This window comes from Intrasporangium sp., assembly GCF_051961875.1.
GTDB lineage: Bacteria > Actinomycetota > Actinomycetes > Actinomycetales > Dermatophilaceae > Intrasporangium_A.
The window spans coordinates 1-56,150 of record NZ_JBQCCV010000307.1 but is presented as its reverse complement, the minus strand read 5'-3'; the positions used below and the strand labels follow the sequence as shown (position 1 = coordinate 56,150).

Annotated in this window: 50 protein-coding genes; 28 read left to right on the top strand and 22 right to left on the bottom strand. The window is 71.5% G+C overall.

The window, feature by feature from the left end; genetic code table 11:
- Positions 1-183 precede the first annotated feature (183 nt).
- Positions 184-654: a VOC family protein gene (locus ACTHJJ_RS19025; protein ID WP_440304518.1), complete on the bottom strand. Its 471-nt coding sequence runs from the start codon at positions 652-654 to the stop codon at positions 184-186.
- 129 nt (positions 655-783) lie between these two features.
- On the opposite strand from ACTHJJ_RS19025, the gene ACTHJJ_RS19020 reads away from it, so the two are divergent.
- Both ACTHJJ_RS19020 and ACTHJJ_RS19015 read left to right on the top strand, forming a co-directional pair.
- Entirely contained in the window at positions 784-1,980 is a 1,197-nt protein-coding gene (locus ACTHJJ_RS19020) for an exonuclease SbcCD subunit D (RefSeq protein ID WP_440304517.1), read from the top strand.
- A gap of 1 nt (position 1,981) precedes the next feature.
- Positions 1,982-4,975: an AAA family ATPase gene (locus ACTHJJ_RS19015; protein ID WP_440304516.1), complete on the top strand. Its 2,994-nt coding sequence runs from the start codon at positions 1,982-1,984 to the stop codon at positions 4,973-4,975.
- A 46-nt stretch (positions 4,976-5,021) separates the two neighbouring features.
- Here the strand turns inward: ACTHJJ_RS19015 and ACTHJJ_RS19010 are convergent, their stop codons facing one another.
- From ACTHJJ_RS19010 to ACTHJJ_RS19000, 3 genes are all read right to left on the bottom strand, one after another.
- Positions 5,022-6,305, bottom strand: coding sequence for an MFS transporter (locus ACTHJJ_RS19010; protein WP_440304515.1), 1,284 nt, complete (start codon positions 6,303-6,305; stop codon positions 5,022-5,024).
- 146 nt (positions 6,306-6,451) lie between these two features.
- A complete protein-coding gene (gene paaN, locus ACTHJJ_RS19005) occupies positions 6,452-8,164 on the bottom strand; it encodes a phenylacetic acid degradation protein PaaN (RefSeq protein ID WP_440304514.1) in 1,713 nt (570 codons plus the stop codon).
- Positions 8,165-8,202: 38 nt separating this feature from the next.
- Positions 8,203-8,616, bottom strand: a complete 414-nt coding sequence (locus ACTHJJ_RS19000; protein WP_440304513.1) for a phage holin family protein — start codon at positions 8,614-8,616, stop codon at positions 8,203-8,205.
- A gap of 132 nt (positions 8,617-8,748) precedes the next feature.
- Between ACTHJJ_RS19000 and ACTHJJ_RS18995 the strand changes: the two genes are divergently transcribed.
- The 7 genes from ACTHJJ_RS18995 (at position 8,749) to paaK (ending at position 16,077) form a co-directional block, all read left to right on the top strand.
- Complete coding sequence (locus ACTHJJ_RS18995) at positions 8,749-9,957, top strand: 3-hydroxyacyl-CoA dehydrogenase NAD-binding domain-containing protein (protein ID WP_440304512.1); 1,209 nt, start codon at positions 8,749-8,751, stop codon at positions 9,955-9,957.
- Positions 9,950-10,372: a hydroxyphenylacetyl-CoA thioesterase PaaI gene (gene paaI, locus ACTHJJ_RS18990; protein WP_440304511.1), complete on the top strand. Its 423-nt coding sequence runs from the start codon at positions 9,950-9,952 to the stop codon at positions 10,370-10,372. The genes ACTHJJ_RS18995 and paaI overlap by 8 nt, the downstream gene beginning before the upstream one ends.
- A 207-nt stretch (positions 10,373-10,579) precedes the next feature.
- On the top strand, positions 10,580-11,713 hold the full coding sequence (locus ACTHJJ_RS18985) for a ScyD/ScyE family protein (protein ID WP_440304510.1): 1,134 nt from the start codon (positions 10,580-10,582) through the stop codon (positions 11,711-11,713).
- A 165-nt stretch (positions 11,714-11,878) separates the two neighbouring features.
- Entirely contained in the window at positions 11,879-12,790 is a 912-nt protein-coding gene (locus tag ACTHJJ_RS18980) for an ABC transporter substrate-binding protein (protein WP_440304509.1), read from the top strand.
- Positions 12,791-12,837: 47 nt separating this feature from the next.
- The gene (locus ACTHJJ_RS18975) at positions 12,838-13,833 is read left to right on the top strand and encodes an amino acid ABC transporter permease (protein WP_440304508.1); all 996 of its coding nucleotides are present in this window, start codon (positions 12,838-12,840) and stop codon (positions 13,831-13,833) included.
- On the top strand, positions 13,833-14,720 hold the full coding sequence (locus ACTHJJ_RS18970) for an amino acid ABC transporter ATP-binding protein (protein ID WP_440304507.1): 888 nt from the start codon (positions 13,833-13,835) through the stop codon (positions 14,718-14,720). Before ACTHJJ_RS18975 ends, ACTHJJ_RS18970 begins: the two co-directional genes overlap by 1 nt.
- Positions 14,721-14,742: 22 nt before the next feature.
- Positions 14,743-16,077 carry a phenylacetate--CoA ligase PaaK gene (gene paaK / locus ACTHJJ_RS18965; RefSeq protein WP_440304506.1) on the top strand — a complete coding sequence of 445 codons (1,335 nt, stop codon included), beginning with the start codon at positions 14,743-14,745 and terminating at the stop codon, positions 16,075-16,077.
- A 71-nt stretch (positions 16,078-16,148) separates the two neighbouring features.
- Here paaK and ACTHJJ_RS18960 read toward each other — a convergent pair whose 3' ends face one another.
- Positions 16,149-17,180 (bottom strand): quinone-dependent dihydroorotate dehydrogenase, encoded by a 1,032-nt coding sequence (locus tag ACTHJJ_RS18960; protein ID WP_440304505.1) that lies wholly within the window; start codon positions 17,178-17,180, stop codon positions 16,149-16,151.
- Positions 17,181-17,535: 355 nt separating this feature from the next.
- Here ACTHJJ_RS18960 and ACTHJJ_RS18955 point away from each other — a divergent pair, with 355 nt between their 5' ends.
- The 8 genes from ACTHJJ_RS18955 (at position 17,536) to galE (ending at position 27,005) form a co-directional block, all read left to right on the top strand.
- Positions 17,536-18,318 carry a hypothetical protein gene (locus ACTHJJ_RS18955; protein WP_440304504.1) on the top strand — a complete coding sequence of 261 codons (783 nt, stop codon included), beginning with the start codon at positions 17,536-17,538 and terminating at the stop codon, positions 18,316-18,318.
- 116 nt (positions 18,319-18,434) lie between these two features.
- The gene (locus ACTHJJ_RS18950) at positions 18,435-19,889 is read left to right on the top strand and encodes a cytochrome ubiquinol oxidase subunit I (protein WP_440304503.1); all 1,455 of its coding nucleotides are present in this window, start codon (positions 18,435-18,437) and stop codon (positions 19,887-19,889) included.
- Between the two features lie 11 nt (positions 19,890-19,900).
- On the top strand, positions 19,901-20,968 hold the full coding sequence (gene cydB / locus ACTHJJ_RS18945; protein ID WP_440304502.1) for a cytochrome d ubiquinol oxidase subunit II: 1,068 nt from the start codon (positions 19,901-19,903) through the stop codon (positions 20,966-20,968).
- Between the two features lie 16 nt (positions 20,969-20,984).
- Entirely contained in the window at positions 20,985-22,652 is a 1,668-nt protein-coding gene (gene cydD, locus ACTHJJ_RS18940; RefSeq protein WP_440304501.1) for a thiol reductant ABC exporter subunit CydD, read from the top strand.
- Complete coding sequence (gene cydC / locus ACTHJJ_RS18935; RefSeq protein ID WP_440304500.1) at positions 22,649-24,454, top strand: thiol reductant ABC exporter subunit CydC; 1,806 nt, start codon at positions 22,649-22,651, stop codon at positions 24,452-24,454. Before cydD ends, cydC begins: the two co-directional genes overlap by 4 nt.
- A 13-nt stretch (positions 24,455-24,467) precedes the next feature.
- Entirely contained in the window at positions 24,468-24,911 is a 444-nt protein-coding gene (locus ACTHJJ_RS18930; RefSeq protein ID WP_440304499.1) for a BlaI/MecI/CopY family transcriptional regulator, read from the top strand.
- Positions 24,912-24,917: 6 nt separating this feature from the next.
- Positions 24,918-25,805 carry a M56 family metallopeptidase gene (locus ACTHJJ_RS18925; protein WP_440304498.1) on the top strand — a complete coding sequence of 296 codons (888 nt, stop codon included), beginning with the start codon at positions 24,918-24,920 and terminating at the stop codon, positions 25,803-25,805.
- 177 nt (positions 25,806-25,982) lie between these two features.
- Positions 25,983-27,005, top strand: coding sequence for a UDP-glucose 4-epimerase GalE (gene galE / locus ACTHJJ_RS18920; protein WP_440304497.1), 1,023 nt, complete (start codon positions 25,983-25,985; stop codon positions 27,003-27,005).
- Positions 27,006-27,027: 22 nt separating this feature from the next.
- Here the strand turns inward: galE and ACTHJJ_RS18915 are convergent, their stop codons facing one another.
- Together ACTHJJ_RS18915 and ACTHJJ_RS18910 are read right to left on the bottom strand one after the other, a co-directional pair.
- On the bottom strand, positions 27,028-28,371 hold the full coding sequence (locus tag ACTHJJ_RS18915; RefSeq protein WP_440304496.1) for an MFS transporter: 1,344 nt from the start codon (positions 28,369-28,371) through the stop codon (positions 27,028-27,030).
- Between the two features lie 129 nt (positions 28,372-28,500).
- Complete coding sequence (locus ACTHJJ_RS18910; protein ID WP_440304495.1) at positions 28,501-28,896, bottom strand: YybH family protein; 396 nt, start codon at positions 28,894-28,896, stop codon at positions 28,501-28,503.
- Positions 28,897-28,969: 73 nt separating this feature from the next.
- Here ACTHJJ_RS18910 and ACTHJJ_RS18905 point away from each other — a divergent pair, with 73 nt between their 5' ends.
- The 5 genes from ACTHJJ_RS18905 to ACTHJJ_RS18885 all read left to right on the top strand — a co-directional run bounded on the left by ACTHJJ_RS18905 (position 28,970) and on the right by ACTHJJ_RS18885 (position 35,347).
- Positions 28,970-29,467, top strand: a complete 498-nt coding sequence (locus ACTHJJ_RS18905; protein ID WP_440304494.1) for a low molecular weight protein-tyrosine-phosphatase — start codon at positions 28,970-28,972, stop codon at positions 29,465-29,467.
- A 3-nt stretch (positions 29,468-29,470) separates the two neighbouring features.
- Positions 29,471-30,265, top strand: coding sequence for a VOC family protein (locus tag ACTHJJ_RS18900; RefSeq protein ID WP_440304493.1), 795 nt, complete (start codon positions 29,471-29,473; stop codon positions 30,263-30,265).
- Between the two features lie 115 nt (positions 30,266-30,380).
- Positions 30,381-31,166 carry a VOC family protein gene (locus ACTHJJ_RS18895; RefSeq protein ID WP_440304492.1) on the top strand — a complete coding sequence of 262 codons (786 nt, stop codon included), beginning with the start codon at positions 30,381-30,383 and terminating at the stop codon, positions 31,164-31,166.
- Positions 31,167-31,350: 184 nt separating this feature from the next.
- A complete protein-coding gene (purB, locus tag ACTHJJ_RS18890; protein ID WP_440304491.1) occupies positions 31,351-32,760 on the top strand; it encodes an adenylosuccinate lyase in 1,410 nt (469 codons plus the stop codon).
- A gap of 154 nt (positions 32,761-32,914) precedes the next feature.
- The gene (locus ACTHJJ_RS18885; protein WP_440304490.1) at positions 32,915-35,347 is read left to right on the top strand and encodes a heavy metal translocating P-type ATPase; all 2,433 of its coding nucleotides are present in this window, start codon (positions 32,915-32,917) and stop codon (positions 35,345-35,347) included.
- A gap of 63 nt (positions 35,348-35,410) precedes the next feature.
- On the opposite strand, the gene ACTHJJ_RS18880 is transcribed toward ACTHJJ_RS18885, so the two are convergent.
- Both ACTHJJ_RS18880 and ACTHJJ_RS18875 read right to left on the bottom strand, forming a co-directional pair.
- A complete protein-coding gene (locus tag ACTHJJ_RS18880; RefSeq protein WP_440304489.1) occupies positions 35,411-36,046 on the bottom strand; it encodes a VOC family protein in 636 nt (211 codons plus the stop codon).
- Between the two features lie 108 nt (positions 36,047-36,154).
- Positions 36,155-37,000 (bottom strand): TrmH family RNA methyltransferase, encoded by an 846-nt coding sequence (locus ACTHJJ_RS18875; protein WP_440304488.1) that lies wholly within the window; start codon positions 36,998-37,000, stop codon positions 36,155-36,157.
- A gap of 50 nt (positions 37,001-37,050) precedes the next feature.
- On the opposite strand from ACTHJJ_RS18875, the gene ACTHJJ_RS18870 reads away from it, so the two are divergent.
- Entirely contained in the window at positions 37,051-37,521 is a 471-nt protein-coding gene (locus ACTHJJ_RS18870; RefSeq protein ID WP_440304487.1) for a DedA family protein, read from the top strand.
- On the opposite strand, the gene ACTHJJ_RS18865 is transcribed toward ACTHJJ_RS18870, so the two are convergent.
- Positions 37,484-38,629, bottom strand: coding sequence for an ATP-binding protein (locus tag ACTHJJ_RS18865; protein WP_440304486.1), 1,146 nt, complete (start codon positions 38,627-38,629; stop codon positions 37,484-37,486). The two genes, ACTHJJ_RS18870 and ACTHJJ_RS18865, sit on opposite strands and share 38 nt — an antisense overlap.
- 74 nt (positions 38,630-38,703) lie before the next feature.
- Between ACTHJJ_RS18865 and ACTHJJ_RS18860 the strand changes: the two genes are divergently transcribed.
- Positions 38,704-39,927, top strand: a complete 1,224-nt coding sequence (locus tag ACTHJJ_RS18860) for a 4-alpha-glucanotransferase (protein WP_440304485.1) — start codon at positions 38,704-38,706, stop codon at positions 39,925-39,927.
- Here the strand turns inward: ACTHJJ_RS18860 and ACTHJJ_RS18855 are convergent.
- The 12 genes from ACTHJJ_RS18855 to ACTHJJ_RS18800 all read right to left on the bottom strand — a co-directional run bounded on the left by ACTHJJ_RS18855 (position 39,902) and on the right by ACTHJJ_RS18800 (position 51,036).
- Positions 39,902-41,149, bottom strand: a complete 1,248-nt coding sequence (locus ACTHJJ_RS18855; RefSeq protein WP_440304519.1) for an RNA polymerase sigma factor — start codon at positions 41,147-41,149, stop codon at positions 39,902-39,904. The genes ACTHJJ_RS18860 and ACTHJJ_RS18855 overlap by 26 nt on opposite strands.
- A gap of 144 nt (positions 41,150-41,293) precedes the next feature.
- Positions 41,294-41,731, bottom strand: coding sequence for a YciI family protein (locus ACTHJJ_RS18850; protein ID WP_440304484.1), 438 nt, complete (start codon positions 41,729-41,731; stop codon positions 41,294-41,296).
- Positions 41,732-42,039: 308 nt separating this feature from the next.
- On the bottom strand, positions 42,040-42,897 hold the full coding sequence (locus ACTHJJ_RS18845; RefSeq protein ID WP_440304483.1) for an HAD family hydrolase: 858 nt from the start codon (positions 42,895-42,897) through the stop codon (positions 42,040-42,042).
- Between the two features lie 105 nt (positions 42,898-43,002).
- Positions 43,003-44,241 (bottom strand): ABC transporter permease, encoded by a 1,239-nt coding sequence (locus tag ACTHJJ_RS18840; RefSeq protein ID WP_440304482.1) that lies wholly within the window; start codon positions 44,239-44,241, stop codon positions 43,003-43,005.
- Positions 44,238-45,119 (bottom strand): ABC transporter ATP-binding protein, encoded by an 882-nt coding sequence (locus ACTHJJ_RS18835; protein ID WP_440304481.1) that lies wholly within the window; start codon positions 45,117-45,119, stop codon positions 44,238-44,240. The genes ACTHJJ_RS18840 and ACTHJJ_RS18835 overlap by 4 nt, the downstream gene beginning before the upstream one ends.
- A gap of 143 nt (positions 45,120-45,262) precedes the next feature.
- Positions 45,263-45,955, bottom strand: a complete 693-nt coding sequence (locus ACTHJJ_RS18830; protein ID WP_440304480.1) for a response regulator — start codon at positions 45,953-45,955, stop codon at positions 45,263-45,265.
- Positions 45,952-47,280 carry a sensor histidine kinase gene (locus ACTHJJ_RS18825; RefSeq protein ID WP_440304479.1) on the bottom strand — a complete coding sequence of 443 codons (1,329 nt, stop codon included), beginning with the start codon at positions 47,278-47,280 and terminating at the stop codon, positions 45,952-45,954. Before ACTHJJ_RS18825 ends, ACTHJJ_RS18830 begins: the two co-directional genes overlap by 4 nt.
- 60 nt (positions 47,281-47,340) lie before the next feature.
- On the bottom strand, positions 47,341-47,586 hold the full coding sequence (locus ACTHJJ_RS18820; protein ID WP_440304478.1) for a DUF6458 family protein: 246 nt from the start codon (positions 47,584-47,586) through the stop codon (positions 47,341-47,343).
- 147 nt (positions 47,587-47,733) lie between these two features.
- Positions 47,734-49,059 carry a serine--tRNA ligase gene (gene serS / locus ACTHJJ_RS18815; protein WP_440304477.1) on the bottom strand — a complete coding sequence of 442 codons (1,326 nt, stop codon included), beginning with the start codon at positions 49,057-49,059 and terminating at the stop codon, positions 47,734-47,736.
- 79 nt (positions 49,060-49,138) lie between these two features.
- Positions 49,139-49,687 carry a methyltransferase family protein gene (locus ACTHJJ_RS18810; RefSeq protein ID WP_440304476.1) on the bottom strand — a complete coding sequence of 183 codons (549 nt, stop codon included), beginning with the start codon at positions 49,685-49,687 and terminating at the stop codon, positions 49,139-49,141.
- Between the two features lie 51 nt (positions 49,688-49,738).
- Entirely contained in the window at positions 49,739-50,110 is a 372-nt protein-coding gene (locus tag ACTHJJ_RS18805; protein ID WP_440304475.1) for a GntR family transcriptional regulator, read from the bottom strand.
- Complete coding sequence (locus tag ACTHJJ_RS18800; protein ID WP_440304474.1) at positions 50,107-51,036, bottom strand: hypothetical protein; 930 nt, start codon at positions 51,034-51,036, stop codon at positions 50,107-50,109. The genes ACTHJJ_RS18805 and ACTHJJ_RS18800 overlap by 4 nt, the downstream gene beginning before the upstream one ends.
- Positions 51,037-51,251: 215 nt before the next feature.
- Here ACTHJJ_RS18800 and ACTHJJ_RS18795 point away from each other — a divergent pair, with 215 nt between their 5' ends.
- The 4 genes from ACTHJJ_RS18795 to nadC all read left to right on the top strand — a co-directional run bounded on the left by ACTHJJ_RS18795 (position 51,252) and on the right by nadC (position 55,904).
- Positions 51,252-52,157 (top strand): NUDIX hydrolase, encoded by a 906-nt coding sequence (locus ACTHJJ_RS18795; RefSeq protein ID WP_440304473.1) that lies wholly within the window; start codon positions 51,252-51,254, stop codon positions 52,155-52,157.
- A gap of 134 nt (positions 52,158-52,291) precedes the next feature.
- Entirely contained in the window at positions 52,292-53,284 is a 993-nt protein-coding gene (gene nadA / locus ACTHJJ_RS18790) for a quinolinate synthase NadA (RefSeq protein WP_440304472.1), read from the top strand.
- A complete protein-coding gene (locus ACTHJJ_RS18785; RefSeq protein ID WP_440304471.1) occupies positions 53,281-55,053 on the top strand; it encodes an L-aspartate oxidase in 1,773 nt (590 codons plus the stop codon). The genes nadA and ACTHJJ_RS18785 overlap by 4 nt, the downstream gene beginning before the upstream one ends.
- Positions 55,050-55,904 carry a carboxylating nicotinate-nucleotide diphosphorylase gene (nadC, locus tag ACTHJJ_RS18780; protein WP_440304470.1) on the top strand — a complete coding sequence of 285 codons (855 nt, stop codon included), beginning with the start codon at positions 55,050-55,052 and terminating at the stop codon, positions 55,902-55,904. The genes ACTHJJ_RS18785 and nadC overlap by 4 nt, the downstream gene beginning before the upstream one ends.
- Positions 55,905-56,150 lie beyond the last annotated feature (246 nt).

Below are 56,150 nucleotides of genomic sequence, written 5' to 3'. Positions count from 1 at the left end.
CTCGGGTCCTCACCGCTTGGCTCAGTCGAGCCCCTTCTCTCGCCTGAGCCGAACCGCGGCTCCGGGCCTCGCTCGTTCCTCACTCGGGTCCTCACCGCTTGGCTCAGTCGAGCCCCTTCTCGCCTGAGCCGAACCGCGGCTCCGGGCCTCGCTCGTTCCTCACTCGGGTCCTCACCGCTTGGCTCAGTCGAGGCAGAACTCGTTGCCCTCCGGGTCCCACATCACGATGAACCCGGCCGACATGGGCGGCGCGGGGTCGAACCGCTGCCTGCGACTCGCACCCAGTGCGACCAGACGTTGGCACTCCTGCTCCAGCGCCGCCATCCGCTCCTCGCCCTCGAGCCCCTGCGCGGCCCGGACATCGAGGTGGACACGGTTCTTCGCCGACTTCGGCTCGGGCACCTGTTGTAAGATGACGCGCGGCCCCACCCCGGTCGGGTCGACGATCGCCGAGGCGGACCGGGGCCGGTCCGCGGGCACGCCCGCGCCCGTGAGGAACGCCATCCACGCCTCCACCACCTCACCGGCCGGTGTCTCGGGCGGCAGACCGCTGCCCGGCGGCGGATCGATGACGTAGCCGAGCGCCTCCGCCCAGAAGAGCCCGAGGGAGACGGGGTCGGCCGCGTCGAAGGTCACCTGGAACTCTCGCCTCATGCCGGCTCATGATGACGGAGGCCACCGACAACGGCCACCCGACAGGGGCGGGCTGAGCGGCATACCTCATCCGTCACAGCGGGGCGTGTCCGTTTAGGCGCTGTCGGACGTCGGTCCTACCGTCAGGGCATGCGGTTGCTCCACACCTCTGACTGGCACCTCGGACGGACCCTGCACGGGGTCAACCTCCACGAGGCGCAGTCCGCCGTGCTCGAGCGCATCTGCCGCCTCGTCGAGGACCCGGTCGACGGCGTGCCGATCGACGCCGTGCTGATCGCGGGTGACGTCTACGACCGCGGCGTGCCGCCCGTCGAGTCCGTCCAGCTCCTCGAGTGGACGCTGGCCCGCTTGTCAGAGGTCACGACGGTCATCGTCACCTCGGGCAACCACGACTCCGCGATCCGGCTCGGCTACGGCTCCGGGCTGTTCCGCGACCGGATCCGGATGATCACCGACGCCACGCGGCTCGACCTCCCGGTCCTGCTGGAGGGGTCCGACGGTGTGCGTGCGGCGGTGTATGGCGTGCCCTACCTCGACGTCGACCACGCCCGCGTGCTGCTCGCGGGCGGGGGTGAGCCGCTGGCCCGGTCGCACCAGGCCGTGCTCGCTGCGGCATGCGAGCGGATCCGTGCGGACCTCGCGGGACGTTCCGGGGTCCGCAGCATCGTGCTCGCGCATGCCTTCGTGGCCGGAGCCGAGCCGAGCGATTCCGAGCGGTCCATCGCGGTCGGGGGCGTCGACAGGGTCGCCGCGACGGTGTTCGCCGGGATCGACTACGCGGCGCTCGGTCACCTGCACGGCCCCCAGGCACCGGTGGGCGCTGACGGCTCGGTGGTGCGCTACTCCGGGTCACCCCTGCGCTACTCGTTCTCCGAGCAGGACCACACGAAGGTCGTCCTCCTGGTCGACGTGCCGGCGGACGGCGAGGCGGCGGTGACCCCGGTCGAGATCGACCAGCCCCGACCCATGGCCACCCTGCGCGGCCGCCTCGACGACCTGCTTGCCGACGGGTCGCTCGCGGAGCACGAGGCGTCATGGGTCCGTGTCGCCGTGACCGACCGGGTCCGCCCCGACGCGCTCATGGACCGGCTCAAGTCCCGCTTTCCCCACGCCCTGCAGGTCTTCCACGAGCCGGAGGGGACCATCGAGCGGCGTCGCGGCGGGACCACCGCCGTCAGCGAGAGCGACCCACGAGAGCTGGGGTCCGACTTCGTCGCCCACGTCACGAAGACGATGGCGAGCGAGGGTGAGCTCGAGGTCTTCACGGCGGGCTATGAGGCGGCCGTCAAGGCGCAGCGGCTCGCCGAAGCCCAGGAGGTGACGTGACGTGCAGCTGCACCTGCTCGAGATGACCGCGATCGGCCCGTATGCCGGCACCGAGCGCATCGACTTCGCCTCGGTCGGGCGGGCCGGCCTGTTCCTCCTCGAGGGGCCGACCGGCTCTGGGAAGTCGACGATCATCGACGCCATCACCTTCGGGCTCTACGGCAAGGTCGCCCAGGCGGCGGCCGACGTCGAGCGGATCCACTCACACCACGCCGACCCGCGCACCGTGCCGGTCGTCACGCTCGTCTTCGAGACCCAGTCCGGGCTCTACCGAGTCCGCCGGACACCCCGCTTCGAGCGCCCCAAGTCCCGCGGCGCCGGCACGACAGTCCAACAGCCGAGCGTGAAGCTCTGGCGACTCGGCTCTCCCGACGACCTCGAGGGCGGCGAGCTCCTCTCGACGAACATCGGCGACTGCGACGACGAGATCACCCGGGCCGTCGGGCTGACCCGCGACCAGTTCGTGCAGACCGTGATCCTGCCGCAGGGCGAGTTCGCGACGTTCCTCCGCGCCCGTTCCGAGGACAAGGGCAAGCTGCTCGAGAAGGTCTTCGGCACCGCGTTCTTCCGCCGGGTCCAGGAGCAGATCGTCGAGGCGGGCCGAGTCGCGCAGGCCCGGCGCCAGCGAGCGGTCGACGAGATCCGCGACGCCGTGCACGCCTTCGCCGTCTCCGCGGGCCTCGGCGAGGAGCGGCGGGACGCCCTCGTCGAGCTCAGCCGGACCCGACCTGACGACCTGCTGGGCGAGCTCGCCGAGGTCGTCGACGAGCTGCGCACCCGCGAGCGCCACGCCCGCAAGGCGAGCCGCGAGGCCATCGACCGGCACAAGCAGATGGCCGATATGGTCGGTGACGCGCGCCTGCGGATGCAGCGTCGCGAGCGGCTCCTCGAGCTGCAGCGGCGTGACGAGGACCTCGGTCGTCGGGCCGTGGAGTTCCAGCGACTGGGCGAGGAGCTGGCCCGGGCCGGTCAGGCCCGTCCGGTGGCGGGCGCCGTGCGGACCCTCGCCCAGGCCGAGGCCGCGCTGAAGCGGGCCCAGGCAGCCCTCGCCGCGGCGCGAGGGCGAGTCGAGCCACACCTGCGGGACCGCAGCATCGCCGCCCTGCGCGGCGAGGCGACGAGCCAGCGCGAGGTCATCGGCTCGCTCACCGGCGCCATCGACCTCGAGGCCGGCCTCGAGAGCCGCCGCGAGCAGGCCCGCGGTGTCGCCCGGGCGGCCGCCCAGCACCGCGAGTCGCTCGAGCAGGTCACGACCGAGCTGGCCGCCGTGCCGCAGCTGGTCCGCGAGCAGGACGAGGCGCTCGGGGAGGCCCGCCGCCTGCTGGCCCTCAAGGAGAGCCGCGCCGCCGCGACGCAGCACGCCAAGGAGCGCCTCGAGGCCGCCCTGGCACATGAGGGCGCGGCCGCACGGCTCCCCGACGTTGAAGCATCCGTCGCGGGAGCCCTCGAGGCCGTGCGCACCGCCGAGGGCGAGCTGGGCCGGCTCCGGCAGAGCCGCATCGACGGCATCGCCGGTGAGCTGGGCCTCACCCTCGCCGAAGGCGACCCATGCCCGGTCTGCGGCTCGACCGACCACCCGGCGCCCGCCCGCCCCAGCCCGACCGCGGTCACCGCGGACCAGGTCGAGGCCGAGGAGGCCCGACTGGAGCAGCTCCGATCGACGGCGACGGCACGCGCGGAGCAACTTGGTGCGCTCCGGACCGAGCTCGGCGAGCTGTCGGCCCGGTCCGGCGGCCTCGGCGTCGACGCGGCCAGGGCCGAGGCGGAGCGGGCCGGTCAGGAGCTGTCGGAGTCGATCCGTGCAGGCGCCGAGCTGCGGACCGGGACCGAGCGCCTCGAGGAGCTGCGCCGCCGCGAACAGGAGCTGAGCGAGCGATCGAGGACCCTTGCGTCCGAGCTGGCCCGGCTCGAGCAGAGCCGCGCCAACTGGACCGACCGCCTCGAGCGGGAGGGCGCGGAAGTCGAACGCGCCCGGGACGGTCACCCGAGCGTTGCAGAACGCCGTGCCAGCCTGACGACGGCTGCGGCGCACGTGGACGCCCTCATCGATGCGCTGTCCGCCCACGAGTCGGCGGCCCGCGCGGTGTCGGAGGCGGCCGCGGTTCGCGACGCCGACCTCGCAGCCGCGGGGTTCGGCTCGATCGAGGAGTGGCTCGAGGCAGACCGTCCGATGGAGTGGATCAGCGCGACGAAGAAGGCCATCGCCGACTTCGAGCGCGAATGCACCGAGGTCAGGGCCGGCCTGTCCGGGCCGGAGCTGGCCGACGTCCAGCTCGACGCGCTCTTCGACGACATCGACCAGCTGGCGGAGCTCGAGCGCGCCGCGAAGAAGGAGATGGAGCAGGCGAGCAACGAGCACGGCAGCCTCCGGAGCCAGACCGCCCGCACGAGGGAGCGACTCGGCGACGTCGAGGCGGCCTTGGAGCGCAACGCCACGGTCATCGCCGAGACGGCCGATGCGGTCCGCGTCGGCCAGCTCGTGGCCGGCAACGGTGACAACCAGCTCAACCTCGACCTTGCCAAGTACGTCCTCATCCGACGCTTCACCGAGGTGCTCTCCGTCGCGAACACCGAGCTGGCCAAGTTCTCGGGCGGGCGCTACTCGCTGGAGCACACGGACGCGAAGCAGGGCAACGCGAAGTCCGGCCTCGGCATCCGGGTCCATGACATGCACACCAACCAGGTCCGCGAGGTCGGGACCCTGTCCGGCGGTGAGACCTTCTACGTCTCCCTCTCCCTCGCGCTGGCCCTCGCCGAGGTGGTGCGGGCTGAGTCCGGTGGTGTCGACCTCGGCACGCTCTTCGTCGACGAGGGGTTCGGCACGCTCGACCCGGAGGTGCTCGACGACGTCATGCACACCCTCGAGGGGCTGCGCGAGGGCGGCCGCACCGTCGGCATCGTGAGCCACGTGACCGAGCTGAAGTCGCGGGTCGCCGACCGGATCGAGGTGGTCGTCAAGCCCGACCGGACCTCCACGCTCAAGGTCGTCTCCTGAGCCGAGGCCGCACCGCCCAGCGGGTCCGGCAGGCAGGCGTACCGGGTCAGCCCTCGACGGCCCGCGCGCCGGCGGTGTGGCGGAGCATCGCGGCCAGCGCGATGGCCATGATCGCGATGCCCACGAGGGCGGCGCCCCCGGCGAGCCACGCGTAGCCGAGCCCGCCCACGACGACGCCCGCCATCGCTCCGCCGCCCGCGCCGGCGAGCCCCATGAGCACGTCCGAGAGCCCCTGGACCGCGGGCCTCTCGTCCGTCGTCACCGCGTTCGTCAGCAGGGTCGAACCGGACACGAGCGTGCACGACCAGCCGACCCCGAGCAGGAACAGCGCGACGAGGAGGAGTCCCGACCACCCGACCTCGGACCGCGACGCGAGGAAGGCGGCCACGGCGAGGATCGCTCCGCCAGCCATCGCGATCCGGCGGCTACCCCACCGGTCGACGGCCATCCCGACGAGGGGCGAGAACGCGTACATGCCGAGGATGTGGACCGAGATCACGAAGCCGATCACCTCGAGCTCCGCGTGCCCGTGCGACATGTGCAGGGGTGTCATCACCATCACGGACACCATCACGAGGTGCCCGAGCGCGACGACGAGGACGGCCTCGAGCGCGAGCGTGTTGCGGCGGATCGTCTTGAGCGCCCGCCCCATCGACCCGTCGTGCTGCTCCGAGGAGCCCGTATGCCGCTCGTCCCCGCGAGCCGCGCGCTCGAGCGCCCGGGCCGTCAGGAGCGGGTCCGGGCGCAGCAGGCGGCCGACGACGAGCAGGGCGAGCGCGAAGCCCGCGAGGGAGAAGAGGAAGGACCCGGCCAGGGGCGGGATGCCCACGACGCGGGCGACGGCCTGGCCGGGACCGACGAGGTTCGGGCCGAGGACGGAGCCGATCGTGGTCGACCAGACGACGATCGACAGGTCGCGGCCGCGGCGCTCGGGCACGGCGAGGTCGGCGGCGGCATACCGGGCCTGGCCGTTGGCCGTGGTCCCGCCACCGAAGAGGAACATGCCGACGAGCAGGAGCGGGAACGAGCCGGCCACCGCCGACGTGACGACGGTCGCGGCGCCGACGAGGGCGAGGACGTAGCCGAGCGCGAGGCCCGGCCGCCGACCCCTGGCGGCCATCAGGCGCGCGACCGGAATCGCGATGAGAGCACCACCGAGCACCTGGGTCGTCGTGCCGAGCCCCGCGAGCGTCTCGGAGCCGGAGAGCTGCTCGGCGAGCAAGGCGCCGACGGCGATGCCGCTCGCCATGCCGACCCCGCCGAGCACCTGCGAGGCGACGAGGACCTTGATGGTCGACCTCTGCGCCGCCACTCGGTCGATCGCGCCCATGCGCGCCCCGGCCACCCCCATGTCGGGTGGGACGGAGGGCTCACTCGACGGGGTGGGGAGGGGCTCGGCCGCTGTTACGCCTGGGACGGAGGGTTCACTCGACGGGGTGGAAAGAGGGTCACCGGACGGGAGTGGACCGGGTTCGGTCATCGCACGTGCCGTCGCGAGGTGATGACGCGGAACCGGTTCGCGACGAAGGCGGCGTCCGCGTAGGCAGCGTTGGCGGCAGGGTTGGCCCCGGTGCCGTGCAGGTCCGAGAAGGCGGCCGTCTGATTGACGAAGATCTGCCCGGTCAGGTTCTCGGACAGCGCGACGCCACCCACGGCGGCCGCGTCGCGCGCGGCGTCGAGCACCGACTCGTCGGTCGAGTAGACCGAGGCCGTCATGGCGCCGTGATCGTGCGTCGTGTCGGCGAGCTGCGCCAGGGACTGCTCGGTGGAGGCGGTCTTGATGAGGAAGCCCACCGGCCCGAAGCACTCCTCGGTGTAGACGTCCTCACGGGAGACGTCGAGAGCGACGAGGCCGGGAGCACGGACGACCGCGGCCTCGTACGCCGGGTGCACGACGCGGCGCGACTCGAGCACGACCCGCCCCTCCGCCTCGGCGGCGATCGACTCGAGCGCGTCGGCGTTCCCGCGGACCTTGTCGTTGACGGTGGCGCCGAGGATCTCGACCGCCTTGGCGTCCTCACCGGTGAGTCGCTGGACGGCCCCGGCCAGCCGGTCGCCGAACTCGTCGAAGGACAGGTGTCCCTCGTCGGTCTCGACGCCCGCCTCGGGGACGTAGATGTTCTGGGGGGCGGTGCACATCTGGCCCGAGTAGAGCGAGAGGGAGAAGGCGAGATTGCCGAGCATGCCCCTCAGGTCGTCGGTCGAGTCGACGACAATCGTGTTGAGGCCGGCCTTCTCCGTGTAGACCAGCGCGCCCCGGGCCGCGCCGGCCTGCTCGAGCCAGGCGCCGAACGCCGGCCCGCCGGTGTAGTCGATGATCGCGATCTCGGGGCGCTCGGCGAGGACCTTGGCCAGGCCCTGTCCGTCGTTCTCGGCCGCGAGCTGGACGAGCGCCGGGTCGAAACCTGCCTCCTCGAGCACGGCACGCGCGACCTCGACCGTGATGGCGAGTGGCAGCACGGCCCGGGGGTGCGGCTTGACGACGACGGCGTTGCCCGTGACGAGGTCGGCGAAGATGCCGGGATACGCGTTCCACGTCGGGAACGTGTTGCACCCGATGACGAGCGCGATCCCCCGGCCGACGATGCGGTAGTCCTTCTGCATCCGGATCGGCTCGCCCTTCGCGGGCCGCTCCCAGAGCACGGACTCGGGCACCCGCTCCTGCTCGACGAGCCCGGCCGCGATCGCCTCGAGTGCCCGGTCCTGCGCCTGCGGGCCGCCGGCCTGGAAGGCCATGACGAACGGCTGGCCGGACGTGTGCATGACCGCGTTGCCGATCTCGAAGCTGCGCGTGTGCAGCCGGTCCACGATCTCCACGCAGACCGCGGCCCGAACCTCGGGCCCCCCGTCACGCCACGCCGGCAGTGCGGCCTTCGCCGCCACCAGGCCGGCCTCGATGTCGAGGCCCGGGTACGCGACACCGAGCGTCGGCCCGTAGGGCGACACCTCGCCGCCCACCCACGTGCCGTCGGTCGCCGAGACGAGCTGGGCGGCATACCTCTGGTTCAGGTGCGCCTCGTACGCGGCGACACCATCGGCGGCCGCGGTCTCGCCGTAGACACGGGGGCTCGGCGACTCGGGGTAGCGCGAGTACCAGGAGCGCTCGGTGAGCGCCCGACGGATCTCGTCGAGGACTCCCGCGTGCTTGTCGAGGAGAGAGTGGGCCGAGGTGCGCGCCGTTGCAGTCACCTTGCCGATGCTAGATCACGACGAGGCAGGGGCCCTGCTCAGATCGGCAGGTCGGGTCCGGCCGAAGCGGCCTCGTCACGCGCGCTGCGCACGTCGTCGCTCGTCTTGTCCAACGCGGCCTGCGCGGCGGCCCCGGCCCGCTCCATCGCGCGCCGGCCGGCGAGGGCGAGACCGACCGCGCTTGCGACATGGAAGGTCGTGAGGACGAGGGCGGCGCGCCCCCTCGGCATGACCTTCTCGAGGCCGCGCAGGACCGCGACCTCCCCCATGGCCACCGCCAGCAGGCCGCAGCCGGCCGCCCCGCCGAAGAGCGCAAGGGCCGTGCTGGAGCGCCAGACCGTCGCCATCAGGTCGTCCCGGCGGCGCTCCACCTCGGCGCGCACCAGGTCGGCCGTGTCCTGTCCGAGCCGGGCGGCCGCCTCGCGTGCGCCGCCCTCCGGAGCCTGGGTCATGCGTCCTCCCTCGACCCGAGTCCTCACGGGCACTCGACGCCCGCCTCGATGCGATACCCGGCTCCCGGGACGACTAACGGCGGCGTGGTGCCTTCCATCCTCGCGTGAGCGCGGCACGGCACAATGCGGGCCATGGACCTGTCGAGAGATCCAGACGCCCCGACCACGCTTGGAGAAGTAGCCGTCATCGGCGCGGGCACCATGGGCGCCGGCATCGCCCAGGTCGCCGCCACGGCGGGACACGGGGTCATCCTCGTGGACGCGGTCGCCGGAGCAGCGGAGGCGGCCATCGAGCGGATGCGGACCGTCCTCGCCCGGCAGGTCGACAAGGGCCGCCTGACGCAGGACGCGGCGACGGCCGTGACCGACCGGATCACTCCCGCCACGGCGATCTCCGACCTGCCCGAGTGTGCCCTCGTGGTCGAGGCGGTGCCCGAGGACCTCGAGCTCAAGCAGCGGATCCTCGGCGACGTCGCGGCGACGCAGCCCCCGACGACGATCCTCGCCACGAACACGTCCAGCCTCGACATCACCGCGATCGCCGAGCCGATCCCCGACCCCGAACGCGTCCTCGGCCTGCACTTCTTCAACCCCCCGCCCCTCATGCGCCTCGTCGAGGTGGTACACGGCAAGGGGACGGCGGCGGCCTACCTGGCACACGCGGCCGCGCTCATGGCGGCCTGGGGCAAGACGCCGGTGACCTGCACGTCGACACCCGGCTTCATCGTCAACCGCGTCGCGCGGCCCTTCTACGGGGAGGCGCAGCGTGTGGTCGAGGAGGGCCTCGCCGACCCCGCCACCGTGGACTGGATCTTCCGGGAGCAGGGGGGCTTCCGGATGGGGCCGTTCGAGCTGACCGACCTGATCGGGCAGGACGTCAACTATGCGGTCGGCGCCTCCGTGTGGGAGCAGACCGGACGCGACCCGCGCTACGCGCCGACGGAGTTCCAGCGTGGCCTGGTCGAGGCGGGCCGGCTCGGTCGCAAGTCGGGCCGAGGCGTCTACTCGTATGGCGCTGAGCCGGCTGCCGCCGTCGCCGGCCCGGACCTCGGGCTCGCCGAGCGGCTCGGATCCGGCCCGGTCGAGACCGACCCGCTCGGACGCACCGTCGCCATGCTCGTCAACGAGGCCGTCGACCTCGTCCATCGGGGCGAGGCGAGCGCCGCGGACGTGGACACGGCGATGCGCCTGGGGGTGAACTACCCGAGGGGCCCGATCGAGTGGGGCCGAGACATCGGCCTCGACGTCGTCGCCGAGCAGCTCGCGGCCCTGGACCGGGCCTTCCCCGGCGGGCGCTACCGGCCGAGCCCGGCCCTGACGGATGGGAGCCTCGATGACTGAGCCGCAGCACGAGGAGGGTGTCGCCTTCGCCCAGCGGATGTGGGACGACGACGTGGCGTCACGCGGCCTCGGCATGGTGATCGACCTGCTCGAGCGGGACCACGCCGTAGTCCGGATGCCGATCCGGGAAGACATGGTCAACGGGCACGACATCTGCCACGGGGGTTTCATCTTCACCCTGGCCGACTCCTGCTTCGCGCTGGCCTGCAACTCCCGAGGTGCGACGACGGTCGCGGCGGGCGCGGACATCACGTTCACGGCGCCCGGGCGGCTCGGCGACGTGCTCGTCGCCGAGGGCGTCGTCCGGTCCGCCTTCGGCCGCAGCGGCATCACCGACGTCACCGTGCGCCGCGAGTCGGACGGCCAGATCATCGCCGAGTTCCGCGGTCGGTCGAGGTCCCTCCGCACCACCTGACGCCCTCGAACTACCGAGCGGCAGATCGGGACAAACGGCGACATAAGGGATGGAGCGACCCGCGAAAAGTCAGTGCTGACACGGGAATTCACAGAATCTGGGGACAGCGATCTGGGCCGGCCCTAGCCTCGGGTGATCGACGTCACGTGACGCCGCGGGGGCTTCGTACGCCAACCTGTCGGGCCCTCAATTCACTATGAGGAGACCATGACGATGCACCTTCGCCGACTCGCCTGTGTCGTCGCGGCCGGGACGGCCGCCTGCATGGCCATTGCCGCGCCGGCCGCCCATGCCGACAGCAAGAACTGGCACAAGACCCTGTCCGACTTCGCGCTCGGACCCTTCAACCTCGCCATCGGTCACAACAACGAGGTCTACGTCGCCGACGGCTTCACCAACACCGTGGGCATCCTCGGACGGGCCCCGTTCGCCTTCGGCCCTGAGGACGGCGACATCGCGGGCGTCGACGTGACGCCGGACGGCAAGACGGTCGCCTGGACCTGGAGCAACGCCGACCACAGCGCGACCGGGCTCACCATGCGCACCAGGGGCCAGCAGGACGTCGTCGCCGACATCGCCGGGGTGGAGGCCAGCCAGAACCCGGACAAGGGCAACACCTACGGCGTCATGGACTACGGGCCTGGGGCCGACGCGGCCAAGAAGGCCTGCGTCAATGCGATCCTCGGAGATCTCACGGGGGCGCCGACCTACACCGGCATGCTGGACTCACACCCGTACTCCGTTGCGCGCGCAGGCAACCGCTGGGTCGTCGCGGACGCCGGCGCGAACAACCTCTGGTCGGTGACCGACAAGGGCGCCGTCACGAACCTGACGGTGCTGCCGCCGCAACCGGTGACCTTCAGCGGCGAGATGGCGGCCGCCCTCGCCGAGATGTTCGGCATGTCGCCGGCGGACACCGAGTGCCTCGCCGGAGCCACCTACGCCTTCGAGCCGGTGCCGACCGACGTCGAGGTGGCGCCCGACGGCTCCCTCTGGGTGACGGTCCTGCCCGGTGGCGTGGAGAGCCCCGTCTTCGGTGCCAACGGCTCGGTCTACAAGGTCAACCCGAACACGGGACAGGCATCCCTTGTCAGCAGGGGCTTCCTCGGTGCGACGAACCTCGCCGTGGCCCCCGACGGCACGGTGTATGTCGCCGAGCTGTTCGGCGGGAAGATCTCCAAGCTCACACGGAACGGTGCCATCAGCACCGCGGCCGAGGTGCCGAACGCCGTCTCGGTCGAGGTTCACGGCGGCTACCTCTACGTCGGCACGATGGCGGACATCAACTTCGAGACCGGGCAGATGAACGGGCCGGGCTCGATCCTGCGGCTGAAGCGGTAGGCGGTTCAGCGGCCTACCTGGACACGACGGGGCGGCGGACGCGGAGGGAACGTCCGCGCCCCGTCGTGAAAACGCCGCTGACATGGGTGCCGCTCCCATGCATCAGTGGCAGGATCGGGACACCGCCGGGCGAAGTTGCCCGGGTCGATCCTGGAAGGACCTCTGATGCGCCGCATCTCCCTCGTGGCCGCGACGGGCGCCGTCGCCCTCGGGCTCAGCTTGTCCGCCTGTGGTTCCAACTCGCTCTCCCCCGGAGCCAGCGGTGGCGGCAACAACACGGCGAACGCCCCCGCCCCCACCGGCACCGTCGACCAGGCCCTGGCCGCGAAGCTGCCAGCCAAGATCAAGTCGGCAGGCAAGATCGTCGTGGGGATCGACCCGACCTACGCCCCCAACGAGATGATGGGGGCCGACGGCAAGACCGTCGAGGGCTGGGACGTCGACCTCTTCAACGCCGTGGCCGCGAAGTTCGGCGTGACGGCCGAGTACTCGCCCTCGAAGTTCGACGCGATCATCCTCGGCGTCGACAGCGGCAAGTACGACGTCGGCGTCTCGTCCTTCTCCATCACGGACGAGCGCAAGGCCAAGGTCAACATGGTCAGCTACTACAAGGCGGGCACCCTCTGGGTGACCAAGCCGGGAAACCCCGGCAAGATCGACCCCAACAACGCCTGCGGCAAGAACATCGGCGTCCAGAGCGGCACCACGCAGTTCGACGACATCACGGCCAAGAGCAAGAAGTGCACCGCGGCCGGGAAGCCCGCCGTCAACATCCTCCCGCACGACGGGCAGGACGAGGTGACGGCGGACGTCGTCAGCGGCAAGGTCGACGCCATGCTCGCCGACTCGCCGATCGGCCTCTACGCGATCAAGCAGTTCTCGGGCAAGCTCGAGAAGCTCGGTGACGTCTACGACTCGGCCCCCTACGGCTACGTCATCCCGAAGTCCGAGACCGACTTCGCGAACGCCCTCGTCGATGCCCTCAAGGCGGCGAAGGCCGACGGCAGCTATGACAACGCCCTCAAGAAGTGGGGCGTCGAGTCCGGCGGGATCAGCGACTTCGCGCTGAACCCCTGACGGGCCACGCTGAACGGACTGAGCCACGCTGAAGTCGTGAGGAAACCATGAGCACCGAGCCGATGAGCACCAGCACGGGCGCGCCTCGCGCAGCGGAGGCGGACCGGCCGGGCATCATCCATGCCCGGCCGGTGCCGCATCCATGGCGGTGGGTCGCCGTGATCATCATTGCGATCCTGATCGCGATGATGATCAGCTCCTTCGTGACGAACGACCGGTGGAGCTTCAGCATCGCGCTGCAGATCATGAACCAGGACCCGGTCCTAGAGGGCCTCTGGAAGGGCACCATCGTCGGCACGATCGGGGCGATGATCATCGGCGTCATCGGCGGCATCGTCCTCGCCGTCATGCGCCTGTCCGCCAACCCGGTCCTGCGCGGCGTCGCGTTCGTCTACACCTGGTTCTTCCGCGGCATCCCCCGCATCGTCCTGCTCGGCATGATCGGCACCGGCATCCCGTTCCTTTACGACGGGCTGGACTTCGGGTTGCCCTTCGGCCAGCAGTTCGCCCACGCCCTGGGACTGTCGAACGACTTCACCTTCTTCCACCTCAGCCTGCAGGAGTTCTCCAGCACGTTGCTCGCCGGCATCATCGGCCTGGGCATGTCCGAGGCCGCCTACATGGCCGAGATCGCGCGGGCCGGCATCATCTCCGTGGACCAGGGCCAGACCGAGGCCGCGCAGGCCCTCGGCATGAGCGGCGGCAAGACGATGCGTCGCATCGTGCTGCCCCAGGCCATGAGAGTCATCGTGCCGCCGACCGGCAACGAGACCATCGCAATGGTCAAGGACACGTCGCTGTTCGTCGCGATCCCGATCATCACCGAGCTCTACTACCAGGTCCGCATTATCGGCACCCGCACCCTCGAGATCATGGCGTCCTACGTCGCCGTCGTCGCCTGGTACCTCATCGTCTGCTCGGTGCTGATGGTCGGCCAGTACTACCTCGAGCGCTACTTCGGGCGCGGCTTCGGACAGACTAGGCGGGCGGCGGGGAAGGCGCCGGAGCGCGTCCCGCGGCCGGCAGGCGTGGGAGGCGCATGATGACTCAGACAGCGGCGACACCCCAGACGAGCCGGACCCAGGGTGAAGTCCTGGTCCGCGCCGTCAACGTGATGAAGTCCTTCCACGGCAACGAGGTCCTGAAGGGCATCGACCTGACCGTGCACCGGGGCGAGGTGGTCTGCCTCCTCGGTCCGTCCGGGTCCGGCAAGACGACGTTCCTGCGGTGCATCAACCAGCTCGAGTCCATCGACGGTGGACGGATCTGGGTCGACGGCGAGCTGATGGGCTTCCGCGAAGATGAGCACGGGCGACTGCACCACCTGAACGACAAGCAGATCGCCACGCAGCGGCGTGAGATCGGCATGGTCTTCCAGCGGTTCAACCTCTTCCCGCACAAGACCGCCCTCGAGAACGTCATCGAGGCACCGACACAGGTCAAGGGCGTGCGCCGGGGCCAGGCGAGGGCCCGTGCCCAGGAGCTGCTCGCCTCGGTGGGCCTCGCGGACAAGTCGGCCGCGTACCCGGGCGCGCTCTCCGGCGGCCAGCAGCAGCGCGTCGCGATCGCCCGGGCGCTCGCCATGGAGCCGAAGCTCATGCTCTTCGACGAGCCGACCTCGGCACTCGACCCCGAGCTCGTCGGTGAGGTGCTCCGCGTCATGCGCGAGCTGGCGCAGACCGGGATGACGATGATCGTGGTGACCCACGAGATGGAGTTCGCCCGCGAGGTCGCCGACCACGTCGTCTTCATGGACGCCGGTGTCGTGTGTGAGGAGGGGCCTCCCGAGCAGGTCATCGGCAACCCGAAGAACGAGCGGACCCGTGCCTTCCTCCGCCGCATGCGCAACGCCGAGGTGCGGGACAGCGCCGCAGCCGACGGGGGCGAGGGGGCCCCGGCCCTGGAGGGCTCGGACCTCCCGCCGGCCTGAGCCCCGGGACACAATGGAGCGCATGACGACGACGTCCTCACGGCCCGATCCGGGCACGCCCGCGCAGCCGCTCGACGAGTCCCAGTTCCCGACGTTGTCGGTCGACGAGCTGCGCCACGTGCAGACCGAGCGGCTGTGCGCGACGGTCCGTGCGGCATACGAGAACGTGCCTCACTACCGGAAGGCCTTCGAGGCCAAGGGCGTCCATCCCGACGACATCCGGTCACTGGACGACGTCGCAAAGCTCCCGCTGACGAGCAAGGCCGACCTGCGCGAGAACTACCCCTTCGGGATGTTCGCGGTGCCGCGCGAGGAGGTGGTCCGGGTCCACGCGAGCTCCGGGACGACGGGCCGGCCGACGGTCGTGGGCTACACCCGCCGGGACATCGATACGTGGGCCGACCTCATGGCTCGCTCCATCCGCCTCGCCGGTGGTCGCCCCGGTGACGTCGTGCACGTCGCCTACGGCTACGGCCTGTTCACGGGCGGTCTCGGCGCGCACTACGGCGCAGAGCGGCTGGGCTGCACGGTCGTGCCGGTGAGCGGTGGGATGACCGACCGGCAGGTCCAGCTCATCCGGGACTTCGGGGCGACGGTCATCATGGTGACGCCCTCGTACTTCCTCTCGCTCATCGACGAGATGGAGCGGCTCGGCCTCGACCCGCACGAGACCTCGCTGCGCGTCGGGATCTTCGGTGCCGAGCCATGGACGGAGTCGATGCGCACCGAGATCGAGGGCCGGACCGGCATGGACGCTGTCGACATCTACGGGCTGTCCGAGGTGATGGGCCCGGGCGTCGGGCAGGAGTCGGCAGAGACGAAGGACGGCCTGCATCTCTGGGAGGACCACTTCTATCCCGAGATCATCGACCCGCTCACCGAGGAGCCCGTCGCCGAGGGGGAGCCGGGCGAGCTCGTCTTCACCTCACTCACGAAGGAGGCGATGCCGGTCATCCGGTACCGGACCCGCGACCTGACGCGCCTGCTGCCCGGCACCGCCGTGCCGTCCATGCGCCGGATGGAGAAGATCACCGGTCGTAGCGACGACATGATGATCGTCCGCGGCGTCAACGTCTTTCCCACCCAGATCGAGGAGCACGTCCTCGCCGAGCCGGCCCTCTCGCCCTACTTCCAGTGCGTCCTGCGCCAGCCCGGCCGGATGGTCGAGCTGACGGTCCTCGTCGAGCCGCACGAACGGATGGCTGAGGCCGACGGGGCGGCGCTCGCACGCCGGCTCGAGCACACGATCAAGACGCGCATCGGGACGACGTGCCGGGTCGAGGTGCGCGACCCCGGCTCCATAGAGCGGTCCGTGGGCAAGGCCCGCCGCATCGTCGACGAGCGACCGAAGCAATGAGTCGGGCGCGGGACGTCGGTTCGGTCCGGTTCCTTGCCCGCGAACGCTCGTGAGGCCTCGACCTGACCTGACTACTTGCGCTGGGCGACCGCGCGGTTGATCGCCCGGACGAGCGGCGGTCCGCCGTAGATGAACCCGGAGTAGAGCTGGAGCAGTGAGGCGCCGGCGTCGAGCATCCTCAGCGCGTCGTCGACCGTCGCGATGCCGCCGACGCCGATGACGGGCAGGTCCGGGGCCTCGCGATGGACGAAGCCCACGACCTCCCGCGACCGCTCGGTGAGGGGGCGACCACTCAGGCCACCGGCCTCCGAGGCCCGGCCCTGGTCACCGGGGGCGAGGCCGTCCCGGCCGATGGTCGTGTTGGTCGCGATGAGCCCGTCGACCCGGTGCTCCGCGCAGACCTCCAGGACCTCGCCGATGGCGGTGTCGGTCAGGTCCGGTGCGATCTTGACGACGAGTGGCGTCTCGCCGGCCTCGGTCCTCAGGACGCGGAGCAGACCATCCAGGGCGCCCCGGTCCTGCAGGCTGCGCAGCCCCGGGGTGTTCGGCGAGCTGACGTTGACGGCGAAGTAGTCGGCATACGGCCGCAGCACCCGCATCGAGAAGACGTAGTCGCCGACGGCGTCCTCGACCGGGGTGATCTTCGACTTGCCGATGCTGATGCCGAGCGGCACGCCAATCGGGCCGAGCGCCCGCAGCCGGGCGGCGAGGGCGTCGGCGCCGTGGTTGTTGAAGCCCATCCGGTTGATGATCGCGCCGCTCTCGACGAGCCGGAACAGCCGCGGGCGGGGGTTGCCCGGCTGTGCGTGGCGGGTCACCGTGCCGACCTCGACGAACCCGAAGCCGAGCGCCGGCCAGGCCCGCAGCGCCACCCCGTTCTTGTCGAGACCCGCGGCCAGGCCCACCGGGCTCGGGAAGCGCACCCCGAACACCTCCCGCGGTGCGGGGACGGCGAGCAGCCGCCGTAGGCCGCGGAGCACGGGCGTGGCCCGGCCCAGGGTCGCGAGGGCGGCCAGGGTGCGCTCGTGCGCGACCTCCGCGTCACCGCCACCCAGACGGAAGAGGGTTCGCCGGACGGCCCGCTCGTACATCACGGCGCCCATCGTGCCATCCATCGACCCGTATGCCGCTGACCTCGCTCCCGGAGCACCCCTCCTCCGCGCGCTGGGCCACTGTCCCGCTGACAGGGGCAAGGGGCCCACTGCCCGGCGGCCGTCCTCTAGCCCGCCGCCACATGACCGCCCCGTCAATGCCCGCCACCTGACAGCCCGGACGAGTCTCCGATTTCGCCCACGCGCCACCCGGTTCTGCCCCACGATGGCACTGCACTGGGCGGGGTGTCGCGCACCGGGGGAACCACAGCGACTGCCGGGTCACGGCGGCAGTGTGAGCGCGGCGACATGAACGATGCCGGGGAGCCTGCCGCACGGAGACCACGACGTATCGAAGGGGTTCGCTATGCGCTTCTCGTCCACCCGACGGGCACCGGCGGCGTTACGCGTCGCAGTTCTCGCCGCTGCCCTCTGCGCGCTCGTCACCGTCTGTCTCGGGCCACCGGCCCCCGCTCTCGACGGTCCCGTCATCAGCGGCAGCACCGCCGACTGCGTGAGGATCGCCGCTGACCCTCACTCCGTCACCGTCATCGGAGACTCGCTCACCAAGCTGTCCATCGAGCACGTGAGGGCCGCGTTCCAAGAGGCCGGCAGACCCCTTTGCTACAACGCGCAGTCAGGCCGCCGCTCTGACCAGGCGGTCGCCGTCGGGAAGCAGCTGCGCGAGACCGGACAGCTCGGCCAGACGGTCGTGCTCGCCCTCGGCACCAACGACACCGTCCTCGACACGTCCGTGCTGAACGCGGCGTACGAGTCGCTGCTCGAGGACACAGCGCCGCGCACGACGACGTTCGCGATCGGGTGGCGCGGACCGGACCCGGCGAACTCCGCCCGGGTGCAGGACCTGATGACCGACTGGGACGCGGCGAGCGCCCGCGTGCACTCCATGCGGTGGGGTGACGTCGTCGCGGCACACCCGGAGTACCTCCTGGGTGACCGGTTCCACCTGACCGGCGACGGGCAGGTCGCGTACGCAGCGTTCCTTCTCGCCGCCGCTGAGCGCCAGGACCTCACGAGGGGCGCGGCTGAGGCGGCCGTGACGATCGCCAACCTGCCCGCCGCGCTCGCGCGGCTCATGGTCCCCGCCGCGCCGAACGCCTCACCGGAGATCCACTTCCCGCACCCCTGACGCTCGACGATCGGCGGCTCAGGCGGGATTGGGAGGACCCCCCGTATCGCCCGAGGTACTACTCGACGTAGTATCTACTACGTTCCGTAGTGAAAAGGCCCTCCGGGAGACAAACCGTGGATGCAACCGATCTGGCGAGATGGCAGTTCGCCATCACGACCGTCTACCACTTCCTCTTCGTCCCGATCACGATCGGCCTGTCCGCCGTCGTCGCGTGGTTCCACACGAAGTGGGTCCGCACCCACGACCCGGAGTGGATGCGGCTCGCGAAGTTCTTCGGCAAGCTCTTCACGATCAACTTCGCCCTCGGGCTCGTCACCGGCATCGTCCAGGAGTTCCAGTTCGGCATGAACTGGTCGGACTACAGCAGGTTCGTCGGTGACATCTTCGGTGCGCCGCTCGCGATCGAGGCGCTGCTCGCCTTCTTCCTCGAATCGACCTTCCTCGGCCTCTGGATCTTCGGCTGGGGCCGCATTCCGGAGAAGCTGCACGCGGCGACGATGTGGATCGTCCACATCGGCACGCTCCTGTCGGCCTACTTCATCCTCGCGGCCAACTCCTTCATGCAGCACCCCGTCGGCTACGAGTACAACCCGGCCACGGGCCGCGCCGAGCTGACCGACTTCTTCGCCGTGCTCACCAACAAGGTGCAGCTCGTCACCTTCCCGCACGTCGCCCTGGCCGCCTACATGGTGGGCGGCGGCGTCATCATGGGCGTGAGCCTGCACCTGATGCGCCGCGAGGCGATCCGGAAGGCCCCCGACGCGCCGCTCTACCGCAAGGCTGCCCGGATCGGCGCGGTCGTCACGCTCGTCGCCGGCCTCGGCGTTGCCCTCACCGGCGACGTCCAGGGCAAGATCATGACCGAGGTCCAGCCGATGAAGATGGCCGCGGCCGAGGCGATCTACGACTCGGTGCCGGCCGGCGAGGGCGCCCCCTTCTCCGTGCTCACCATCGGCTCGCTCGACGGCCAGCACACGAACGCGCTCATCGAGGTGCCCGGCCTGCTGAGCTTCCTCGCGACCGGGTCGTTCAGCGGCGCGGTCGAGGGCATCAACGACCTTCGCGCCCAGTACCTGAGCACCTACGGCGCCTCGGGCAACCCACTGGTCCAGGACGCAGCGACCCGCTACGTGCCGAACATCCCGACCACGTACTGGACCTTCCGGCTCATGATCGGGGTGGGGATGGCGGCCGCCGCCATCGCGGTTGCCGTCCTGTGGCTGACCCGGAAGGGCCGGACCCCCACGCACCGCCTCCTCTACTGGGCCGCGATCGCCGCGCCGATCCTGCCGGTCATCGGCAACTCCTTCGGGTGGATCTTCACGGAGGTCGGCCGCCAGCCGTGGCTCGTCTTCGGGCTCATGACGACCGGTGCCGGCGTCTCGCCCGGGGTGTCGATGGGTGAGGTCATCACGTCGATGGCCGTCTTCACCCTGCTCTACGGCGCGCTCGCTGTCGTCGAGATCAAGCTCTTCCTCACCTACGTGCGCCGAGGGGCCGAGCCTCACGAGCCGCCCCAGGGACCGTCCGACCGGGACGAGGATGCTCCCCTCGTCTTCGCCTACTGAGAGGGCTGGTCATGGAGCTCAGCACCGTCTGGTTCATCATCATCGGCGTCCTCTGGACCGGCTACTTCGTCCTCGAGGGGTTCGACTTCGGCGTCGGCGTCCTCCTGCCCGTCCTCGGTGGCCGCAAGCGGGCCGCCGCGGACGTGGCCGCCACCGCGGCCGACGCGGAGGTCGAGAAGCGTCGCCGGGTCATGCTCAACACGATCGGCCCTGTCTGGGACGGCAACGAGGTGTGGGTCCTCACGGCGGGCGGGGCGACCTTCGCCGCGTTCCCCCACTGGTACGCCACGATGTTCAGCGGCTTCTACCTCCCGCTCCTGCTTATCCTCGTCGCCCTCATCCTGCGCAACCTCGGCTTCGAGTACCGCCACAAGCGGCCGGAGGAGAGCTGGAAGCGCCGCTGGGACCTCGCCATCTTCTGGGGCTCGCTCGTCCCGGCGTTCCTCTGGGGCGTCGCCCTGACGAACCTCGTCGTCGGCGTGCCGATCAACGAGGCGAAGGAGTACACCGGCAACCTGTTCACGTTGCTGAACCCCACCGCCTTGCTCGGCGGCCTCACCTTCGTCGCGCTCTTCGTCACGCACGGCGCGATCTTCCTCGCGCTCAAGACGGACGGGCAGATCCGGCTCGACGCCCGCCGCATCGCGACCCGTGCGGGCGTACCGGCCGCCGGCCTCGCCGTGCTGCTCCTGCTCGTCCTCGGCCTGCAGCACGGCGGTCTCGCCTCGTGGCTGACGACGGTCGTCGCGGCCGTGGCCCTCGTCGGCGCGCTGTGGTCCAACACGCGGGACCGAGAAGGGTTCGCCTTCATCGGGACCGCGGTCACGATCGCGATGGCGGTGGCGACCTACTTCCTCCTGCTGTTCCCCAACGTCATGCCCTCGACGACGAACCCGGCGTGGAGCCTCACGACCGAGAACGCGTCCAGCTCGCACTACACGCTCACCGTCATGACGATCGTCGCGGTGATCTTCACGCCGCTCGTCCTGCTCTACCAGGGCTGGACCTACTGGGTGTTCCGCAAGCGCATCACGACGCAGCACATCCCCGCCGACGTCGTGCTCGAGCACGCCCACTGACCGGGGGACACCAGACGTGAAGCCGTTCGACCTGCGCCTGCTCCGGACCGTCCCCACGGTCCGTACGCCGATCGCTGCCCTCACGGCGGTCGGGGTGCTGAGCGGCGTGCTCACGGTCACGACGGCTTTCGCGCTCAGCGCCCTCGTCGTCGCCGTCGTCGACGGGACGTCGGTGACGACACCGGCGGTCTGGCTGGCGGCGCTGTTCGGGGCACGTGCGCTCCTCGCGGCCGGGTCCGACATCGTCTCCGCGTGGGCCGGCGCGGCGGTCTCCACCCGGCTGCGATCGGCCCTGCTCGGCGCGTGGGGGCGGCTCCCGGTGGAACGCCGACCGGACGCAGACTCCGCCGTCACCCTCGCCACGTCGGGAGCAACCGCCGTCGAGCCGTATGCCGCGCGCTACCTGCCCACCCTCCTGACCGCCGCGCTCGTCCCCGTCTTCGCGATCGCCACCCTCGCCGTCGTGGACTGGCCGAGCGCGGTCATCGTCGTGCTGACCCTGCCGCTCCTGCCCGTCTTCGCCGCGCTGATCGGCAAGGCGACGCAGGCCTCGACCGAGCGCCGGTGGGCCGCCCTCGCCCAGCTGTCGGGACACTTCCTGGACGTGGTCCGAGGCCTGCCGACGCTCGTCGGCTACGGGCGAGCGCGGCGCCAGGCCGGGGTCGTCGAGGAGATCAGCGAGCGCCACCGCAGTGCCACGATGGCGACCCTCCGGATCGCGTTCCTCAGCTCGGCGGCGCTCGAGCTGCTCGCCAGCATCTCCGTCGCCATCGTCGCCGTCGTCGTGGGCCTACGCCTCTCGTGGGGGTCGATGTCCCTCGGCGCGGGGCTCGTCGCGATCCTCCTGTCCCCCGAGGCCTACTGGCCGATCCGCCGCGTCGGGGCCGAGTTCCACTCCGCCGCCGACGGCGCCGTCGCCCTCGACGAGATCCTCGCCCACCTCGAGGCCTCCCCGAACGGGCCGGGAGGGATCGAGCGCGCCGCTCTGCCCTCCAGCTCGCCCTCGAGCGGTCCGTTCGCGGAAGTGGGGGCGGTGGAGTACCGGTATGCCGCCGAGCTCGCTCCCGTCATCCGTGACCTGACGCTTCGGCTGGCTCCCGGCCTCACCGTGGTGACCGGGCCTTCGGGGGTCGGCAAGTCCACGCTGCTCGAGCTCCTCGCCGGGCTCCGGACCCCGACGACGGGCACGGTCACGGCTCCACCGGCCCACCTCGTCACCCAGCGGCCCTTCATCCCGGCCGGCACTGTGCGGGCTGCCGTGACCCTCGGTCACCCCGCGGGCGACGAGGCGGTGTGGGAGGCACTGCGCCGCGTCGGCCTCGACGGCGTCGTCGCGGCCCTGCCGGGGAACCTCGACGCCGCCCTCGGCGACGACGGGTTCGGACTGTCGGCCGGGCAGCGGCAGCGGATCGCCCTCGCCCGCGCCTGGCTCTCGACCGAGGCGCTGGTGCTGCTCGACGAGCCGACCGCCCACCTCGACGGTGACGCCGCCCGGGAGGCCCACCAGCTCATCGGTGAGCTCGCCGAACGCCGCGTCGTCGTCGCCGTGACACACCGCCCGGAGCTGGTGACCCTCGCCGACCACCACGTCCACCTCAACCCACCCACCCCTGCCCGGGATGAGGTGTTCGCCTATGCGGGCCGAGCACCGGAATACCTCAACCGAGAGGAGGAACCGCGATGAAGATGTGGATCGCCAACGCTGCGACGACCGACCCAAGGGCCAGGGGCGGCAGCACCTCCACCGCACCCTGCTCCACTGCGTCCACGTCCTCCGCCGCAACATCCTCCGCCGCCGCCACCCTGCCACGAGAAGAGGTGTCCGGGTGGGCGCACCGTGCACCGGAATACCTCAAACCGGGGAAGGGTCTGGCCCGACCCGCCCCCGGCATCGTCAGGGGCGGCATTCTCGGTGGGATCGCCTCCGCCTCCGGCATGGCCCTCACCGCGACGAGCGGCTGGCTCATCGTCCGCGCGGCGGAGCGACCCATCATCCTCACGCTGATGACGGCGATCGTCGCCGTCCGGACCTTCGGCATCGCCCGGCCGGTGTTCCGCTACTGGGAGCGCCTCGTCAGCCACGACGCGGCCCTCGCGCTCCTCGCTCGACGGCGGCGCGCGGCATACACCGCCTTGATCCCGCTCACCCCGGCGCGACTGGGCCGTCGCCGCAGGTCCGATGTGTTGACCGGAGTCGTCGACGACCTCGACGACGTCGTCGACGCGCAGGTGCGCGTCACGGTCCCCGTGATCTCGTCGCTCGTCGCGGGCATGCTCGCGATCGGCCTGACGAGCTGGCTCGTCCCGGGCGTCGGGCTGGTTCTCACCGGACTGGCCGCCGCCATCGTGCTCGTCTGTGTGCTCGCCTACCGGCTCGAGTCACGTTCTCTGACAGAGCTGCTCAGCGCCCGCGCCGAGGTGACCAGGGTCAGCGAGCTGATGACGAGCCAGGCAACCGAGCTGCGCGCCGTCGGCGGGTGGCGCACCGCGCTCGGCTGGCTCGACGAGGCCCAGGCGACGTTCACGGCCGCGACCCGCCGGCAGAGCCTGGGACGGGCCACCGCCTCGGCGGCGTTCCTGCTGCTCGTCGGCGGCGCCGTCGTCCTCACCGCCGTCGTCGTGTGGCCGCTGCCGCTCGCCGCACCCGCCAAGGCGCTGCTCCTGCTCACCCCCGTCGCGGTCAGCGAGGTCGTCACGCCGCTCACCGATGCCATGCGGGCCCTCGCCCGGGCCAAGGGCAGCGAGGCACGCATCGACGCACTGCTCGGCCTCGACCCGGCCGTCGGCGCCGGCGGCACCACCGACCTGCCGGCCAGGGCCGGCGCCCCGCGCATCGCCGCGCACGGCCTCACAGCCTCGTGGACCGGCGGGAGGACCGACGTCGGGCCGATCACGCTCGACGTACCCGCCGGTTCACGAGTCGCCCTCGTCGGCGCGAACGGGTCGGGCAAGTCCACCCTCCTCGCCGTCCTCGCCCGCCACCTCGAGCCGACGGGTGGCGCCCTGACCTGGGACGGCGTCGATGTCACCGACCTCCGGACCGGCCGTGTCCGCGACCAGGTCGCCGTCGTCGACGACCAGCCCCACATCTTCGCGAGCACCCTGCGCGCCAACCTCAGCCTCGCCCGACCGGCCGCCACCGACGACGACCTGACGGACGCCCTCGCGCGGGCCGGACTGCGGCCTCTCCTCGCCGCGCTCCCCGAGGGACTCGACACCCGCATCGGAGAAGGCGGCCGGGGGCTGTCCGGCGGCGAGCGTGCCCGGCTCGCCATCGCCCGCGCGCATCTCAGCCGCCGGCCCGTCATCCTCCTCGACGAGCCCGTCGCCCACCTCGACCCGCCGACGGCCACGGCCGTCGTCACCGACCTCCTGGCCGCGGACGATCGCCGCGGTCCCCACCGAACCATCGTGATGGCCACCCACCGGCCGGAGGGGCTCTCGCTCTTCGATCAGGTGATCACGCTGAAGCGCCCGCCCGAGTAGATTTGGAGTCACCATGTCCACGACCCCCCGCAACCGCCTCGGCGACCTCGAACGTGCCGTTCTCGAGCACCTCTGGGCCGAAGGCCCGTCCCATCCCGAGGGTCTCACCGTCCGTGAGGTGCACGACGTCGTCGGCGTCCAGCGCGACCTCGCCTACACCACCTTGATGACCGTCCTCGACCGGATGGCCAAGAAGGGTCTCGTCAGCCGCGAGCGCGACGGCCGCGCCTGGCGCTACACGGCGGCGTCCTCGCGTGACGAGCTGACCTCGGAGACGATGCGCCACGCCCTCGGCGAGCTCGCCGGCACCGAGCGCCGCAGCGCCCTGCTCCACTTCCTCGACGAGTCGACCCCGGAGGAGATCGACGAGCTCCGCGCCGCCCTGGCCGAGCTCGAGGCCCGCGAGACCGCGGCCCCGACCTCGCCGGGACGGGGTCGCCGTCAGAAGGCGACCTGATACTCGGTGTACATCCTCCCGCTGGCGTTGCTGGCCGTGGCCCTCGCATGGCCTGTGCCACGGCTCATGGCGGGCTTCACCAGCTTCCGGGGCGCACCGCGGGCCGCCCTCGTCGTCTGGCAGTCGACGGCCGTGGCCGCGGTCCTGGCCGCGCTGTTCACCGCGCCGGCCGCCGTGCCGTTCATCGTGAGACAACAGTCCCGGATCGCCGAGTACCTCGGCCTCGTGGCGCTCGCCTGCGTGATCAGCGGGCTCGTCCTCGCGCGACTGCTCGTGGCCGGGCACCGGGTCGGCCGCAACCTGCGCATCGTCCGCAAACGGCACCGCGAGCTCGTCGACGTCCTCGCGGCCCACGACGACCCGCACCTGCGCGTCCTGGAGCACGCGACCCCGACCGCGTACTGTCTGCCGGGGATGAGCCGCCGCGTCGTCCTCAGCCAGGGCACCATCGACCGGCTGCCCCAGGAGGAGCTCGACGCGGTCCTCGCCCACGAGAAGGCACACCTCGCCGCCCGCCACGACCTGATCCTCGAGTTCTTCACCGTCGTCCACGAGGCGGTCCCGCCCTTCGTCCGCTCCGAGACAGCCCTGCGCGAGGTCCACCTGCTCATCGAGGTGCTCGCGGACCGGGCCGCGGTCCGGGACGTCGGGACGATGCCGACGGCGCGCGCCATCGTCGGCATGGCGGGTGGTGGGCACAGCCCGGCCGGCAGCATGGCCATGGGCTCGACCCCCTCGGCGGCCAAGCTGCGGATCGGCCTGCTCCAACCGGCCCGGATCTGGGGCATGTCCGTGCCGCTCGCCTCGGCGCTCATGTATCTCTTCGCCGCCGTGCTCGTCGCCATGCCGATCACGCTGTTGGCCATGGCCTTCGCCGGTTTCCTCGTCACCTGACCCCGACATCACGTCGGGTGAGCCCCTCGTCCCACCCTCCACACGTCGAGTGAGCCCTTCGTCCCACGCGCCTCACGTCGAGTGAGCGCTTCGTCCCGGGGACCCCAGCGGGAGGTATGTCGCTGAGCTGCGGGAAGTGGGCGGCATACCTCTGGGGGGTCGTTAGGCTTGGCGACCATGCGCGTACTCGTCAGTGGTGGGGCCGGCTACATCGGCTCGCACACCGTCGTCCAGCTCGTCACCGCGGGGCACGAGGTCGTCATCGTCGACAACTTCGCCAACAGCAAGCCGTCCGTCGTCAACCGCCTCGAGGCGCTGACGGGTGAGCACCTGCCGGTCCACGCGTTCGACCTCACCGACCACGACAAGACCGAGCACCTCTTCGCGCACGAGCAGATCGATGCCGTGATCCACTTCGCGGGCCTCAAGGCGGTCGGCGAGAGTGTCGAGATGCCGCTCGAGTACTACGAGAACAACCTCGGCTCGACGTTCTCGCTCGTCCGGGCGATGCGCCGGCACGGCGTCGACAAGCTCGTCTTCTCGTCATCCGCCACCGTCTACGGGCTCGACCAGGAGGCAGCGACCGAGGACCGCCCGACGTCAGCCACCAACCCCTATGGCTGGACCAAGGTCATGCAGGAGCAGATCCTGCGCGACATCGCCGTCGCCAACCCGTCGATGCGGTTCGCCCTGCTGCGGTACTTCAACCCGGTCGGCGCCCACGCCAGCGGCACGATCGGCGAGGACCCGCAGGGCATCCCGAACAACCTCGTGCCCTACATCGCGCAGGTCGCGGTCGGCCGCCGCGAGTACCTGAGCGTCTACGGCGACGACTACCCCACCCGCGACGGCACCGGTGAGCGCGACTACATCCACGTCGAGGACCTCGCCGCCGGACACCTCGCCGCCCTCAACCGGCTCGGCACCATGGACGAGCCGGTCGGGATCTGGAACCTCGGCACTGGGCAGAGCACCTCGGTGCTCGAGATGCTGCACGCGTTCGAGCGGGCGGTCGGGCGCGAGCTGCCCTACCGGGTCGTCGAGCGCCGCCCGGGTGATGTCGCCGTCTCGTTCGCCGACCCGAGCAGGGCGAACACCGAGCTGGGCTGGCGGGCCACCCGCACGATCGACGACATGTGCGTCGACACGTGGCGCTGGCAGAGCCAGAACCCGAAGGGCTTCCCCGACGCCGACGCCTGATCCGCGCCGATCCGCGCGCTGGTCAGGGGTGCGGGTCAAGGGCGTCGTAGTCGCGGAATGACCTCACCCGCGCGACGGCAACCCAGACGAGCACGACCACGAGCGCCCCTCCGACGAAAGGCGGCAGCCAGGTCACCGATACCGCTGCGAGCGACCCGACAAACATCTGCCCCACCCGCGGCCCGCCGGACACGACGACGGTGAAGATCCCCTGGATCCGGCCCCGGATCGCATCCGGCACCGCCGCCTGCAGGATCGTCGTGCGGAAGATGGCGCTGATGTTGTCGGAGCCACCGGCCCACGCGAGACAGGCGCACGAGGCGACCAGGCCCCACACGTTGACGTTCGCGAAGTCGGACGACTGCACCGACCAGCCCCCGACGGTCACGACGCCGAGCGCCAGGCCGAGCCCGAGGATCGCCAGCCCGTATGACGTGATCGCCGCCCGGATCGCCCGGCCCTGCCAGCGCGCTCCGGTGACCCGCCCCGAGAAGACGCTCGAGAGGATGCTGCCGACGGCATACGACGCGGTTAGCAGGCCCACGGTCACGGCACCGCCGCCCAGCACGATGGCACCGACCGCAGGGAACAGCACGATCGGCTGCCCGAACGTCATCGCGATGATGTCCACGACGAAGCTCATCCGGATGTTCGGTGCCTCGCGCAGGTAGCGCAGCCCGTGGCGCACCGCCTCGATGCCACTGACGACGTGCCCGTCCGGCGCCCGTTCCGGCTGGATGCTCGGCAGCGTCCACAGCCCGAGGAAGCCGAAGACGAAGAGCAGGACGTCGACCGTGTAGGTCCACTGGTACCCGACTCGCGCCACGAGAACGCCGGCCACGGCCGGTCCGAGGGTCACCATGAAGCCCATGGCGATGCCGTTGAGCGCCGCGGCCTGCGGCAGCAGCGACACCGGGAGCAGCCGCGGCGTGATCGCCTGCCGGGTCGCCGACGCGATGGTCGCGGCGACCGCGTTGACGGTGGTGATGACGTAGAAGACCCACACGTCCTCGAGCCGGCCCCATGCGACGGTGGCGAGCGCCACGGTGGAGAGCCAGGCGACGACCGACGACACGAGGGCGACGGCACGCCGGTCGAAGCGATCGGCGATCGCGCCGCCGTAGAGGCCGGCGGCGATCATCGGCAGGAGGGAGAACCACGCGACGAGCGACACCATGAACGTCGACCGCGTCAGGTCGTAGATGTGCAGCCCGACGGCCGTGTTCGTCATGACCGCACCGATGCCGGACAGGGTGTTGCCCGCCCACAGCCGTGCGAACGCCGGGCTGACCTGCAGCGGAGTCAGGTCGATCAGGTGCGAGGCGCGGGGGCTCGCGGAGGCAGCGGCGTCGGTCGCGTCGGACACAGGCTGCAACCTACGCCTCCGCCTCCGCGCCGCTGCCCGCCTGTTCGACGCGTGGTCGCCGATGCCGAGCCCGTATGCCGCGCAGCCTCCTTCGCGCATCTCCTCCGACGTGCCGCCGGCGTGCCTCGGTCAGGCGACCTCGCGTCGTGGGAGCTCCACCTCGTCGATCCCGAGCTCGCGGAGCCGGAAGCCGTCTCGCAGCCACTGCCAGGAGCCGTCCGCCGACTGCCTCGCGACCTGCGTGCAGACGCGGCCGTCGACGGTCCGGGTCGAGGTGCAGGCGACGCCGTTGCGGACGATCGGCGTCCCCGCCGCCTCGACCGCGAGGTCGAGACCGCGGGCCAGCGCGGCCACGAACGCCGCACCGATCTGCTCGCACCCGACCGCCTCGCGACCGTCGCGCAGGCTGACGACGGCGTCGGCGGCATACAGCTCGACGATGCCCGCCACGTCCCGCGCCGCGACGCATCGCGCGAACCGCTCCACCAGCTCCTCCGGCCCGGACGGCCCCTGTCCTGTCGTCATGGCGAAACCGTCCCATCGACCACCGACACTGTGCCTCCCGCAGCCGCCGCACCGCACGGTGTTGAATGTGCCCATGCCCCCCTCATCCCTGCATGTCACCTTCGTGTGCAGCGGCAACATCTGCAGGTCCCCGATGGGCGACGTCATCCTCACCCAGCTCGTCGAGGAGGCCGGCCTGTCCGACCGGGTCCTGGTGACCTCGAGCGGCACCGGCGACTGGCACGTCGGGGAACAGGCAGACCCGAGGACGATCGAGGTGCTGCACCGGCACGGCTACGACGGATCGACTCACCGGGCAAGGCAGTTCGACAAGACGACGTTCGACGAGGTGGACCTCGTCCTCGCCTCCGACCTCGGCCACGTGCGAGCCCTGCGGCGACTCGCCCGCACGGATGCGGACCGCGACAAGATCCGCCTCGTCCGAGAGTTCGACCCGAAGGCCGTCGCCGAGGGCACGCTCCAGACCGACGATCCCTGGTACGGCGACGAGGCCGCCTTCGCAAGGTGCTTCCGTGAGGTCGAGGCGGCCTGCCACGGGATCCTCTCTCACCTGAAGGAACGGCTCCGCTGAGTGATGGACGAGCTGAGACTGACCATCCCGGCGTATCCGGTCGGGGCCCCCTGCTGGGTGGACCTCCTTGTCACGGATCCTGCTGCGGCACAGCGCTTTTACTCTGAGCTCTTCGGCTGGACCTGGCGTCCTGGCGACGAGCAGACGGGCGGCTACCCGCTCGCCCTCCTCGACGGTGCCCCGGTCGCGGGGCTCAGCCGTCGTCCCGAAGGCGCACCGGTGCCGAGCCAGTGGACGACCTACCTGCGCGTCGATGACGTGAATGCCGCTGGGCGGGCCATCGCCCAGCACGGCGGCCGCCCACTCGGCCGTCCCGCGACGATCGGCCGGCTCGCGCGCAGCCTCATCGCGACCGGGCCGGGGGGCGCGTTCTTCGGGCTGTGGGAGCCGGGGTGGCTGCCGGGCTCCGGCACCCTCGACGAGGCCGGGGCGCTGACCTGGAACGAGCTGGCCACGCGCGAGTACGACAAGGTGCAGGCGCTCCACGAGGCCGTGTTCGGAACCGAGTTCGCCGACGAGACCGAGGAGGGCGGCCCACGGTGGGCCACCGCGTCGACCAGCGACGGCAACCCCGCCTTCGGACTCTCCGAGATCGGGTCCGAGTGGCCCGAGGACATCCCCTCCCACTGGATCGCGTCGTTCGCCACCGAGGCCATCGTCGAGACGGTCGGCACGGCACTGGCCCTGGGCGCGACCCTGCTGAACGGACCGTTCGAGGGCCCCTACGGTCTCGGCGCCGTGCTCCGAGGGCCGGAGGGCGAGGTCTTCTCGGTGCTCCTCCCGTACGAGGAGGAATGAGCCCGCCCCCCCGGTCGGGCCAGGACCGAGCCGGGGACCTGCACGGGCGCGCCTGGCGTGGTTGTCTAGGTAGGACGGCGCCGGAGCCGCCGACGCCCGGACGACAGGAGAGCGCATGCCCGCCCCAGAGTCACCGTTCGTCCCCGGTACACCGTGCTGGGCCGACCTGCTCGTCGAGGACGTCGAGCGCGCGGCCACCTTCTACGAGGAGGTCCTCGGCTGGAGGGCGCCTGCACCGACCAGCAATGAGGCCGGCTACCGCGTCGCCAAGCGCAACGGTCGCGTCGTCGCCGGCATCGGCCGGAAGCCCGTCGAGGACGTGGGGATGACCCCGACGTGGACCATCTACCTTGCGGTCGACGACCCAGGCGCCGCGACCGACCGTGCCGAGGCCGCCGGCGCAGAGGTGGGCTCCGAGCCGGACCAGGACCGGGGCTTCGGCCGGGCCGCCGTGCTCGTCGACCCGGCCGGCGCGAGCGTCGGGCTGTGGGAGACGGGCGCCCACAGCGGCATGGAGCTCCTCGGCGAGCCGGGGGCCATGTGCTGGAGCGAGACGATGAGCCGCGACTACGAGGCGTCCAAGGGTTTCTACTCGAGCGTGTTCGGCTGGCAGCTCGAGGAGATAGGCGACGGCGGGTTCCGCTATGCCGTGGCGCGCCTCGGCGAGGGCGACCCGGTCGCTGGGATCGGTGCGCTGCCGAGCGACGCCGGCATCGACGACGCATCGCAGTGGAGGGTCTACTTCGCCGTCGAGGACTGCGACGCAACCGTGGCGCGGATCCCGGGCCTCGGAGGCGGGGTGCCGCAGCTGCCCCAGGATACCCCCTACGGCCGCACAGCGGTCGTCGCCGGGCCGGAGGGAGAGACGTTCGCGATCATGCAGCTGCCCGACCGCGGCTGAGGCGGGTGGGACGGAGCGCTCACTCGACGGGCGAACCGGACCGGCACCCACGTGACTCATGGGACGGAGCGCTCACTCGACGGGGACTCCGGCGGGAGCGGGCGCCGACGCGCCCGCCGAACCGGGGTGAGCGGCATACGGGATGGTTTTGGGCGTGGCCCAGCGCGGCTGGGAGGATGACGGCATGCCCTCGCTCGCTGACGCCACCCCGCCCATCGCCCTCGGGGCGCTCGACGGTCGCTACCGGGCGGCGGTCGCGCCGCTCGTGGACCACCTGTCCGAGGCGGCGCTCAACCGGGAGCGGGTCCACGTCGAGGTGGAGTGGCTCATCTTCCAGACGAGCCACGGTGTCGTGCCCGGCGTGCGGAAGCTGACCGACGACGAGATCGCGGCGCTGCGCCGTGTCGTCACGGACTTCGGGCCGGAGCAGGTCGCCGAGCTGGGCGAGATCGAGCGGGTCACCGTCCATGACGTCAAGGCGGTCGAGTACTTCCTCAAGCGACGCCTCACGGAGATCGCACCCGCCGACGAGGACCGGGGGCTGGCCGAGCTCATCCACTTCGGCTGCACGAGCGAGGACATCAACAACCTCGCCTACGCGCTCATGGTCAAGGGCGCCGTCACCGACGTCTGGCTGCCGAAGGCGCGGGCGCTCGTCGACCAGCTCGGCACGATGGCGCGCGAGCTGCGCGACGTCCCGCTCCTCGCCCACACCCACGGCCAGCCGGCCACCCCGACGACGATGGGCAAGGAGCTCGCCGTGCTCGCGTGGCGGCTCACCCGGCAGCTGCGCCGCGTCGAGCGGCAGGAGTACCTCGGCAAGTTCAACGGCGCGACGGGCACGTATGGCGCCCACCTCCTCGCGCTGCCCGACGTCGACTGGCCAGCGGTGTCGAGGGAGTTCGTCGAGGGCCTCGGCCTGACGTGGAACCCGCTGACGACCCAGATCGAGAGCCACGACTGGCAGGCCGAGCTCTACGCCGACATGGCGCGCTTCAACCGGATCCTGCACAACCTCTGCACCGACCTCTGGACCTACATCTCGATGGGCTACTTCGCCCAGGTCCGTGGGCAGGGCACCGTCGGCTCGAGCACGATGCCGCACAAGGTCAACCCGATCCGCTTCGAGAACGCCGAGGCCAACCTGGAGGTCTCGAACGCCCTGCTCGACGTGCTCGGCTCGACCCTCGTCGAGAGCCGGCTCCAGCGGGACCTCACCGACAGCTCGATGCAGCGCAACATCGGGACCGCCTTCGGCCACTCGATGCTGGCCCTCGACAACGTCTCCCGCGGACTGGCCGGTCTCGATGCCGTCCCCGCGGCGATGGCCGCCGACCTCGAGGCCAACTGGGAGGTGCTCGCCGAGCCGATCCAGTCGGCCATGCGGGCCCTCGGCGCGCAGGGCGTGCCCGGCATGGAGGAGCCGTACGAGCGCCTCAAGGAGCTGACCCGCGGCCGCCGGATCAACGGCGACGACCTGCGCGAGTTCGTCCGCGGGCTCGGGCTGCCGGCCGAGGTCGAGGCGCGGTTCCTCGAGCTGACCCCGCAGACCTACACCGCCCTCGCGGGCCGCCTGGTCGACTACCTGCCCTGAGTCTCCTCGTCCGTCCCGTGACCTCCGACGATCGGACGCGCCCCAAACGGCCCACCCCTCAGCACCTTTCGAGCGGCCCCTCGTCGTGCCCCCGTGGCGGGAGAGCGCTTCGGGCATACGATCGAAGCGGCTCCGAGCCCGCAAGGAGAGGTTGATGACGGACAGCACGACCACCGCCGAGCCCAGCCCGCGCGAGGTCCGCCTCGCGATAACGGGCATGACGTGCGCGTCCTGCTCCGCCCGGATCGAGCGCAAGCTCGGCAGGGTCGAGGGGGTGGAGTCCGCCACCGTCAACCTGGCGACGGAGAAGGCACAGGTCGTCTACAGCGCTCCCGTCACGGTCGACCTCATCGTCGCGGAGATCGAGCGCACCGGCTACGGCGCCACCGTCATCCCGGACGGCGCCGGCGCGAAGCCGGGAGCTGGCGCCCTCCTCGACAAGCTCAACAGCCGGTATGCCGCTCACCCGGCTTCCGCCCGCACCCCTCCCGCCGCCCGGGCCGGGTCCGCCGCCCGGGCCGGGTCCGGGGGAACGGCGCGTCCGGCCGCCCCGGCGCCCGCCACCACGAAGCCTGCACGGCGGCCCTCGGCGCCTCCCACCGCCGCCTCCCCCACAGCCACGGCCGGCGAGGCAGCCGCGCCGACGCGCTGGTCCCGAGACGCGATCCTTGGCGCCTTGGCCGCCGCGGCCCTGAAGACCCGGCTCATTGTCGCGGCCGCGCTGACCGTGCCGGTCTTCCTCCTGGCCATGGTGATCCCGAGCTTCCCGGCGAGCCCCTGGCTGCAGTTCGTCCTCAGCACCCCGGTCGTCGCGTGGTGCGCCTGGCCGTTCCACCGGGCGGCGGCGGTCAACGCCCGCCACCTCGCCTCCACGATGGACACCCTCGTCTCCCTCGGGGTGCTCGCCGCCTATCTCTACTCCGTCGTCGCCCTGTTCACCGGGCAGGACCACCTCTACTTCGAGACGGCGGCGGTCGTGACGACCTTCCTGCTCGTCGGCCGCTTCCTCGAGGCGCGGGCCAAGGACAGCGGCAAAGAGGCGCTCCACTCACTGCTCGACCTCGGCGCCAAGGAGGTCTCCGTCCTCAGGGTCGACCCGCGCACCCGCATCACCGGCGAGCAGCGCATCCCCGTCGAGCACCTCGCCGTGGGCGACCAGTTCCTGGTGCGGCCCGGCGAGAAGGTGGCGACCGACGGCATCGTCCGCGACGGCTCGAGCGCGATCGACGCCAGCCTCGTCACGGGTGAGTCGGCCCCGGCCGACGTGACGGTCGGCGACGAGGTGACCGGGAGCACGATCAACACGACCGGCCGGCTCGTCGTCGAGGCGACGAAGGTCGGCAGCGACACGATGCTGGCCGGCATCCAGCGGCTCGTCGAGGCGGCCCAGACCGGCAAGGCGCCGATCCAGCGGCTCGCCGACCGGGTCTCGGCCGTCTTCGTGCCCGTCGTCCTCGGCATCGCCCTCGTCACCCTCGTCGCCTGGCTCGTCACCGGCCACGGTTTCGCCCAGTCGCTCGCCGTCTCCGTCACCGTGCTCATCATCGCCTGCCCCTGTGCCCTCGGCCTCGCCACGCCGACCGCACTCCTCGTGGGGACGGCTCGCGGCGCCCAGCTCGGCACCCTCATCAAGGGTCCCAAGGTGCTCGAGGACACGCGCCGCGTCGACACCGTCGTGCTCGACAAGACGGGCACGGTCACGACCGGGGACCTGCGGCTCAAGAAGATCGCCGTCGTCGGCCGGCTCGACAAGAAGGCGGCGCTCAAGGCAGCCGCTTCAGTCGAGCAGGGCAGCGAGCACCCCATCGCCCGAGCGATCGTCGCCGGTGCGAGGGAGGCGCAGATCCAGCTGCCGCGCATCACCGACTTCACCGCGAACCCTGGCGAGGGCGCCTCGGCCCGGATCAAGGGCACCGAGGTCACCGTCGGCAAGGCCGTCCTGTTCGACACCGTCGACGGGACCTTGATCGAGCACGCCCGCAGCACGGCGGGCACGACCGTCTTCGTCGGCTGGGACGGCACCGCACAGGCCGCGCTCACCGTCGGGGACGCCGTGCGCGACTCGTCCCGAGCGGCGGTCGAGCGGCTCCGGGCGCTGGGACTCACGCCATACCTCCTCACGGGCGACGCGGAGGCGAACGCGCGCAGCGTCGCCGAGCAGGTCGGCATCGACCCAGCGAAGGTCCGCGCCGACGTGCTCCCGACCGACAAGCACGCTGTCGTGCGCGACCTGCAGCAGCAGGGCAAGGTCGTCGCGATGGTCGGCGACGGGGTCAACGACGCAGCCGCCCTCGCCCAGGCCGACCTCGGCATCGCGATGGGCTCGGGCACCGACGTCGCCATGGATTCGGCCGACATCATCCTCGTGCGCTCGGACCTCGATGCGGCCGCCGACTCGATGGAGCTGTCCCGGGCGACGCTCAGGGTGATCAAGCAGAACCTGCTGTGGGCGTTCGGCTACAACACGCTCGCCATCCCGGTCGCGGCCTTCGGCCTGCTCAACCCGATGATCGCCGGCGGTGCGATGGCCCTGTCCTCGGTCCTCGTCGTGAGCAACTCGCTGCGGCTCAAGGCGTTCAAGCGCTGAGCCCCGAACGACAGAGAGGCCGGTCCCGGGCGGGACTGGCCTCTCTGTGAAGCATTCGGGAGGTCAGATGGTGACCTCACCGTCGGGGGTGGTGAAGGTGACCGACATCAGCCCGGGCGTGCCGCGCGGGGCGACGAAGGTGAAGTCGACGCCCTCGGGCCGGTAGTCCTCCGGCAGGCCCAGCCACTCGCGCACCCGCTCCGGGTCGCCGGCGATCTCGAGCCGCTCGAGCGCGACGCTCGTCGAGGCGCCGTTCGAGGGGTGGACGGCCATGTCCTCCCACTGCACGAAGAACGGCAGCTGCGGGTCGGCCATCAGGCCCTTGACCCCGAGCTGCCGCCACTTCAGCTCCACCCCATCGGGTCGGGTCCGGTTGCCCTCGACGGAGTCACGGCCGAGGCGCGCCTCCGCAGGGGCGATGTCGTCGACCGCGACGACCCAGCCCATCCATCCCCCGCCGGCCTCGGAGCGTGCCCGGACCGCCTGGCCGAACGGTGCCTTGTCGGACGCCGGGTGGTCGAGGACCTCGACGACCTCGAGATAGTTGTGGTTGGCCAACGGCAGGATCACGTTGCGCGTCCCGAACCGGGGATGCACCCCCCCGTCGACCGGCTCCACACCGATGAGCTTCGACAGCCGGTCAGCAGTCGCCTGCACACCGTCGGGCTCCGCCGCATAGGAGACGTGGTCAACTCGCATACAAGACATCGTGGCACACGCCAGGGGGTGCTCTTGACCACCCCCTCCGCGACGGGGAACCCGCCCAGGCGGTATGCCGCTGGGCGGGCTCCCGCCCGCGGGCGCGGCTCAGCCGGTGGTGCGCTGGCGGAGTGCCTCGTAGAGGACGATGGCCGCGGACACCGAGACATTGAGGCTGTTCGCCTTGCCACACATGGGGATTCGCACCCGGTGGGCGGCCGACTCGAGCATCCGGTCATCGACGCCGTGCTTCTCGCTGCCGACGACGACGGCGACGCGGCCGGTGTAGTCGACCTCCGTGTGCAGGCGGTCCGTCTCCGGCGTTGTCACGACGAGTGCGACGTCGTTCGCCTCCACCCACGCGAGCACCTCGTCCGTGCTCCCGGCCGCGACGGGGAGTGCGAAGACGGTCCCCTTGCTCGCACGCACGACGTTCGGGTTGCCCCAGTCCGTCACCGGGTCGGCGGCGACGACCGCGTCGACCCCCGCCGCGTCGGCAGTGCGGAGCATCGCCCCGAGGTTGCCGGGCTTCTCCACCCCCTGCGCAAGGAGGCCGAGGAAGTCCGGGCGGTCGACCGGCACCGAGCCGAGCGGCATACCGACCTGCTCGACGAGCGCGAGAAGCCCGTCGGCGCCCTCGCGGTAGGCGACCTTCTCGTAGGCCGAGCGGGACAGGTGGACCACCTCGACACCCTCGGTGCGCACCCGAGCCAGCAGGTCGGACTGGTGGCCGATGTCCTGGGAGCCGGCGCGACCCGCGGGGCTGAAGAGCTCCTCGCAGACGTAGAGCGTGCGGGGACGGACACCGGCCGCGAGCGCCAGGGCGAGCTCCTCGTAGCCCTCGACGACCGTGTGCCCGGTCTCCTCCCGCGTACGGCGGCGCCGCAGGGCGAGGAGCCCCTTGAGGCGGGGGTTCGCGGCGGAGGTGATGGTCAGCTCGCTCTGTGCAGTCATGGCGGCACCAGCATTCCATCCTTCCGCTGACGCGCCCCTATGGTGAGGCCATGCTCGACGCCCTCGCCCGGCTGCCGTTCTGGCAGGCGTTCGTCGCGCTGTGGTGCATCGTCATGCTCCGCTCCAACGCGACGTACTGGATCGGGCGGGGCGCGATCGCCGGATGGCAGCGGCTGCGGGAGCGCCCGAGCAGGGCGAGCCGGGTGCGCGCCGAGAAGCTGATCCGCCGGCTCGGCCCGTTCGCGGTGGCCCTGTCCTACCTGACCGTGGGGATCCAGACGACGATCCATCTCACGGCCGGCGCCCTGCGGATGCCGCAGCGTGTGTACCTGCCGGCGGCCGTCGTGGGCTCGGCGGCGTGGGCCGCGATCTACGCGACGATCGGGATCGCGTTCGTGCAGGCGTGGCTCGCCGCCGTGGCCGGGTCCTGGTTTGCGCTGGCCGCCGTCGTCGCGCTGCTCGTGGTCGGCGTCGTGACCTGGTTCATCGGCCGGAGACCCACTCGGCCATCCCGGGTGTGAGGAAGAGCAGGCGCGGCCCCTCCGTGTAGAGGGTGCCCTTCTTGAGGAGCCGGTCCCGCAGGTATGAGACCTGGGTCTGCGCCTTGCCGAGCTCGGCGGCCACCTGGGGCCCGGTCGCCTCACCGGTCCGGACGATGAGCGCGGCGACGGCGACGAGGTACTCCTGCTCCCTCGCGGAGGCGTCGTTCCAGCGGGCGACGTAGAGCCCCTCCTCGAGCTCCCGCCGGGCAGCGTCGAGCGCCTTGCGCGCGTGGGTGACGGTGATCCGCGATGAGCTCGCCGAGGCCCGCCAGGCGTGGTGGCCGTAGAGCTGGACCGCGTAGGGGTAGCCGCCAGAGGCCTCGACGAGCAGATCGGCGGCTGCGTCGTCCAGCGGACGGCCCGCCTCGGCTGCGGGATCGATGAGGGCCCGGCGGGCGTCGGCCGGGTCGAGCAGGCCGAGCTCCTGCCACTCTCCGCGCTCGAGGTAGGTGACCGACCGGTTGGGGTCGCGCAGGGACGGCAGGCCCGCCACGATCACGACGAGGGGCCAGTCCGCGCCCATGTGCTCCTGCAGGACGGCCGTGAACGCCGCGAGCTCGTCCCGGGTCGCGAGCTGGGCCTCGTCGAGGGTGAGGACCAGACCGGCCCCCTCCCGCATGGCGACCCGCATCGTCGCGTCGAGCGCCTGGCCGATGGGGTCGGCGGGCCCTCGTGCCTCGCCGCCGCGCTCGATCGTCAGCTCCGCCCCCACACCGAGCGCCGAAGCGGACACCTTGCCGCCCGTCACGCGGGTCCCGCGCCGGCTCGGCTGCGTGGTGTGTTCGAGGTCGAGCCGGACGGCCTCGAGCCGCTCCAGGAGGAGCGGCGTGAAGGGTCGCCTCGGCCGTACCTCGACGTGGACGGCCGGCCAGCCGAGCCGTTCGGCCGCGAGGGCCGAGGCCTCACCGAGGGCCACCGTCTTGCTGACCCCGCGGGTACCGGTGAGGATGAGCGGACGAGGCGTGCGCCCGTCGAGGGCGGCCACGTCGAGAGCCTCCCGCACGGAGGCGAGCACGCCGTCGCGTCCGACGAAGGCCGGAGGCGGCACGTTGAAGCCGGGGCGGTAGGGGTTCGGCACGCGGCTCATGTGCAAAGTATGGCGCGTATAGCGGATTATGGCGCGCCGACCGTCGGTCGAGGGCGGCATGGAAGTGTGGGTCCGTGATCACCTCTCGTGCCAGCGGCGTGCAGCTCCACCTGACCTCGTTGCCGGACGGCCGGATGGGCCCGTCCGCCCGCGACTTCGTCGACTGGCTGGAGGCCGCGGGGCAGTCGGTGTGGCAGGTCCTGCCCGTCTCGGTGCCCGACGAGCTCGGCTCGCCCTACAAGTCGCCCTCGGCGTTCACGGCCTCGCCTGCGCTTCTCGAGCACCCGGGGGCCCCCGTGTCGCCGGAGGAGCTGGCCGCCTTCGCCGAGCGCGAGTCCTACTGGGTGCGGTCGTGGACGGAGTTCGGCGGCGACCTCGCGGACCAGGTGCGGTTCGCGCGCGAGTGGGCGGACCTGCGGGCCTACGCGGCGGGGCACGGCGTGCGCATCCTCGGGGACGTGCCGATCTATGTCGCACCCGACGGTGCAGACGTCCGCGCCTGGCCGGAGATGTTCCGCGACGACGCGGTGTCCGGGTGCCCCCCGGACGCGTATGCCGCGACCGGCCAGTTCTGGGGCAACCCGCTCTATCGCTGGGACGTCGTCGCGGCCGACGGCTACCGGTGGTGGATCGAACGGCTACGCCGGTCGTTCACGCTGTTCGACTACGTCCGGCTCGACCACTTCCGTGGGTTCGTGGACTACTGGGCGATCCCGGGCGAGGCGGAGACCGCGATGGAGGGGCGCTGGGAGCACGGACCGGGGCGCGCGCTCTTCGACGCAGCCGAGGCCGAGCTGGGTGAGCTTCCGCTCCTCGCCGAGGACCTGGGCGACATCGACGCCGCGGTGATCGAGCTGCGGCGCACCCTCGGGCTGCCGGGGATGGCGGTCCTGCAGTTCGGGTTCAACCCCGCCTACGCGGACAACACCCACCACCCGGACCACCTCCAGCACGACCAGGTCGTCTACACCGGCACCCACGACAACGACACCGTGCTCGGCTGGTGGGCGACGCTGCCCGAGGTTCCGCGCGCGATGGTGCGCGAGGCAGCCGCCCGGGCCGACGTGCAGGCGGACGTCGACCGGGAGCCCTCGTGGGCCCTGATCGAGCTCGCCCTGGCCTCGCCGTGCCAGGCGTCGATGATGCAGGCCCAGGACGTGCTCTCCCTCGGGTCCGAGGCCCGGATGAACACCCCTGGCATCGAGGGCGGGTGGGACTGGCGGATGGAGAAGGGCGCACTGACGGACGCCCACGCCGAGCGGCTGCGCGCGCTCACCCAGGATGCGGGGCGCTGCTGACGTCCCCTGGCCCGGATGCTGCGGCGCCCCGCAGCAGCAGCGCGCGCTCCGCCTCGTTGTCGGTCAGCTCCGCGGCGCGGATGAACTCGGCGCGGGCCTCCGCGTGCCGGCCCAGCCGCCCGAGCAGGTCTCCCCGGACGCTCGGCAGCAGGTGGTAGTCCCCGAGCGCCCCTGACCCCACGAGAGCGTCGACGACGACGAGAGCGGCGGCCGGCCCAGCGGCATACGACAGCGCAACGGCGCGGTTGAGGTCGATGACCGGCGACGGGCGGATGCGCCCGAGCTCCTCGTACAGCGCGACGATCCGGGCCCAGTCGGTGTCCTCGGCCCGACTGGCACGGGCGTGGCAGGCCGCGATCTCGGCTTGCAGGACATACGGCCCCCGTATGCCGCCGAGCCGGCTCGCGCGCTCCAGCGCGGCGAGCGCGTGGCGGATGAGCGTCCAGTCCCACCGCGTGCGATCCTGGTCGAGCAGGAGGACCGGTGAGCCGTCCGCGGCGACGCGGGCCCGGGTGCGGGAGGCCTGGATCTCCATCAGCGCGAGCAGGCCGACGACCTCCGGCTCGGCGGGCGCCAGTGCGGTGAGGACCCGGCCCAGCCGGATCGCCTCCTCCATGAGGTCGCCGCGGACCCAGTCGCGGCCGGAGGTGGCGGCATACCCCTCGTTGAAGATCAGGTAGACGACCTCGAGGACGGAGGCGAGGCGCGCGGCGACGTCCGCGCCCGACGGGATCTCCAGCGTGACACCGTCCGCCGAGAGCGTGCGCTTGGCGCGGGAGATCCGCTGCCCGACCGCCTTCTCCTGGGCGAGGAAGGCGCGAGCGATCTCCCGGGTCGTGAGTCCGCCGATCATCCTCAGGGTCAACGCGATTCGTGACTCAGCGGTGAGGGCGGGATGGCACGCCGCGAAGATCAGCGCCAGCACGTCGTCCTTGACGTCCTCGAGTGCGAGGTCGAAGTCGGCGTCGGCGAGACCTGCCACGCGGAGCTCTTCCGCGCGACCGACCTGCTGCAGCTTGTCGCCCAGGCTGGCGTCACGCCGGATGCGGTCGATGGCCCGGCGCCGGGCGGTCGCGGTGAGCCAGGCGCCCGGCTTGTCGGGCATACCGTCGCGCGGCCACTGCTCGAGGGCCTGCACGAACGCGTCCTGCGCCAGGTCCTCGGCGAGGCTGACGTCCCCGACCAGGCGGGCGACGACGGCCGTGACCTTCGCCGCCTCCATACGCCACACCGCCTCGACGGTGCGGCGGACGTGTTCTGGATCGGTCACGCCGCCCCTCCCACCGCAGCTCGACGTGTCACCGCGGCACGGTGGCTGCGCTGACACGTCGAACCGGGGGCGGGCCGGGGCATCGAGCTGCCAGCGTCAGCCCTGCGCGGCGGCGCGGGCCGCCTGCTCACGCATTCGGGCCTCACGCTCCTGCAGCTCCGGCGTGAACGCGTCGCCGAAGTCGGCCTCGGTGAAGACCTGACGCAGCTCGAGCGTGAAGTCGTCCGCGGTCGAGCGGGGCCACTTCTTGAGCCACTCGATGGCCTCCTCCTTCGAGCTGACGTCGATGATCGTGAAGCCGGCGATGATCTCCTTGGCCTCGGCGAACGGGCCGTCGGTGACCGCGACGTTCCCGTCCGTGGTGTAGTGCAGCCGCACACCCCGGCTCGTCGGGTGCAGTCCCTCGCCGGTGACGAAGACGCCGGCGGCCAGCATCTCCTCGTTGTAGGCGGTCATGTCGGCGAGCTGCTGCTCGCTCGGCATGACACCGGCCTCGGTCTCGGCGTTGCCGGGGACGATGATCATGAAGCGCATGTCGATCTCCTGAGTGTCGTGGTCGGCGCCGCGGTGGCGCCTCACTCCTGCGTCGAACGAGCCTGCCGCCTTTCGACACCGGTTGTCAGAGATTCTTTTGCGCCCAGCCCGAGTCGCCGCGCACGCTCAGGCTCAGGCTCAGGCCATACCGCCTCTGGCCCCCCACAAACCGCCTGAGCCGAATCGGCGCTCCGGGCCTCGCTCGAGCCCTCGCCTCGTCTCCTCCGGGCTCCGGGCCTCGCTCGTTCCTCGCTCGTATCCTCACCCTGTCGTCGACAAGGACCTCGCTCGTGTCCTCACGCCTTGGTTCAGGCGGTAAACCGGGCGGTGGCCTGGGACGCCACCCCGTCCCGGAACGGCTTGCCCTCGCGGGCGGCCTCCGTGAGGGCCTCGAGGATCGGCACGAGCCCGTCGTCGTCGACGTCCCCTGCCACCTCGTCGGCGACGGCCTTGACCTCGTCGGGCGCGTTGCCCATGGCCACACCCCAAGCGGCCCAGTAGAGCATCTCGAGGTCGTTGCGCTGGTCCCCGCACGCGATGGTGTGCTGCGGCTCGACGCCGATCCGACGGCGGACGAGCTCGAGGGCCGACGCCTTGGAGACGCCTTCGGGGTTGATGTCGAGCCAGGCGGACCAGCCGACGGCGTACGAGACGCCGTGCAGACCGGCCCGCTCCACCATCTCCATGAACTCCTCGGGCGTCGACTCCGGCTGGCGCAGCGTCACGCGGGTGACCGGCTCGCCGACGAGCTCCTCCCACGGCACCTCACGGGTCACACCCATCAGCTCGCCGTCGGGGAACTGCTGCGAGACCTTGAAGCCGACTCCGAGCTCCTCCACGGCGATCCGGGCGTCCGGCAGCGCGTCGCGCAGCTGCTCGAGGACCGGACGGGGGTCGAAGGTGACCGTCTCCGCGATCGAGTAGCCGCCCGGCGGGTCCGGGTTGATCTGGATCGTGACCGCTCCGTTGGAGCAGACGGCGAAGCCGTGCCGCAGCCCGAGCTGCTCGATGATCGGGGTCGTCGCGATGATCGAGCGACCGGTCGCGATCACGACCTCGACCTCGTCGGGCAGGGCCGCGACCGCGGCCCGGACCGGCTCGGTCAGCTCGCCGGTGTGGAGCAGGGTGGTGCCGTCGAGGTCGAGGCACAGCATCCGCTTCGTCATGCGGCATACGGTACCGGCGGCGTCGGACGCCCAGACGGACGCCTCGTGGCGCCGCGGCATACGGCGAGGGCCCGTTCCCCGTTCACGGAACGGCCCCTCCCGTCCTCAGCCCTGCAGCTTCATGGCTTGGCGGAGCGTCAGCCGCGAGCCGGTCTGCATGACCGACCTGCTGTAGATCCTCGCCGCGAGACGCACGAGGACCATCGCGAGACCGAGTGTGATGGCGATCGAGACGATCGGCTCCCACCAGCCGGCGGTCCCCGACGCGAGCCGGATCGGCATCGCGACCACGGACATGAGCGGGACGTACGACGCGATGAGCTGCCCCGTGCCCGTGAGGAAGATGCCGCCGAAGAGGATGACCATCGTCAAGGTCGTCACCGGTGTCGACGTCGACTGGAGGTCCTCGTTGCGGGTCGCGAGGGAGCCGGCGACGGCCCACATGGCGGCCAGCACGACTAATCCGACGAGGAAGAAGACGAGGAACCACCCCGCTGCACCGGCGAGCGCCGGCAGGAACGACGACCAGGGGCTGAAGGACAGCCCGATGAGGCCGACCCCCACGAAGAGGACGAGCTGGGTGACCGCCATGACGACGTTCCCGGCGATCTTGCCGACGAGCAGCTGCCGGATCGGGATCGCGGCGGCGAGGATCTCGACGATCCGCGACTGCTTCTCCTCCACGACGCTCTGGGCGATCTGCATGCCGAAGACAAGGGCCGCCAGGTAGAAGAGGAAGGCGAAGACGAAGCCGACGACCTTGACGAAGCCGGGGTCCCGGGCGTCCTTGTCGAGCAGCTCGTAGGCGACGGTCGACCCCGCCCGCAGCTGCTCGGCCGAGCTCCCGAGCGCGGTGGCGTGCTGCGCCAGGACCTGTTCGCCGACCACCTTGCCGACCCAGGTCGAGACGGTGTCGTCCTTCTCCCGCTCGCCGACGAGCCGCCACTGGGCACCATCGAGGCCGGGCAACAAGGCGGCATCCGCGTCGCCGGAGCGGACGAGGGCCTGCGCGGCCTCCCCGTCGGCGACCTGCCTCGTCGTCCACTGGAGCTTGGCGCCGTCGGCGACACCGTCGCGCTCGGCCTGCTCAACGATCGCTCCGGCAGCCGGGCTGGTCACCGCGATCGTCGCCTCGTGCGGGCGGTTGGCGAGGAACGCCTGGAACCCGAAGGACCCGACGATGAGGATGAGCGTGAAGAACGTCGACATGAGGAAGTTCTTGTCGTGCAGCTTCACCGCGATCTCACGGGCCGCGACGACCTGCCATGGGCGGTCGACTCGGCTGCCGGAGGGCGCTGTGGTGCGCGGCACGGGAGCGTTCGCGCGCTCTGTCGTGAGGGTCATGCGGTCACCTCGCGGTAGATCTCGGAGACGGTGGGGACGACCTCGGCGAACTCGCGCACGGTCCCGCGGCGCAGCGCCTCGGTGAGCACGCGGGTCCCGGCCCGGTCGTCGTGCAGCTCGAGCAGGGCCGTCGGCCCGTCGACGTCGATGACGGTGAGGTCTGGCAGGTCGCGCACCCAGCCGGCGTCGCCGCCGACCACGAGCCGGTGCCGAATGCGCCCCGAGCGGCGCAGCTCGTCGGCGGTGCCGCGCGCGACGACCCGCCCGCCGGAGAGGATGACCAGCGAGTCGCAGAGGCGCTCGACGAGGTCGAGCTGGTGGGAGGAGAAGAGGACCGGCACTCCTCGATGTGCGTACTCGCGCAGGAGGTCGACCATCGAGTCGACGGCGCGGGGGTCCAGTCCGGAGAACGGCTCGTCGAGGACGAGCGCGGTCGGCTCGGCGATGACGGCGGCAGCGATCTGCACGCGCTGCTGGTTGCCCAGTGACAGCGACTCGACCTTGTCCCGCGCGCGGTCGCCCAGGCCGAACCGTTCGAGCAGGTCGGTGGCGGCGGCCCTCGCGGCGGCGGCCGACTGGCCGTGCAGCCGGCCGAGGTAGACGAGCTGGTCGAGGATCGGCTGCTTCGGGTAGAGGCCCCGCTCCTCCGGCATGTAGCCGAACGACTGCCGGTCGGCCGTCGTGATCGGCCGGCCGCCCCAATGGACCTCGCCGCCGTGGATCGTGAGGACGCCCATGATCATGCGCATCGTCGTGGTCTTGCCGGCGCCGTTGCCGCCCACGAAGCCGGTCAGCCGTCCGTCCGGCACGTCGAAGCTCACGTCGTCGACGGCGACGTGCTCGCCGAAGCGGCGGGTCAGGTTCTTCACCTCGAGCACGGGGAACCCTTCTGGTCAGTCTGAGTGGTCGACGCCAGTCTCGTATGCCGCTCCCCCCGGCAGATCCCCCGCGCGGTTGATGTTCGGTCGACTCCTCAGCCGTCGTCTCCCCCTCGAGGTGGAGGCGACCGCCGAGGGAACGCTCACTCGACCGTGACCAGCCCCGTCTCGTAGGCGAGCACGACCGCCTGGACCCGGTCGCGCAGGTGGAGCTTGGACAGGCACGACGAGACGTGCGTCTTCACCGTGGCCTCGCCGACGAACAGCTCGGTGGCGATCTCGGCATTGGACAGGCCACGGCCGACGAGCCGCAGCACCTCGAGCTCGCGGGCGGTGAGCTGCCCGAGCCGGCGGTCGGCAGCCGGCGGCTCCGCGCCTGGGCCCGGCTCCGTTCCACCAGAAGGCGCCTCACTCCGCGTCATCGCTTCAATGACTCGCCTCGTCACCTCAGGCGCGAGCAGGGCGTGGCCGTGCCCGACGGCGCGCACGGCGTCGGCGAGGTCGTCCGGGTCGGTGTTCTTGAGGAGGAAGCCGCTGGCGCCGTTGCGCAGCGCGTCGAAGAGGTAGTCGTCGCGGTCGAAGGTCGTGAGGATGATGACCTTGCCCAGGTCCTCCCCGACGATGGTCCCCGTCGCGGCGATGCCGTCGAGCACGGGCATCTGGACGTCCATGAGCACGACGTCCGGTCGCTCCCGACGGACCAGGTCGATCGCCTCCGCGCCGTTGGACGCCTCACCGGCGACGACGATGTCGTCCTCGGCCCCGAGCATCATGGCGAAACCGCTGCGGACGAGGCGCTGGTCGTCGACGACCACCACCCGCAGGCTGTCGCTCACCCCTGGACTCCCTTGATCGGCAACCGAACCCGCACACGATAGCCACCCAACGCGCGAGGCCCGACCTCGACCTCGCCGCCGTGCAGCGTCACCCGCTCGCGCATACCGAGCAGGCCCAGCCCCGACCCCGCGGTCCCCGTCCGGGGACGGCCGTCGTCGAGCACCTCCACCTCCGCGTAGTGGCCCTTGCCCGCCGCACCGAGCCGCAGCACGACACTCGCGACGCCCGCGGTCGAGTGCCGACGCACGTTCGCGAGGGCCTCCTGCACCGTGCGGTAGAGGCTCAACGCGACGGCGGGAGGAACCCCGTCCGCGCCGATTCCGAGATCGTCGTGCGCGGCATACGAGACCGGGAGGCCGGTCGCCCGCACGTCGTCGAGGAGCCGTGGCAGGTCACCGAGCCCCGGCTCCGGGCCTCGTGACTCGGACTCGCCGCGGCCTCGGAGGGTGCCGAGCAGCGAGCGCATCTCCCCCACGGCCTCGCGGGAGGACTGCTCGACCTGCTGGAGGGCACCGGCGGCGGCCTGCGGGTCGCGCGCCAGCACCTTGCGGGCGGCGCCGGCCTGGATGCCCATGACGGCGACGTGGTGGGCGACGACATCGTGCAGCTCGCGGGCGATCCGCAGCCGTTCCGCCGTCACCGCGTGCTCCCGCAGCTGCTCCGACTGGTCGGCGAGGGCCCGGGCCTGCTCCGCGAGCTCGGCCCGCTGCCGGGCGTTGCGCCACGTCAGCTGGCCGCCGAGCACGGCAGCCCCGAAGTAGAAGATGTTGACGAGGATCGAGTACGTCACGTTGGCGAGGACGGGCGGGAAGATGCCGTGCCGCGCCTTGGCGTTGAGGCCCTCGACTCCGGCGCCGACCGCGAACTGCCACGTCAGCCAGCCGAACATGAACACGACGATGAATCCGAGCGTCGTCACGGCGGCCGACCGGCTCCGGCCCCAGGCCATCCCACCGAACAGCCCGAAGAAGTAGAGAACCTGCATCGGGAACTGGATCATGACGAACGGCGCGAGCACGCCGGTCGTGAACATGTGCGCCGAGAGGTAGACGGCGGTGGAGAGCGGGTAACGGCGGCGCAGCACGAGAGGCAGGGCGGCGCTCGCGACCGCGACCTGGGCATGCCACCACGGCACGTGCACCGAGCCCTGGTCGAGCGCGCCGCAGCTGCGCACGAGCTCGAGGCCGAGAGCGCAGACGGCCCAGATGACGACCGCGAGCAGGGCGTCACGCCGCAGGTAGCCGGGCGGCGGCATGCGCTCCCAGGTGTCGTCGACGGCCAGGAGCCGCCGCAGGCGCATGCGCCAGCCGTTCGCGTCGATCACGTGGTCAGGGTAGGCGGCAGGCCGCCGCCGCACCTCCGTCCCGAGGCGGAGATCCCCGCCTCACTCCGGGTCGACGTCGCGGATCGTCTCGCGGATCGTGTGCGGTGCGCGGGTCGGGTCGGACGGCTCCTCGACGCGGGTGATGACGCGTTCGCGCCGGTTGCCTCGTCGCGCGTGCAGGATGAGGGCACCTCCGGCAACCATCAGGATGAGCCCGACGACATGCAGGTCGAGCCCCGGCGGCGTGGCCCGGACGGCGAACGCGAGGATCGCGCCGAGCACGGCCAGCGTCACACCTGCTCCCATGGTGGGCACCTCCTGTGGTCGGGTTCCCAGTCCCCTACCCACGCCGTTCGGTGCCGCAAACCCGGGCCGTATGCCGCTCAGCCCGCCCCGCACAGAAGGTCGGCTCCCGCTGGGGCCCGGGTGAGCGGCATACCGGGGGTTGGTGACTCAGCCCCTCGGGGTCAGCACGTCGAGGCCGACGAAGGGCTGCAGCGCCTTCGGCACGACGACGGACCCGTCGGCCTGCTGGTGGTTCTCGAGGATCGCGACGAGCCAGCGCGTCGTGGCGAGGGTGCCGTTGAGGGTCGCGACGGCGCGGGTGCCCGAGCCGTTCGGGTCACGCTCGCGGGTGTTGAGCCGGCGGGCCTGGAAGGTGGTGCAGTTCGAGGTCGAGGTCCGCTCGCGGTAGCGGCCCTGCGTGGGGACCCAGGCCTCGCAGTCGAACTTGCGTGCGGCGGGGCTGCCGAGGTCGCCGGCGGCGGTGTCGATGATGCGGTAGGGCACCTCGATCTTCGCGAGCATCTCGCGCTCCCAGTCGAGCAGGCGCTGGTGCTCGGCCTCCGCATCCTCGGGCCGGCAGTAGACGAACATCTCAACCTTCTGGAACTGGTGCACCCGGATGATGCCGCGGGTGTCCTTGCCGTGCGAGCCGGCCTCGCGCCGGTAGCAGGCTGACCAACCGGCGTAGCGCTTCGGGCCGGCCGAGAGGTCGATGATCTCGTCGGCGTGGTAGCCGGCGAGCGCCACCTCGGAGGTCCCGGTGAGGTAGAGGTCGTCGGCCTCGAGGTGGTAGACCTCCTCGGCGTGCGCGTCCATGAAGCCCGCACCGGTGATGACCTCAGGACGCGCCAGCGTCGGGGTGATCATCGGGGTGAAGCCGTTCTCGACGGCCTGCGCGATGGCCATGTTGAGCAGGGCGAGCTCGAGCCGCGCGCCGACACCCGTGAGGAAGTAGAACCGTGCGCCGGCGACCTTGGCGCCGCGCTCCATGTCGATCGCGCTGAGCAGCTCGCCGAGCTCGAGGTGGTCCCGGGGCTCGAAGCCCTCGGAGGCGAAGTCCCTTGGCTCGCCGACGGTCTCGAGCACGACGTAGTCGTCCTCACCGCCGCTCGGCACCCCGTCGATGATCACGTTGCCGACCTGGCGCATCAGGGTGTTGAGGTCGTCGGCGGCGTCGCTTGCGGCGGCCTCGAGCGACTTCACGAGGTCGCTCAGCTCCGAGGCTCGCTCCCGGGCGGCGGTGGCGGCGGCCTCGAGGTCTGCGACGTCGGGAGCGCCTGCCTTCTTCGCCTTCTGCAGGGCGCCCATCGCAGCGCCGACGTCCTTGCTGACCGACTTCTGCTCGGCACGGAGGGCCTCGTACTCGCCCAGGGACGACCGCCGACGCTCGTCGGCGGCGAGGATCGCGTCGACGATCCCCGGGTCCTCTCCACGGGCCAGTTGCGAGGCGCGGACCCGCTCGGGGTCATCGCGCAGGAGCTTGATGTCGATCACGCGGGCCAGCCTATCGGCGGGCCTGCGCCGGCCACGACCTCGTTCTCGGGGGCTGGCTTGCGCGGATCCGGGGCGCGCCTCAGAACACGAACGGCACGAGCATCTTCGTCGAGCGCCGGTATGCCGGGTAGGCATCGGGGAGGCGCTCGGCCAGGTAGCGCTCTTCGACCGTCGCGCTGTAGACGAAGTAGACCCCGGCGAGGCCGACGGCGATCAGCCAGTACCAGTTCAGCGCGACCGCGGTGCCGACACCGGCGAGCAGGATGCCGGAGTAGATGGGGTGGCGCACCAGCCGATAGGGGCCACCGGTCACGAGCTCCGGCTCGTCGCGCTGCATCATCGGGACGCCCCAGTTGCCCGCGATCTGCACCCGCGCCCAGACCGCAGAGCCGAGTCCGAGCGCGAACAAGGCGATCCCGAGGGCGTCTCGCCACGGGGACCCGATCAGCGCGGCGTGCCGGAACGCGCCGAGCCGCGTCAGGACGATGACGACGACCAGGAGCACGAGTCTGATCCAGAGCGCGCGTGACCACGGAACTCGGCCCCGCCTCATGCCGAAGGCGGCCACGAGCCAGTACAGCCAGAAGGCTGCCCAGCCCACCGCGAGGACCACCTCGAGCACGCGCATCGCCTCCAGCGTCCCACCGAAGCCTTGGACGCAGATCCAGGAAGCACTCGCTCATGCTCGGCCAAACGCGGCCTCCCAGGCCCTCGCGATCTCCTCCTCGCCACAACCGAGAGAACGCGCCCTGTCGACTGCGTCCGCCATGACCTCCGCCAGGCGGCGTTCCCGCTGGTGCGAGGTCAGGACCGGGCGCTGCGCCACCCGCGTGCCCGCTGCGCGTCTCGTCTCGACCAGACCCGCCGTCTCAAGCTCCTTGTATGCGCGCGCGACCGTCCCCGGCGCCACGCGCAGGTCACCGGCCAACTGGCGCACCGTGGGCAGCCGCTCGCCGGCCGCGAGCCGGCCGGTCTCGATGAGCCCGGCGACCTGCCCGCGGATCTGCTCGTAGGGAGGCGTCGGGTCGTCCGCATCGACGCTCACCCTCATGCCGCACCCGCCTCCATGTCCTCAGCCCTCTCGTCGCGATCGTCGCCGATGACGCGGCCAGCAGTAGAACGCAGGAGCGAGGCCGCAGCCAGCGCCAGGGTGACGCAGGCGAGGAGCGCCGCACCGCAGGCCACCCAGACGACGCCGGCGAACCAACCCGGTGCGCCGTCGCCACGTGCTGCATTGCCAGCCGTCATGGCCATCACGAGGCCCAGGCCGCAGAGCGGGAAGGCGGTTGCCACGCCGGTTGCCGCGACCACGCCACGGGCCGCCGCGCTCCGCAACGCGCTGTCCACCTCGCTGCCCGCCTGACTCGCTACGACCTGGGCACGGCGAGCCACGATGCGCAGCGCAACTCCAGCGACAGCCAGCTCGACCAGGAGCGCACCGAGCATCGGCCAGGCATAGAAGCTGCCCGGCCAGGGCCCCGCACTGCCACCGCCGGTGGGCGTGGACCACGCGAGCGCCCGGCCCGGTCGTCCCATGTCGTCCGTGCTTGCGGCCACCAACCCGAGGATGAGCAGGGCCACCAGGACGACCACGTTGCCGCCGACGAGCAGGGACAGGTTACGGGGCAAGTAGTCCGCGATCTGCCGTCGCCGCAGCTCGGCGTCAGAACGTGTGGACCGGCTCACCGTGTTGGTCAGCTCGCCAACGCAGGTCACCACGAGGAAGGCCAGCCCGAACCCGACGGCCGCAAGCATCGAGCCCCGGCCCAGCGCATCGGCGCCCCACAGCGTGCCGCCGATGACGATCCCGAGCACCAAACCGACCAGCCGCAGGCGACGCACGTGCCGGTCGGCAGCCTCCACGGTCGCCACGGCATCCGCCGGAGCCGCCACTGTCCGCCTCGGAGCGGCGAAACCGACGACGAGGGCGGCGAGAACCGTCAGCATCGCGATGAGGACCAGGACAGCAGTTCCCATTCGACTCTCCTTGTATCAAGCAATTGGGACAAGGCGAGCATGCCCCGCACACCGCGTTGTGTCAAGAGCTGGGTACAAGTCGCCGGCGCCGTACCGACCGGCCTCAGCGGCCAAGACGGCCCAGCTCGGCGGCATACCACCGCTTTCGAGGGATGCCGACGCGCGGTGAGCCCGCTCGAATATCTCTGGCGGGCGGGAGTGGGCATCATGGGCACGTGACCGGAGAGCGCGTTGGGACCGAGCTCGTCGCCGTGGTGACCTCGGTGGCCGACAGCCGCCCGATGGTCCTGACCGCCGACGAGGGGCAGCGCCTGCCGTCCGGCCCGCTCCGGACCGAGCACCGGTCCATGCAGGCCGGGCTGAGCGCGTGGGTGGAGCAGCAGACCCACCACCGGCTCGGATACGTCGAGCAGCTCTACACGTTCGCCGACCCGGACCGCTCGGCCGGCGGTCGCGTCGTGTCGGTCTCCTACCTCGGCCTCACCCAGGCGCCCGGCGACAGCGGGGACCCCGAGTGGCGCGACTGGTACACCTACTTCCCCTGGGAGGACCGCCGACCCGATGCCTGGGGACCCGCACTCGTCGAGGACGCCATCGGCCCCCTGCTGGAGAAGTGGGTGGCGAGGAGCCGCGATGCCGACGAGCGGGAGCGTCGCGAGCTGCGCGCCGACGTCTGCTTCGGGCTCACGGGGCGGCCCTGGTCCCCCGAGCTCGTGCTCCAGCGCTACGAGCTACTCCACGAGTCGGGACTGATTCCCGAGGCGCAGACGGGAGCGCCCAGCGACGTCGTCCCGGGCGAGCGCATGCAGGGCGACCACCGACGCATCCTCGCGACGGGAATCGCCCGGCTCCGCGCAAAGATCCAGTACCACCCGGTCGTCTTCGAGCTGATGCCCGGAGCCTTCACGCTCGGGCAGCTGCAGACCGCGGTCGAGGCCCTGGCGGGACAGGCCCTGCACAAGCAGAACTTCCGCAGGCTCGTCATGCAGCAGGACCTCGTCGAGCCCACCGGCGACACCGACACGGAGACGGGTGGGCGACCCGCCCGGCTCTACCGCTTCCGCCGCTCGATCCTCGACGAACGGACCATCGCGGGGACGAAGCTGCCGCGGACCCGCTGACAGCCCCTTCCCAGCGCGGTGCCCCCTGGGACGCAAGGTCTGCCGCGTCACGTCCGCTGGGTTCTGCTCAGAGCAAGCATATATACTCCGTCGAGGGATATGCTCAGTTCAAGCATAAAGATCAGGAGGTCGGCATGAGCGACACCCTTGCCGCCAGCACCGCCGTGGAGCGCACGGCACACCTGTACGAGAAGGTCCGGCACGTCATCCCCGAGGTCGAGTGGGCGGTCTTCGCCGACGACGCGGAGGCGATCCTGCGCCTCAAGGCCGAGCGCAACGCGGTGGTCCTCGCGCACAACTACCAGACGCCCGAGATCTTCCACTGCGTCTCGGACATCGTCGGAGACTCCCTCGCCCTCGCGCGGGAGGCACAGCACGTCGACGCTGATGTCATCGTCCTCGCCGGCGTCCACTTCATGGCCGAGACGGCCAAGCTGCTCAACCCGCGCAAGACGGTCCTGATCCCCGACCCCCGCGCCGGCTGCTCCCTGGCCGAGTCGATCACCGCCGCGGACGTCCGCTCGCTCCGCGCCGCCCACCCCGGCGTGCCGGTCGTCACCTACGTCAACACCTCGGCCGACGTGAAGGCCGAGAGCGACATCTGCTGCACCTCCGGCAATGCCGTCAAGGTCATCGAGTCCCTCGGCGTCGACCGGGTCATCATGATCCCCGACGAGTTCCTCGCCCAGAACATCTCCCGCCAGACCGGCGTCGAGGTGATCACGTGGGCCGGCCGGTGTGAGGTGCACGAGCGCTTCGCCGCTGGCGACATCCGGCAGCTGCGCGCCTCACACCCGGAGGCCGTCATCCTCGCCCACCCCGAGTGCCCGCCCGAGGTGGTCGCCGAGGCCGACCTCTCCGGCTCGACGGCCCAGATGCTCGACTTCGTCGTCCAGCGACACCCGCGCCAGGTCGCCCTCATCACCGAGTGCTCGATGAGCGACAACATCGCCGCCCAGCACCCCGAGATCGACTTCGTCCGCCCGTGCAACCTCTGCCCGCACATGAAGCGCAACTCCCTCGCCAAGATCCGCCGCTCCCTCGAGACGATGACGCACGAGGTGACGATCGACCCAACCGTGGCCGACCGCGCCCGTGCCGCCGTCGATCGGATGCTGTCCGTATGACGCCCGGTGTGCGCCCGTCACCCCGGTCGGCAGGTGCCACTGCCGTGCCGGTCGTCGTCGGGACAGGCCTCGCGGGACTCGTGACCGCGCTGCGGCTCGCGCCGCAGCCCGTGGTCGTCCTGGCGGCTGGGCGGCTCGGGCAGGGTGCGGCGAGCGGCTGGGCCCAGGGCGGGATCGCCGCTGCCCTGGCCGACGACGACTCCCCGGATCTGCATGCCGAGGACACCCTGGCCGCAGGCGCCGGGCTCTGTGAGCGGGATGTCGTCGCGCGCATCACGGCGGCCGCCCCCTGCGCCGTCGCCTATCTGGCCGACCTCGGTGCACACTTCGACCGCGACCTCGACGGCGGCTACCGACTCGGGCTCGAGGGCGCGCACTCGCGCAGGCGGATCGTCCACGCGGCGGGGGACGGAACTGGCGCCGAGATCCTGCGCGCCGTCGTCGCGGCCGTGCGCCGGAGCCCGTCCATCACTGTGCTCGAGGGAACCCGTGCTCGCCGGATCCTCGTCCAGGAGGGCCGCGTGGCCGGCCTGGTCGTGGAGGCGGCCCCGGCGACTGCGGGGGCGATGTCCGAGTCAGACCTCCACTCTGACGGGCCGGGCTCTGGGTCGGGTCATGGATGGTTCCACATCACGACCGACCGCGTCGTCCTCGCGACCGGAGGCTCGGGCCAGCTGTGGCAGCACACGACGAACCCCAGTGGCTCCCGGGGCCACGGCCTTGCTCTGGCCGCGCGTGCCGGCGCCCACCTGCGCGACCTGGAGATGGTGCAGTTCCACCCGACCGCGCTCGACGTGGGGCTCGACCCGATGCCGCTCGTCAGCGAAGCGGTGCGCGGCGCGGGCGCGCTGCTCGTCGACGGCGCGGGCAGACCGCTCACTGACGAGCCTCTTGCCGCGCGGGACGTCGTGGCCCGCGCGGTGTCGGCCGAGCTCTCGCGAGGCGGCCGTGTCTTCCTCGACGCGCGCCACACCCTCGGGGCGGGATTCGCCGAGGCCTTCCCGACCGTGGCACGAGCATGTGTCGCCGCCGGCATCGACCCGGCGACCGACCTCATCCCGGTCCGGCCCGCCGCGCACTACCAGTGCGGCGGTGTCACGGTGGATCTCCGCGGCCGCTCCACTCTCCCGGGCCTCTGGGCCGTCGGCGAGGTGGCGAGCACGGGGCTCCACGGTGCGAACCGCCTCGCGAGCAACTCGCTGCTCGAGGCGGTCGTGTGCGGCGGCTGGGCCGCCGAGGACCTGACGGAAGAGCTTGGGGGACAGCGCCTTTCAGAGGAACCGCCGACGGCACTCCTCCCCGGCGAGACGGTATGGAGCGAACGTGACGACCCTTCGCGACTCGGCGCCGTCCGGACCGTCATGTCCCAAGCCGTTGGCATCCTCCGCGACGGACCGGGGCTCGAGGCCGCAGAGGCTGCCCTGCGAGCGGCTGTCGCCAAGTCCACACGTCCGGCCGAGTCACCCACCAGCGCTGCGCGGTCCGTCCCGGTGTGCGCTGTGGATGACGCGAGCCTCGTTGCCCTGCTGGTCATCCGGTGTGCTCGTCAGCGTGAGGAGAGCCGCGGCGGCCACGCACGTCTGGACTTCCCCTGCACGGCGAACGAGGCGGTCCACACCGGCGTCACGCTGGACGACGTCCTTCCCGGCGGCCAGGACGAGTGGGACCGGGCGCTCACTCGGCTCAGGGAAGCCCATCGTCGAGTGAGCACTCCGTCACTCGCCGCCACGATTCCGACCGACATCACCCTCGAAGGAAGACCTCGATGACCCTTGCTGCGCTGCCCGACCTCATCCTCGAACCCCTCGTCAAGGCGGCCCTCCTCGAGGACCTTGGCCGGGCCGGCGACCTCACCACGGACGCGGTCATCGGCGCCGAGATCCACCACACGTTCGTATTCGCCGCCCGCGAGACGGGGACGGTCGCCGGGCTCGACCTGGCCCGCCTGGCGTTCACCCTCGTCGACCCGTCGGTGACCTTCACGGTCCATGTCCCCGACGGAGCCCGGGTCGAGCCCGGCGACCGCATCGCAACGGTCGAGGGGCGGGCCCGCTCACTGCTCACGGCCGAGCGAGTGGCGCTGAACTTCCTCGGGCACCTGTCCGGAATCGCCACGGCAACCGCCTCGCTCGTCGATGCGGTCGCTCACACGCACGCCCGGATCGCCTGCACCCGGAAGACGACGCCGGGCCTTCGCGCGGTCGAGAAGTATGCCGTGCGCGCCGGGGGAGGCTTCAACCACCGCTTTGGCCTTGACGACGCGGTGCTCGTCAAGGACAACCACATCGCGGTCGCAGGCTCGGTCACGGAGGCGGTCCGGCGGGTCCGGGATGCCGTTGGCCACCTCGTGTCGATCGAGGTCGAGGTCGACAGCCTCGAGCAGCTGGAGGAGCTGCTGCTCGACCCGGTCGACGCCGTGCTCCTCGACAACATGTCGCCCGAGACGACCGGCAAGGCGGTGGCGATGGTCGCGGGCCGGATGGTGACGGAGGCCTCCGGACGGATAACCGTCGACACCGCGCCCACCCTCGCGGAGGCCGGTGTCGACCTCCTCTCGGCCGGCTGGATCACACACAGCGCACCGGTCCTCGACATCGGGCTCGACCACGTCGACGGCTGACGGAGTGCGTCACCCAGCCGCGCGGGCGCCCGCGCGGCTGGGACGGAAGTGACGGACTGCTCACTCGACTGAACAGGTCGAGTGAGCGCTGCGTCCCACGGGTGTCTCTGCCCCCACCACTCTCCCCGCGCCTCTCCCCCCCCCCCCCCCACCCCCGGACGCCACCCCCGCCGCGGGGACGGACGGTACGGACTGCGCACCCGCCGGAACAGGGCGAGGGGGGGCGGCGTCCCAGGGGGGGGGCGG

Coding starts and splice junctions, on each gene's coding strand:
- ACTHJJ_RS18905 (WP_440304494.1), top strand. CDS start 28,970: ATGCCCCCCTCATCCCTGCATGTCACCTTCGTGTGCAGCGGCAACATC.
- ACTHJJ_RS18875 (WP_440304488.1), bottom strand. CDS start 37,000: ATGACTGCACAGAGCGAGCTGACCATCACCTCCGCCGCGAACCCCCGC.
- purB (WP_440304491.1), top strand. CDS start 31,351: ATGCCCTCGCTCGCTGACGCCACCCCGCCCATCGCCCTCGGGGCGCTC.
- ACTHJJ_RS18960 (WP_440304505.1), bottom strand. CDS start 17,180: ATGGGCGCCGTGATGTACGAGCGGGCCGTCCGGCGAACCCTCTTCCGT.
- ACTHJJ_RS18895 (WP_440304492.1), top strand. CDS start 30,381: ATGCCCGCCCCAGAGTCACCGTTCGTCCCCGGTACACCGTGCTGGGCC.
- ACTHJJ_RS18805 (WP_440304475.1), bottom strand. CDS start 50,110: ATGAGGGTGAGCGTCGATGCGGACGACCCGACGCCTCCCTACGAGCAG.
- ACTHJJ_RS18955 (WP_440304504.1), top strand. CDS start 17,536: ATGCGCTTCTCGTCCACCCGACGGGCACCGGCGGCGTTACGCGTCGCA.
- ACTHJJ_RS18840 (WP_440304482.1), bottom strand. CDS start 44,241: ATGACCCTCACGACAGAGCGCGCGAACGCTCCCGTGCCGCGCACCACA.
- ACTHJJ_RS19000 (WP_440304513.1), bottom strand. CDS start 8,616: ATGACCCAGGCTCCGGAGGGCGGCGCACGCGAGGCGGCCGCCCGGCTC.
- ACTHJJ_RS18850 (WP_440304484.1), bottom strand. CDS start 41,731: ATGCGCTTCATGATCATCGTCCCCGGCAACGCCGAGACCGAGGCCGGT.
- nadC (WP_440304470.1), top strand. CDS start 55,050: ATGACCCTTGCTGCGCTGCCCGACCTCATCCTCGAACCCCTCGTCAAG.
- ACTHJJ_RS18820 (WP_440304478.1), bottom strand. CDS start 47,586: ATGGGAGCAGGTGTGACGCTGGCCGTGCTCGGCGCGATCCTCGCGTTC.
- ACTHJJ_RS18975 (WP_440304508.1), top strand. CDS start 12,838: ATGAGCACCGAGCCGATGAGCACCAGCACGGGCGCGCCTCGCGCAGCG.
- paaI (WP_440304511.1), top strand. CDS start 9,950: ATGACTGAGCCGCAGCACGAGGAGGGTGTCGCCTTCGCCCAGCGGATG.
- ACTHJJ_RS18785 (WP_440304471.1), top strand. CDS start 53,281: ATGACGCCCGGTGTGCGCCCGTCACCCCGGTCGGCAGGTGCCACTGCC.
- nadA (WP_440304472.1), top strand. CDS start 52,292: ATGAGCGACACCCTTGCCGCCAGCACCGCCGTGGAGCGCACGGCACAC.
- ACTHJJ_RS18865 (WP_440304486.1), bottom strand. CDS start 38,629: ATGAGCCGCGTGCCGAACCCCTACCGCCCCGGCTTCAACGTGCCGCCT.
- ACTHJJ_RS18970 (WP_440304507.1), top strand. CDS start 13,833: ATGACTCAGACAGCGGCGACACCCCAGACGAGCCGGACCCAGGGTGAA.
- ACTHJJ_RS18810 (WP_440304476.1), bottom strand. CDS start 49,687: ATGCGCGTGCTCGAGGTGGTCCTCGCGGTGGGCTGGGCAGCCTTCTGG.
- ACTHJJ_RS19020 (WP_440304517.1), top strand. CDS start 784: ATGCGGTTGCTCCACACCTCTGACTGGCACCTCGGACGGACCCTGCAC.
- ACTHJJ_RS18855 (WP_440304519.1), bottom strand. CDS start 41,149: ATGGAGGCGGCGAAGGTCACGGCCGTCGTCGCCCGCCTGGTCGGGGAC.
- ACTHJJ_RS18885 (WP_440304490.1), top strand. CDS start 32,915: ATGACGGACAGCACGACCACCGCCGAGCCCAGCCCGCGCGAGGTCCGC.
- ACTHJJ_RS18985 (WP_440304510.1), top strand. CDS start 10,580: ATGACGATGCACCTTCGCCGACTCGCCTGTGTCGTCGCGGCCGGGACG.
- paaK (WP_440304506.1), top strand. CDS start 14,743: ATGACGACGACGTCCTCACGGCCCGATCCGGGCACGCCCGCGCAGCCG.
- ACTHJJ_RS18980 (WP_440304509.1), top strand. CDS start 11,879: ATGCGCCGCATCTCCCTCGTGGCCGCGACGGGCGCCGTCGCCCTCGGG.
- cydC (WP_440304500.1), top strand. CDS start 22,649: ATGAAGATGTGGATCGCCAACGCTGCGACGACCGACCCAAGGGCCAGG.
- cydB (WP_440304502.1), top strand. CDS start 19,901: ATGGAGCTCAGCACCGTCTGGTTCATCATCATCGGCGTCCTCTGGACC.
- ACTHJJ_RS18930 (WP_440304499.1), top strand. CDS start 24,468: ATGTCCACGACCCCCCGCAACCGCCTCGGCGACCTCGAACGTGCCGTT.
- ACTHJJ_RS18870 (WP_440304487.1), top strand. CDS start 37,051: ATGCTCGACGCCCTCGCCCGGCTGCCGTTCTGGCAGGCGTTCGTCGCG.
- ACTHJJ_RS19010 (WP_440304515.1), bottom strand. CDS start 6,305: ATGGGCGCGATCGACCGAGTGGCGGCGCAGAGGTCGACCATCAAGGTC.
- ACTHJJ_RS18900 (WP_440304493.1), top strand. CDS start 29,471: ATGGACGAGCTGAGACTGACCATCCCGGCGTATCCGGTCGGGGCCCCC.
- ACTHJJ_RS18995 (WP_440304512.1), top strand. CDS start 8,749: ATGGACCTGTCGAGAGATCCAGACGCCCCGACCACGCTTGGAGAAGTA.
- ACTHJJ_RS18800 (WP_440304474.1), bottom strand. CDS start 51,036: ATGGGAACTGCTGTCCTGGTCCTCATCGCGATGCTGACGGTTCTCGCC.
- ACTHJJ_RS18910 (WP_440304495.1), bottom strand. CDS start 28,896: ATGACGACAGGACAGGGGCCGTCCGGGCCGGAGGAGCTGGTGGAGCGG.
- galE (WP_440304497.1), top strand. CDS start 25,983: ATGCGCGTACTCGTCAGTGGTGGGGCCGGCTACATCGGCTCGCACACC.
- ACTHJJ_RS18880 (WP_440304489.1), bottom strand. CDS start 36,046: ATGCGAGTTGACCACGTCTCCTATGCGGCGGAGCCCGACGGTGTGCAG.
- ACTHJJ_RS19025 (WP_440304518.1), bottom strand. CDS start 654: ATGAGGCGAGAGTTCCAGGTGACCTTCGACGCGGCCGACCCCGTCTCC.
- ACTHJJ_RS18845 (WP_440304483.1), bottom strand. CDS start 42,897: ATGACGAAGCGGATGCTGTGCCTCGACCTCGACGGCACCACCCTGCTC.